The organism is Pseudoxanthomonas sp. 68-E7, assembly GCF_057773145.1.
Map to the genome: position 1 here is coordinate 57,672 of NZ_JBYMTI010000005.1, position 55,555 is coordinate 113,226.

The 55,555-nt window shown below is 68.2% G+C and carries 52 protein-coding genes and 1 pseudogene (1 of these 53 running past the window's edge); 29 read left to right on the top strand and 24 right to left on the bottom strand.

From position 1 onward, the window contains the following. On the top strand, positions 1 to 347 hold the 3' portion of the coding sequence (locus AC3DE2_RS13100) for a YaiI/YqxD family protein (RefSeq protein ID WP_488426574.1). The gene continues 130 nt to the left of window position 1, outside the view; 347 of the gene's 477 nt are visible here — the last part of the coding sequence; the start codon falls outside the window, past its left edge; the stop codon is at positions 345 to 347. 23 nt (positions 348 to 370) lie between these two features. Continuing rightward, positions 371 to 691, top strand: a complete 321-nt coding sequence (locus tag AC3DE2_RS13105; RefSeq protein ID WP_295379636.1) for a DUF6122 family protein — start codon at positions 371 to 373, stop codon at positions 689 to 691. 49 nt (positions 692 to 740) lie between these two features. On the opposite strand, the gene AC3DE2_RS13110 is transcribed toward AC3DE2_RS13105, so the two are convergent. The 5 genes and pseudogenes from AC3DE2_RS13110 to AC3DE2_RS13130 form a co-directional block, all read right to left on the bottom strand. Next, the gene (locus tag AC3DE2_RS13110; RefSeq protein ID WP_295379637.1) at positions 741 to 1,049 is read right to left on the bottom strand and encodes a hypothetical protein; all 309 of its coding nucleotides are present in this window, start codon (positions 1,047 to 1,049) and stop codon (positions 741 to 743) included. A gap of 127 nt (positions 1,050 to 1,176) precedes the next feature. Then, entirely contained in the window at positions 1,177 to 4,545 is a 3,369-nt protein-coding gene (locus tag AC3DE2_RS13115; RefSeq protein WP_488426577.1) for a methylmalonyl-CoA mutase family protein, read from the bottom strand. Next, positions 4,538 to 4,972 (bottom strand): annotated as a pseudogene (locus AC3DE2_RS13120) (cobalamin B12-binding domain-containing protein); the annotation flags it as partial. The pseudogene AC3DE2_RS13120 and the gene AC3DE2_RS13115, both read right to left, overlap by 8 nt. Before the next feature lie 137 nt (positions 4,973 to 5,109). After that, positions 5,110 to 6,039: an alpha/beta hydrolase gene (locus AC3DE2_RS13125; protein WP_488426579.1), complete on the bottom strand. Its 930-nt coding sequence runs from the start codon at positions 6,037 to 6,039 to the stop codon at positions 5,110 to 5,112. 15 nt (positions 6,040 to 6,054) lie between these two features. Next, positions 6,055 to 6,654, bottom strand: a complete 600-nt coding sequence (locus AC3DE2_RS13130) for a TetR/AcrR family transcriptional regulator (protein ID WP_488426581.1) — start codon at positions 6,652 to 6,654, stop codon at positions 6,055 to 6,057. 221 nt (positions 6,655 to 6,875) lie between these two features. Between AC3DE2_RS13130 and AC3DE2_RS13135 the strand changes: the two genes are divergently transcribed. From AC3DE2_RS13135 to AC3DE2_RS13185, 11 genes are all read left to right on the top strand, one after another. Further along, positions 6,876 to 7,976, top strand: coding sequence for a Glu/Leu/Phe/Val dehydrogenase dimerization domain-containing protein (locus AC3DE2_RS13135; RefSeq protein ID WP_295377924.1), 1,101 nt, complete (start codon positions 6,876 to 6,878; stop codon positions 7,974 to 7,976). Between the two features lie 39 nt (positions 7,977 to 8,015). Then, positions 8,016 to 9,188, top strand: coding sequence for an acyl-CoA dehydrogenase family protein (locus AC3DE2_RS13140; RefSeq protein WP_488426582.1), 1,173 nt, complete (start codon positions 8,016 to 8,018; stop codon positions 9,186 to 9,188). A gap of 121 nt (positions 9,189 to 9,309) precedes the next feature. After that, complete coding sequence (locus tag AC3DE2_RS13145) at positions 9,310 to 10,485, top strand: thiolase family protein (protein WP_295382439.1); 1,176 nt, start codon at positions 9,310 to 9,312, stop codon at positions 10,483 to 10,485. Between the two features lie 195 nt (positions 10,486 to 10,680). Next, complete coding sequence (locus AC3DE2_RS13150; RefSeq protein ID WP_141452497.1) at positions 10,681 to 11,040, top strand: hypothetical protein; 360 nt, start codon at positions 10,681 to 10,683, stop codon at positions 11,038 to 11,040. Between the two features lie 152 nt (positions 11,041 to 11,192). Next, entirely contained in the window at positions 11,193 to 11,570 is a 378-nt protein-coding gene (locus AC3DE2_RS13155; RefSeq protein ID WP_183637134.1) for a hypothetical protein, read from the top strand. Between the two features lie 123 nt (positions 11,571 to 11,693). Continuing rightward, positions 11,694 to 13,301, top strand: coding sequence for a carboxyl transferase domain-containing protein (locus AC3DE2_RS13160; protein WP_488426583.1), 1,608 nt, complete (start codon positions 11,694 to 11,696; stop codon positions 13,299 to 13,301). A gap of 3 nt (positions 13,302 to 13,304) precedes the next feature. Continuing rightward, entirely contained in the window at positions 13,305 to 14,054 is a 750-nt protein-coding gene (locus AC3DE2_RS13165) for an SDR family oxidoreductase (protein WP_488426584.1), read from the top strand. 154 nt (positions 14,055 to 14,208) lie between these two features. Continuing rightward, positions 14,209 to 14,742: a polymer-forming cytoskeletal protein gene (locus AC3DE2_RS13170; protein ID WP_295382442.1), complete on the top strand. Its 534-nt coding sequence runs from the start codon at positions 14,209 to 14,211 to the stop codon at positions 14,740 to 14,742. A 3-nt stretch (positions 14,743 to 14,745) separates the two neighbouring features. Next, on the top strand, positions 14,746 to 15,111 hold the full coding sequence (locus tag AC3DE2_RS13175) for a hypothetical protein (RefSeq protein ID WP_488426586.1): 366 nt from the start codon (positions 14,746 to 14,748) through the stop codon (positions 15,109 to 15,111). Positions 15,112 to 15,182: 71 nt separating this feature from the next. After that, complete coding sequence (locus tag AC3DE2_RS13180; protein ID WP_295382444.1) at positions 15,183 to 16,874, top strand: molecular chaperone HscC; 1,692 nt, start codon at positions 15,183 to 15,185, stop codon at positions 16,872 to 16,874. A gap of 1 nt (position 16,875) precedes the next feature. Then, complete coding sequence (locus tag AC3DE2_RS13185) at positions 16,876 to 18,369, top strand: J domain-containing protein (protein WP_488426588.1); 1,494 nt, start codon at positions 16,876 to 16,878, stop codon at positions 18,367 to 18,369. A gap of 10 nt (positions 18,370 to 18,379) precedes the next feature. On the opposite strand, the gene AC3DE2_RS13190 is transcribed toward AC3DE2_RS13185, so the two are convergent. From AC3DE2_RS13190 to AC3DE2_RS13200, 3 genes are read right to left on the bottom strand one after another with little or no spacing between them, the layout of a single operon-like run. Next, entirely contained in the window at positions 18,380 to 18,634 is a 255-nt protein-coding gene (locus AC3DE2_RS13190; protein ID WP_295382446.1) for a DUF6587 family protein, read from the bottom strand. Beyond that, positions 18,634 to 20,484 carry a ferrous iron transport protein B gene (gene feoB / locus AC3DE2_RS13195; protein ID WP_295382447.1) on the bottom strand — a complete coding sequence of 617 codons (1,851 nt, stop codon included), beginning with the start codon at positions 20,482 to 20,484 and terminating at the stop codon, positions 18,634 to 18,636. Before feoB ends, AC3DE2_RS13190 begins: the two co-directional genes overlap by 1 nt. After that, the gene (locus AC3DE2_RS13200; RefSeq protein ID WP_295382448.1) at positions 20,481 to 20,726 is read right to left on the bottom strand and encodes a FeoA family protein; all 246 of its coding nucleotides are present in this window, start codon (positions 20,724 to 20,726) and stop codon (positions 20,481 to 20,483) included. The genes feoB and AC3DE2_RS13200 overlap by 4 nt, the downstream gene beginning before the upstream one ends. Before the next feature lie 110 nt (positions 20,727 to 20,836). Here AC3DE2_RS13200 and AC3DE2_RS13205 point away from each other — a divergent pair, with 110 nt between their 5' ends. The 8 genes from AC3DE2_RS13205 (at position 20,837) to yeiP (ending at position 29,741) form a co-directional block, all read left to right on the top strand. Beyond that, the gene (locus tag AC3DE2_RS13205) at positions 20,837 to 21,637 is read left to right on the top strand and encodes an enoyl-CoA hydratase-related protein (protein WP_488426589.1); all 801 of its coding nucleotides are present in this window, start codon (positions 20,837 to 20,839) and stop codon (positions 21,635 to 21,637) included. 62 nt (positions 21,638 to 21,699) lie between these two features. Continuing rightward, complete coding sequence (locus AC3DE2_RS13210; protein WP_488426591.1) at positions 21,700 to 22,092, top strand: VOC family protein; 393 nt, start codon at positions 21,700 to 21,702, stop codon at positions 22,090 to 22,092. 50 nt (positions 22,093 to 22,142) lie between these two features. Then, the gene (locus tag AC3DE2_RS13215; RefSeq protein WP_488426592.1) at positions 22,143 to 24,134 is read left to right on the top strand and encodes an acetyl/propionyl/methylcrotonyl-CoA carboxylase subunit alpha; all 1,992 of its coding nucleotides are present in this window, start codon (positions 22,143 to 22,145) and stop codon (positions 24,132 to 24,134) included. After that, a complete protein-coding gene (locus tag AC3DE2_RS13220; RefSeq protein WP_488426593.1) occupies positions 24,131 to 24,748 on the top strand; it encodes a hypothetical protein in 618 nt (205 codons plus the stop codon). Before AC3DE2_RS13215 ends, AC3DE2_RS13220 begins: the two co-directional genes overlap by 4 nt. Further along, entirely contained in the window at positions 24,745 to 25,638 is an 894-nt protein-coding gene (locus tag AC3DE2_RS13225; protein ID WP_295382453.1) for a hydroxymethylglutaryl-CoA lyase, read from the top strand. The genes AC3DE2_RS13220 and AC3DE2_RS13225 overlap by 4 nt, the downstream gene beginning before the upstream one ends. Next, on the top strand, positions 25,635 to 28,232 hold the full coding sequence (locus AC3DE2_RS13230; RefSeq protein ID WP_488426594.1) for a sensor domain-containing protein: 2,598 nt from the start codon (positions 25,635 to 25,637) through the stop codon (positions 28,230 to 28,232). The genes AC3DE2_RS13225 and AC3DE2_RS13230 overlap by 4 nt, the downstream gene beginning before the upstream one ends. A gap of 67 nt (positions 28,233 to 28,299) precedes the next feature. Beyond that, complete coding sequence (locus tag AC3DE2_RS13235) at positions 28,300 to 29,070, top strand: SDR family NAD(P)-dependent oxidoreductase (RefSeq protein ID WP_488426595.1); 771 nt, start codon at positions 28,300 to 28,302, stop codon at positions 29,068 to 29,070. Positions 29,071 to 29,174: 104 nt separating this feature from the next. Then, a complete protein-coding gene (gene yeiP / locus AC3DE2_RS13240) occupies positions 29,175 to 29,741 on the top strand; it encodes an elongation factor P-like protein YeiP (protein WP_295375950.1) in 567 nt (188 codons plus the stop codon). Positions 29,742 to 29,861: 120 nt separating this feature from the next. Here yeiP and AC3DE2_RS13245 read toward each other — a convergent pair whose 3' ends face one another. The 3 genes from AC3DE2_RS13245 to AC3DE2_RS13255 form a co-directional block, all read right to left on the bottom strand. Continuing rightward, a complete protein-coding gene (locus AC3DE2_RS13245) occupies positions 29,862 to 31,715 on the bottom strand; it encodes a DUF7844 domain-containing protein (protein ID WP_488426596.1) in 1,854 nt (617 codons plus the stop codon). A gap of 47 nt (positions 31,716 to 31,762) precedes the next feature. After that, on the bottom strand, positions 31,763 to 32,062 hold the full coding sequence (locus AC3DE2_RS13250) for a DUF2388 domain-containing protein (protein ID WP_488426597.1): 300 nt from the start codon (positions 32,060 to 32,062) through the stop codon (positions 31,763 to 31,765). A 120-nt stretch (positions 32,063 to 32,182) separates the two neighbouring features. Further along, the gene (locus AC3DE2_RS13255) at positions 32,183 to 33,571 is read right to left on the bottom strand and encodes an FAD-binding oxidoreductase (protein WP_488426598.1); all 1,389 of its coding nucleotides are present in this window, start codon (positions 33,569 to 33,571) and stop codon (positions 32,183 to 32,185) included. Between the two features lie 190 nt (positions 33,572 to 33,761). On the opposite strand from AC3DE2_RS13255, the gene serA reads away from it, so the two are divergent. Beyond that, positions 33,762 to 35,003, top strand: coding sequence for a phosphoglycerate dehydrogenase (gene serA, locus AC3DE2_RS13260; protein WP_488426600.1), 1,242 nt, complete (start codon positions 33,762 to 33,764; stop codon positions 35,001 to 35,003). A gap of 55 nt (positions 35,004 to 35,058) precedes the next feature. Then, positions 35,059 to 35,742 carry an HAD family hydrolase gene (locus AC3DE2_RS13265; RefSeq protein WP_295375942.1) on the top strand — a complete coding sequence of 228 codons (684 nt, stop codon included), beginning with the start codon at positions 35,059 to 35,061 and terminating at the stop codon, positions 35,740 to 35,742. 78 nt (positions 35,743 to 35,820) lie between these two features. Here AC3DE2_RS13265 and AC3DE2_RS13270 read toward each other — a convergent pair whose 3' ends face one another. Beyond that, complete coding sequence (locus tag AC3DE2_RS13270; RefSeq protein ID WP_488426601.1) at positions 35,821 to 36,408, bottom strand: NUDIX hydrolase; 588 nt, start codon at positions 36,406 to 36,408, stop codon at positions 35,821 to 35,823. A 146-nt stretch (positions 36,409 to 36,554) separates the two neighbouring features. On the opposite strand from AC3DE2_RS13270, the gene AC3DE2_RS13275 reads away from it, so the two are divergent. From AC3DE2_RS13275 to mtnC, 5 genes are all read left to right on the top strand, one after another. Next, positions 36,555 to 38,027, top strand: coding sequence for an amino acid permease (locus AC3DE2_RS13275; protein ID WP_295375938.1), 1,473 nt, complete (start codon positions 36,555 to 36,557; stop codon positions 38,025 to 38,027). A gap of 116 nt (positions 38,028 to 38,143) precedes the next feature. After that, on the top strand, positions 38,144 to 39,568 hold the full coding sequence (locus AC3DE2_RS13280; protein ID WP_295375936.1) for an amino acid permease: 1,425 nt from the start codon (positions 38,144 to 38,146) through the stop codon (positions 39,566 to 39,568). A 61-nt stretch (positions 39,569 to 39,629) separates the two neighbouring features. Continuing rightward, positions 39,630 to 40,274, top strand: coding sequence for a methylthioribulose 1-phosphate dehydratase (locus AC3DE2_RS13285; RefSeq protein WP_295375934.1), 645 nt, complete (start codon positions 39,630 to 39,632; stop codon positions 40,272 to 40,274). Between the two features lie 110 nt (positions 40,275 to 40,384). Next, a complete protein-coding gene (locus AC3DE2_RS13290) occupies positions 40,385 to 40,945 on the top strand; it encodes a 1,2-dihydroxy-3-keto-5-methylthiopentene dioxygenase (RefSeq protein WP_488426602.1) in 561 nt (186 codons plus the stop codon). An 85-nt stretch (positions 40,946 to 41,030) separates the two neighbouring features. Continuing rightward, the gene (gene mtnC, locus AC3DE2_RS13295; RefSeq protein ID WP_295375931.1) at positions 41,031 to 41,729 is read left to right on the top strand and encodes an acireductone synthase; all 699 of its coding nucleotides are present in this window, start codon (positions 41,031 to 41,033) and stop codon (positions 41,727 to 41,729) included. A 166-nt stretch (positions 41,730 to 41,895) separates the two neighbouring features. Here mtnC and AC3DE2_RS13300 read toward each other — a convergent pair whose 3' ends face one another. From AC3DE2_RS13300 to AC3DE2_RS13350, 11 genes are all read right to left on the bottom strand, one after another. Continuing rightward, the gene (locus AC3DE2_RS13300; RefSeq protein ID WP_488426603.1) at positions 41,896 to 42,480 is read right to left on the bottom strand and encodes a YdeI/OmpD-associated family protein; all 585 of its coding nucleotides are present in this window, start codon (positions 42,478 to 42,480) and stop codon (positions 41,896 to 41,898) included. Positions 42,481 to 42,527: 47 nt separating this feature from the next. Next, positions 42,528 to 44,168, bottom strand: a complete 1,641-nt coding sequence (locus AC3DE2_RS13305) for a calcineurin-like phosphoesterase C-terminal domain-containing protein (protein WP_488426604.1) — start codon at positions 44,166 to 44,168, stop codon at positions 42,528 to 42,530. Positions 44,169 to 44,254: 86 nt separating this feature from the next. Next, positions 44,255 to 44,872, bottom strand: a complete 618-nt coding sequence (gene hisIE, locus AC3DE2_RS13310; protein ID WP_488426605.1) for a bifunctional phosphoribosyl-AMP cyclohydrolase/phosphoribosyl-ATP diphosphatase HisIE — start codon at positions 44,870 to 44,872, stop codon at positions 44,255 to 44,257. Then, positions 44,862 to 45,638: an imidazole glycerol phosphate synthase subunit HisF gene (gene hisF / locus AC3DE2_RS13315; RefSeq protein ID WP_488426607.1), complete on the bottom strand. Its 777-nt coding sequence runs from the start codon at positions 45,636 to 45,638 to the stop codon at positions 44,862 to 44,864. The genes hisIE and hisF overlap by 11 nt, the downstream gene beginning before the upstream one ends. Then, on the bottom strand, positions 45,632 to 46,399 hold the full coding sequence (gene hisA / locus AC3DE2_RS13320; RefSeq protein WP_488426608.1) for a 1-(5-phosphoribosyl)-5-[(5-phosphoribosylamino)methylideneamino]imidazole-4-carboxamide isomerase: 768 nt from the start codon (positions 46,397 to 46,399) through the stop codon (positions 45,632 to 45,634). The genes hisF and hisA overlap by 7 nt, the downstream gene beginning before the upstream one ends. Beyond that, on the bottom strand, positions 46,399 to 46,995 hold the full coding sequence (gene hisH / locus AC3DE2_RS13325; RefSeq protein ID WP_488426610.1) for an imidazole glycerol phosphate synthase subunit HisH: 597 nt from the start codon (positions 46,993 to 46,995) through the stop codon (positions 46,399 to 46,401). Before hisH ends, hisA begins: the two co-directional genes overlap by 1 nt. Continuing rightward, entirely contained in the window at positions 46,995 to 48,068 is a 1,074-nt protein-coding gene (hisB, locus tag AC3DE2_RS13330; protein ID WP_488426611.1) for a bifunctional histidinol-phosphatase/imidazoleglycerol-phosphate dehydratase HisB, read from the bottom strand. Before hisB ends, hisH begins: the two co-directional genes overlap by 1 nt. Then, the gene (hisC, locus tag AC3DE2_RS13335; RefSeq protein ID WP_488426612.1) at positions 48,065 to 49,174 is read right to left on the bottom strand and encodes a histidinol-phosphate transaminase; all 1,110 of its coding nucleotides are present in this window, start codon (positions 49,172 to 49,174) and stop codon (positions 48,065 to 48,067) included. Before hisC ends, hisB begins: the two co-directional genes overlap by 4 nt. Continuing rightward, a complete protein-coding gene (hisD, locus tag AC3DE2_RS13340; protein ID WP_488426613.1) occupies positions 49,171 to 50,463 on the bottom strand; it encodes a histidinol dehydrogenase in 1,293 nt (430 codons plus the stop codon). The genes hisC and hisD overlap by 4 nt, the downstream gene beginning before the upstream one ends. Further along, positions 50,460 to 51,374, bottom strand: coding sequence for an ATP phosphoribosyltransferase (gene hisG, locus AC3DE2_RS13345; RefSeq protein ID WP_488426614.1), 915 nt, complete (start codon positions 51,372 to 51,374; stop codon positions 50,460 to 50,462). The genes hisD and hisG overlap by 4 nt, the downstream gene beginning before the upstream one ends. A 10-nt stretch (positions 51,375 to 51,384) precedes the next feature. After that, on the bottom strand, positions 51,385 to 51,714 hold the full coding sequence (locus tag AC3DE2_RS13350) for a YerC/YecD family TrpR-related protein (RefSeq protein ID WP_488426615.1): 330 nt from the start codon (positions 51,712 to 51,714) through the stop codon (positions 51,385 to 51,387). Positions 51,715 to 51,902: 188 nt separating this feature from the next. Here AC3DE2_RS13350 and AC3DE2_RS13355 point away from each other — a divergent pair, with 188 nt between their 5' ends. Further along, positions 51,903 to 53,723: a sensor domain-containing diguanylate cyclase gene (locus tag AC3DE2_RS13355; RefSeq protein WP_488426616.1), complete on the top strand. Its 1,821-nt coding sequence runs from the start codon at positions 51,903 to 51,905 to the stop codon at positions 53,721 to 53,723. 401 nt (positions 53,724 to 54,124) lie between these two features. Here AC3DE2_RS13355 and hisS read toward each other — a convergent pair whose 3' ends face one another. Next, on the bottom strand, positions 54,125 to 55,519 hold the full coding sequence (hisS, locus tag AC3DE2_RS13360) for a histidine--tRNA ligase (protein WP_295375906.1): 1,395 nt from the start codon (positions 55,517 to 55,519) through the stop codon (positions 54,125 to 54,127). Positions 55,520 to 55,555 lie beyond the last annotated feature (36 nt).

Consider the following 55,555-nt stretch of genomic DNA (forward strand, 5'->3'; position numbering starts at 1 on the left):
ACCAATGGCTGCGCACGCCGCCTTCGCGCTATATCCGCGCGTTGCAGGTGCAGGGCGGCTTCGACGTGGCCGATGACGCCATCGCCGAACGCGCGCGCGCCGGGGACCTGGTGGTCACCCAGGACATACCGCTGGCCGCCCGGGTACTGGCCAATGGCGCGCAGGCCATCAATCCGCGTGGGGACCGCTACACCCGGGACAACATTGCCGAGCGGCTGTCGATGCGCAATTTCATGGACGAGTTGCGCGGCGCGGGCGTGCAGACCGGCGGGCCGGCCGCCTTCAACGCCCGTGATCGCCAGGCGTTCGCCAACCAGTTGGATCGCTGGCTGGCGAACCGGGCCTGACGCCCTGCCTTGGGACTGGCTGCATGCCCGACCTCGAACTCCGCCCCTGGCTCCATCTGCTGCTGCACGCGGCGGTACCCCTCGTGGTCGCGCGGCTGTTCTGGCCACGCGAATGGAAACGCGCCGCGCTGTGGATGCTGGCCGGCTGGCTGATCGATCTGGATCATCTGCTCGCGGACCCGATCTACGCGCCCGGCCGCTGCAGCCTGGGCTTCCATCCCCTGCACACCTGGCCGGCGATGCTGGTGTACGGCGCGCTGGTCGTGCCACGCACGACGCGCTGGTTCGGCATCGGATTGCTCATCCATATCGCGCTGGACGGGATGGACTGCCTGCTGATGTGAACCCCGCCTGCGGGGAACGAGGGCGCCAGGCGCCCTCTCCCGCCTTTTCTCAGCGCTGGTCCGCCTTGCGCGGCGCCGGTTGCGGCGCGGTCGGCGTCTGCCCGGTCGCGCCGGCGCCATGGTTGACCAGGTGCTGCGGCTTGCCCTTGAGGCGGCGCGGATCGTCACCGCGCTGGGGCGCGGCGCTGAGATCGCGCTTGGCGCACTTGCAGTAGGTCTGGCCGCCGATGTTCTGGCACTTGTAGACCTCGTCCACCGCGCACGACGCGGGCGGCGGATTGATGGGGCCGCCGGCAATCGCGGCGCCGGCCAGCAGCAGGCCGGCCAGGGAAGTGGAGCTGACGATGAACTTGCGCATGTGGGTGTCTCCTCGGTATGGGGTGATGCAGGCCACCACTGGCCTGCATATCCACTACCGGCAAACACGAGCGCCGGGCGTCATCGGATTTGAACCCTCCGGCGTCGCCCGTGGCTTTCCGTTCAGGTCACATGTTGCGGCGGTACTCTCCGCCCACGTCGTACAACGCGTGGCTGATCTGGCCCAGGCTGTGGGTCTTCACCGCCTCGACCAGGGCGACGAAGACATTGCGGCGATCCCGCGCGGCCTTCTGCAGGTAGGCCAGGCCATGGCCATCGTGCACCTCGGCGTCGGCATGCTCTTCCAGCGCGGTGGAATGGCCATGGTCGGTCTCGCCTTCCGGCGCCAGCCCGTTGCGCGAAGCCTGCCAGGCACGCACGTTGGTGATCTGCTGGCCCTTCTCTTCCTCGGTCGAGCGGATCAGCTCGATCTCGGTGGCGATCTCACCGCCGTGCTCCTTCGGCAGGAAGGTGTTGACGCCCACCAGCGGCAGGCTGCCGTCGTGCTTCTTGTGCTCGTAGTACAGCGACTCTTCCTGGATCTTGCCGCGCTGGTACATGGTGTCCATCGCGCCCAGCACGCCGCCGCGCTCGCTGATCGCCTCGAACTCCTTGTAGACGGCTTCCTCGACGATATCGGTCAGGTACTCGACCGCGAAGCTGCCCTGCCAGGGGTTTTCGTTGAAATTGAGGCCCAGTTCCTTGTTGATGATCATCTGGATCGCGACCGCCCGGCGCACGCTTTCCTCGGTCGGCGTGGTGATCGCCTCGTCGTAGGCGTTGGTATGCAGGCTGTTGCAGTTGTCGAACAGCGCGTAAAGCGCCTGCAACGTCGTACGGATGTCGTTGAACTGGATTTCCTGGGCGTGCAGCGAGCGGCCCGAGGTCTGGATGTGGTACTTCATCATCTGGCTGCGTTCGTTGGCGCCGTAGCGCTCGCGCATCGCGCGCGCCCAGATGCGGCGGGCCACCCGGCCGATCACCGTGTACTCCGGATCCATGCCGTTGCTGAAGAAGAACGACAGGTTGGGCGCGAAGTCGTCGATCCTCATCCCGCGCGCCAGGTAGTACTCCACGATGGTGAAGCCGTTGGACAGGGTGAAGGCCAGCTGCGAAATCGGGTTCGCGCCCGCTTCGGCGATGTGGTAGCCGGAGATCGACACCGAGTAGAAATTACGCACGCCGTTGTCGACGAAGTACTGCTGGATGTCGCCCATCATGCGCAGGGCGAACTCGGTGCTGAAGATGCAGGTGTTCTGCGCCTGGTCTTCCTTCAGGATGTCCGCCTGCACGGTGCCGCGCACGGTCTTCAGGGTCTCGGCCTTGATCCGCGCGTAGGTGTCGGCGTCGACCATCTGATCGCCGGTCACGCCCAGCAGGCCCAGGCCCAGGCCGTCGTTGCCGGCGGGCAGATCACCGGAATAGCGCGGGCGCTCGCGGCCGGCGAACAGCTCGTCGAGCTTCTTCTGCGCCTCGGTCCAGCGACCGGCGTCGGCCTTCAGGTATTTCTCCACCTGCTGGTCCACGGCGGTGTTCATGAACATCGCCAGGATGATCGGCGCCGGACCGTTGATGGTCATCGACACCGACGTGGTCGGCGCGCACAGGTCGAAGCCGGAATACAGCTTCTTCATGTCGTCCAGGGTGGGGACGTTGACGCCGGAATTGCCGATCTTGCCGTAGATGTCCGGGCGCGGCGCCGGGTCCTCGCCGTACAGCGTCACGCTGTCGAAGGCGGTGGACAGGCGCGCGGCCGGCTGGCCCAGGCTCAGGTAGTGGAAGCGGCGGTTGGTCCGCTCCGGGGTGCCTTCGCCGGCGAACATGCGGATCGGATCCTCGCCGGTGCGGCGGTACGGATACACGCCGCCGGTGTAGGGATAGCTGCCCGGCAGGTTCTCCTTCTGCAGGAAGGTCAGCAGCTCGCCCCAGCTGCGGTACTTCGGCGCGGCGATCTTGGGAATCTTCTGGTGGCTGAGCGACTCGCGGTAGTTCTCGATGCGAATGGTCTTGCCGCGCACCTCGTACTCGTTGACCTCCTCGGTCGCCGCCTTCAACCGCGCCGGCCACTCGCGCAGCAGCTTCAGCGCGTCGCTGGACAGCGACTGCACGGCGTCCTGGTAGCGCTGGCGCAGGATCAACAGCGAGCGATCGACCCGACCTGCCCCCTCCCCCGCCTGCGGGGGAGGGTTGGGGTGGGGACTGGTGTCATCGGGCTTGCCCCCATCCGCCCTTCGGGCACCTTCCCCCGCAGGCGGGGGAAGGAGATCTTCGGCAGCGTAGAGATCGAGGGCCTTGGGAAGGGCCGGATCGTCCAGATCACGCAGCGACTGCCAGTACGACTGCGCGCGGCTGGCGGTTTCCGCCTCGGTCTCGATACGGCGGTTGATGCCGCGGCCCTGCTCGGCGATCTCGGCCAGGTAGCGCACCCGCGCGCCGGGAATCAGCACGGTGGCGCGCGGCTCCTTCAGCGAGGTATCGATGCCCGGCGTCCACTTGTCGGCGGGCAGATGCAGTTTCTCGCGCAGCAGCCGGCACAGGTTGGCGAACATCCAGCTGATGCCCGGATCGTTGAACTGGCTGGCGATGGTCGGATACACCGGCACGTCGGCGTCCGGCGTCTGGAACGCCACCCGGTTTCGCTTCCACTGCTTGCGCACGTCGCGCAGCGCGTCCTCGGCGCCACGCTTGTCGTACTTGTTCAGCACCACCAGTTCGGCGAAGTCGAGCATGTCGATCTTCTCCAACTGGCTGGCCGCACCGTAGTCGCTGGTCATCACGTACATCGGGAAGTCGACCAGGTCGACGATTTCCGAATCGCTCTGGCCGATGCCGGCGGTCTCGACGATGATCAGGTCGAAGCCCAGCGACTTCAGGTAGGCGATGCAGTCCTTCAGTACCGCGTTGGTCGCCACGTTCTGCCGACGGGTCGCCATCGAGCGCATGTAGATGCGCTCGCTGCGCAGCGAGTTCATGCGGATGCGATCGCCCAGCAGCGCGCCGCCAGTGCGGCGGCGGGTCGGATCAACCGAGATCACCGCCATGCGGATCTGCGGGAAGCTCGACAGGAAGCGGTTCATCAACTCGTCGGTCACCGACGACTTGCCGGCACCGCCGGTGCCGGTGATGCCGATGACCGGCGCTGCGCGCCGGAGGGATTGGGGATTGGCGAATGGGGAATCGGAAGACCGGCCCACTGCCCACTGCTTGCGCAGCTTGTCCAGCTCGGCCTCCGAGAATTCTCCATCTTCGATGGCACTGAGCATCTGGCCGATCGCGGCCTCGTTCTCGGCGCCGTCGGCTTGTGCTTTCTGCGAATCCCGAATCCCGATTCCCGATTCCCGCGCGCCGGGGGCGCGCGCGACCCCAACCGCGAGCAGCACCACCAGCCCCCACTTCATGGGGCGCGCCTGCGTGGGCGGGGCGGGGGGGCGGGGGGGGCCGCCCCCCCCCCCCCCCCCCCCCCCCCCCCCCCCCCCCCCCCCCCCCCGCGACCACATCCTCGATCATCTCCACCAGCCCCATCTTCATGCCGTCGTTGGGGTGGTAGATGCGCTCGACCCCGTAGGCCTGGAGTTCGGCGATTTCCTCGGGGGTGATGGTGCCGCCGCCGCCGCCGAACACGCGGATGTGGCTGGCGCCGCGTTCCTTGAGCATGTCGACCATGTACTTGAAGTACTCGACGTGGCCGCCCTGGTAGCTGGACAGGGCGATGCCGTCGGCATCTTCCTGCAGCGCGGCGCGGACCACATCCTCGACGCTGCGGTTGTGGCCCAGGTGAATCACTTCGGCGCCCTGCCCCTGGATCAGGCGACGCATGATGTTGATCGCTGCGTCATGGCCATCGAAAAGGCTGGCCGCAGTGACGAAACGCAGCGGGGAAACATCCGCGCGTGCTGCTGGAAGCTGGGAAGCCGGTGTGCTCATTCGCGCCCTCACTCGCGTATTGCATGCATTAGAGGCGGAATTGTAGCGCGCGGCGGAGTTCCGCCCCATGACGCCCTGGGTCGAGGCACCCTACGCCGCCGTCTGGCGCGGCGGCGCATGCCGGATAGGATGCCTGTTCAGCAGAAGCCGTAAGGCAGGTTCGGCGTGGAGACGACGCGTTGTCCCACCGCGCGGCCGTCCAGGAACGACAGGCCGGCGGCGATGACGCCCGGATCGGTGAGGATCCGGTTGTGTCCCAGTCCGGTGGTGCTCAGCAGGCGCGCTTCCGGCCAGTAGCGCGCATAGCGCTCGCCCTCCGACCAGGGCACTTCGCGATCCTCCAGGTCGTGGACGATCAGCGCGGGGCTGGCGATGCGCGGCGCGTTGAGATGGGCCTGGAATCCATCCACCGCCATGCCGGTCAGCGATTCGAATTCGTCGAACAGGCGCGCCGAAAGATGGGTCGCCAGCCCGACGAAACCGCCGAAGCGCTGCGCCGCGGCGATCGGATCGGCGGCCGGCGCGATCAGGATCGCGCGCTCCGCCTTCAGTCCCCGCGCCAGCGCGATCATGGCGGCCGCGCCGCCGAGCGAATGCGCCACCAGCGCCTGCACCGTGCCGAAACGCTCGGCGAAACGATGCAGGACGTCGGCGAACATCGGCAGGGTCGCCCGGTAACCGCTGCTTCGGCCATGCGCGATCTGATCCAGCGCGACCACCGCGTAGCCGGCGCGGCGCAGCGGTTCCACCCAGGGCAGCAGTTGCAGCGCATAGCCCGACCAGCCGTGCGCCAGCAGCGCGACCGGCTGGCGCTGCGGATCGCCCCAGGCGTACCAGGTCAGCCGTTCGCGGCCATGGACGAAGGTATGCACGCTCGCGCCCCACGTGTCGCTGCGGCGCGCCTTCTCGCGTCCACCCGGCATCGGGGTGCCGAACAGGCGGAACGCGCGCTGGAGGGTGGCCTCCGGCATCAGCCAGCTGCCCACGGCGAAGGCGGAGCGCAGCGGGAGCAGACGGACATTTTTACGAACGATCGTGCTTTTTTGTGGCGGAACGACGGCGGCCATGGGGGTCTCTCCGGATCAGGCGGCGTAGGAGGCGAACAGGTGGTCGAGCGCCCGCCGGGCCAGCGCTTCGGCCTGGGCGGGGTCATACAGACGGGCGTTGTGCAGCCCTTCGGTGATCGCGAACAACTGGAACGACACCAGCACCGGATCGGTGTCGGCGGCCAGTTCGCTGTTGTCGATGCACATCTGCGCGGCCTTGGCGACGACGCCGCGCCACTCGGTCAGCCAGGCAATGACGCGGTCGCGCATCATTCCCGGGCGGGCGTCATATTCGTTGGCCGCGCCCAGGATCACGCAACCGTCGGGGTTGGCACGCACCCAGGCGAACCAGCCCTCCATGATCGCGCGCAACCGGGCCAGCCCGCGTGGCTGCCGCAGCGCCGGGACCATCACCGCCTCGCCGAAGCGGCGCGCGGTCCAGTCCAGCACGGTGATCTGCAGGTCCTCGCGGGAACCGAAGTGGGCGAACACGCCGCTCTTGGACATGCCCGCCGCCTGCGCCAGCTCACCGATGGACAGCCCCTCCAGCCCTTGTCGGCAGGCGATGGCGTAGGCCCGCTCGACGATCATCTCGCGGGTGGCGGTGCCCTTGCTGGTGGCGGCGCAGAGGTTCATAGCCGGCAAAATAGCACGGTCGTTCGCTTTTGTCAGCCCGCCCGGGAGGGCCTCGAAAACGGGATCCACTCCACAAACCGCTCCCCACCGCCCGTATGGATTAGAATGCCCGCCTGCGACGATGACGGCGAGCCGGAAACGTCGCTTTTTTGTTTTGTGAACAAGCGGTTAGCCAAAGCCACCCGGCGTAGCCAGCGGCCCCACGCCGCACGGAGCCCCAGATGATCTTCGAAACCCTCGACACGTCCGGCCATGAGCAGGTCGTCTTCTGCCACAACCCCGACGCCGGCCTGAAGGCCATCATCGCGGTCCACAGCACGGTCCTGGGTCCGGCCCTCGGTGGCGTGCGCATGCGCCCCTATGCCGACAGCCAGGCGGCGCTGACCGATGCGTTGCGGCTCAGCCGCACCATGACCTACAAGAACGCCCTCGCCGGCCTCAACGTGGGCGGCGGCAAGGCGGTGATCATCGGTGACAGCACCGTCGACAAGACCGAGGTGCTGTTCCGTTCGTTCGGCCGCTACGTCGATTCGCTGGGCGGCCGCTACATCACCGCCGAGGACGTCGGCACCGACGTCAACGACATGGAGAACGTCTACCGCGAGACCGAGTACGTGGTCGGCGTGCACCAGGTGCACGGCGGCTCCGGCGATCCCGCCCCGTTCACCGCCTACGGCGCGCTGCAGGGCCTGATGGCCACCCTCAACCGCAAGTTCGGCAACGAGGAAATCGGCAAGTACAGCTTCGCCGTGCAGGGCTTGGGCCACATCGGCATGGAGTTCGTCAAACTGCTGAAGGAACGCGGCGCCAAGCTGTTCGTCACCGATCTCAACCCCAAGCTGGTGGAGTACGCGGTGGAGGAATACGGCGCCGAGGCGGTCAAGCCGGATGAAATCTACGATCTGCCGGTCGACGTGTTCTCGCCCTGCGCCCTGGAGTACGCGGTCAACGCCGAGACCCTGCCGCGCCTGAAGGCCAAGGTCATCTGCGGCACCGCCAACAACCAGATGTCGCACGTCACCGGCGTGGAGGCCGCCAAGCGCGGCATCCTGTACGCGCCGGACTACGCGGTGAACGCGGGCGGCGTGATCAACGTGTCGCTGGAAATCGACGGCTACAACCGCGAGCGCGCGATGCGGATGATGCGCACCATCTACCACACCGTCGGCAAGATCTTCGATCTGGCCGAACGCGAGGACATCGCGCCGCAGTACGCCGCCGACCGCATCGCCGAGGCGCGCATCGCCGCCATCGGCAAGCTCAAGCTGCCGCTGGGCCGGACCGCACCACGTTTCATGGGGCATCTGCGCGGAGAGCGTTGATCGCCGACATCCACAGGCCGCAATAGGAGGGAGGACCGAATGCGACCCGTTTCAATCGCTGCTTTTCCACTTGGCGAGGACATCGACGCGCTGCGTGACGCCGTGCGCCGTTTCGCGGACGCCGAAATAGCCCCGCGCGCCGCGCAGATCGACCACGACAACGTTTTCCCGCAGGACCTGTGGCCCAAGCTGGGCGAAATGGGCCTGCTGGGCATGACCGTGGACGAGTCCTTCGGCGGCAGCGGCATGAGCTACCTGGCGCACCTGGTGGCGATGGAGGAAATCTCCCGTGCGTCCGGTTCGGTCGGTCTGAGCTACGGCGCGCATTCGAACCTGTGCGTGTCCAACCTGTTCCTCAACGGCAACGACGCCCAGCGCCGCAAGTACCTGCCGAGGCTGTGCAGCGGCGAATGGAAGGGCGCGCTGGCGATGAGCGAGCCGGGCGCCGGCTCGGACGTGGTCGGCTCGATGGGCTGCCGCGCCGAACTGCGGGACGGCGTGTGGGTGGCCAACGGCAACAAGATGTGGATCACCAACGGACCGGAAGCCGACGTGCTGCTGGTCTACATGCGCACCGCCGGCAAGGAAGCGGGCAGCAAATGCATGACCGCCTTCATCGTCGAGCGCGGCATGAAGGGGTTCTCCACCGCGCAGAAGCTGGACAAGCTGGGCATGCGCGGCAGCAACACCTGCGAACTGGTATTCGAGAACTGTGAGATCCCGGCGGAGAACGTGCTGGGCGAAGTGCACCAGGGCGTGCGCGTCCTGATGAGCGGGCTGAACACCGAGCGGCTGGTGCTGACCGGCGGCCCGATCGGCCTGATGCAGGCGGCGCTGGACATCACCCTGCCCTACGTGCGCGAACGCCGCCAGTTCGATTCGCCGATCGGCACCTTCGGCCTGATGCAGGGCAAGCTCGCCGACATGTACACCGCGCTGCAGTCCAGCCGCGCCTTCGCCTATCAGGTCGCCCGCGACTACGACGCCGGCCTGGGCTCGCGCGCGGCCGCGGCCGGCTGCCTCCTGCATGCCTCGGAAGCCGCGGTGCAGGTCACCCTGGAAGCCATCCAGGCCCTGGGCGGCAATGGCTACATCAACGAGTTCGACACCGGCCGGTTGCTGCGCGACGCCAAGCTGTACGCCATCGGCGCCGGTACCAACGAAATCCGCCGCATGCTGATCGGCCGCGAGTTGTTCGACGGCCGCGCCTGAGCTGAACAGGCACTTCGCCGCCGCCCGATCCGCCGGGCGGCTCTCCCCTGTCCGAACGGCCGATTGCTGCACCGCACCGCGAGCGGGATAATCCGGCCACCCCTACACGAGGTTCCGTTTCATGTCCGATATCGTCATCGCCGCCGCCAAGCGCACCGCCATCGGTTCCTTCATGGGCCAGTTCACCGGCGTGCCGACCCCGACCCTGGGCGCGGCGACCATCCGCGCGGCGCTGGAACAGGCCGGCGTTCCCGCCGCCGACGTCTCTGAAGTCATCATGGGCTGCGTCTTGCCCGCCAACCTGGGCCAGGCGCCGGCCCGCCAGGCCTCGCTGGCCGCCGGCCTGCCGACCGCGGTCGGCTGCACCACCATCAACAAGGTCTGCGGCTCGGGCATGAAGGCCATCATGCTGGGCCACGATCTGATCAAGGCCGGCTCCGCCGGCATCGTCGTCGCCGGCGGCATGGAGTCGATGACCAATGCCCCGCACATGATTCCGAACTCGCGCACCGGCAACCGCTTCGGCAACTTCCAGGCGGTCGACCACATGGCGTGGGACGGCCTGACCAATCCGTATGACGGCCAGGCCATGGGCGTGTTCGCCGAAGCCACCGCCGCCAAGTACGGCTTCACCCGCGAGGAGCAGGACGCCTACTCGACCGAGTCGGTCAAGCGCGCCCAGGCCGCCCAGCAGTCCGGCGCCTTCGACGCCGAAATCGTTCCGGTCAAGGTCGCCACCCGCAAGGGCGAGGTCGAGGTCAGCACCGACGAGCAGCCGGGCAAGTCCGACCTGGCCAAGATCCCGACCCTCAAGCCGGCATTCAAGAAGGACGGCACGGTCACCGCCGCCAGTTCGTCCAGCATTTCCGATGGCGCCGCCGCCACCGTCCTGCTGACGGCAGAGGAAGCGGCCAGGCGCGGGCTGCAGCCGCTGGCGAAGATCGTCGGCCATGCCACCTTCTCGCAGGAGCCGGAGTGGTTCACCACGTCCCCGGTGAGCGCCATCGACAAGCTGCTCAAGCAGGTCGGCTGGACGGTGGACCAGGTGGATCTGTTCGAGGTCAACGAAGCCTTCGCCGTGGTCGCCATGGCCCCGATCAAGGATCTCGGCATCCCGCACGCCAAGCTCAACGTCAATGGCGGTGCCTGCGCGCTCGGCCATCCCATCGGCGCCTCCGGCGCGCGCCTGGTGGTGACCTTGATCAACGCCCTGCGCCAGCGTGGCGGCAAGCGTGGCGTGGCTTCGCTGTGCATCGGCGGTGGCGAAGCGACCGCCATCGCGGTGGAGATCGTCTGAGTCCCGACGGGCGGTTCGAGCGGCCGTGGTCATCCCGCGGATACCCGGCCGCTTGCCATTTTGGCGGTCCGATGGTCGCTTTAACGAAGGTTTGACAAAAATAACCAGCGGACCGCTTGACAGGCGTAACTGGCTTGTCATCATGTTGCAGGCGCGCACTAGCGCGTTGCCTAACTAACGACGAGGAAATGCAACATGACCATGAACAAGGCTCTGATCGCGCTGGCCCTGGGTTTCGCCCTGGCTGCGTGCTCGAACCAGGAACAGGCTGCTGACGCCGCTGCCGACGCCAACGCCGCTGCGACCGAAGCCCAGGCTGCTGCCGACGCCGCCGCCCAGGCTGGCACCGCGACCGCCGACGCCGCCCAGCAGTCGGCTGACGCCGCTGCCACCGCTGCCGACGCTGCCGCCACCGCCGCGACCGACGCCGCTGCTGCTGGCACCGCCGCTGCTGGCGACGCTGCTGCCGACGCCGCTGGCCAGGCTGCCGACGCTGCCGGCCAGGCCGCTGACGCTGCCAAGGACGCTGCCGCTCCGGCCGAAGAAAAGAAGTAATCACTTCTTAGCTTCATAGCGTTAAAATTGAAAAAGCCGCCGGTTGACTGGCGGCTTTTTCTGTACCCGGGCCCGGGCACTGGCGCCGCTGTTCCCAGCGGGCAAGGACGCTCACCCGTTTTGCTCTCAACCAAACCTCACTGGGGATCCAAATGAAGACCAAGTTCTACATCCTGCTGGCCGCCGCCGTCCTGGCCCTGAGCGCCTGCAACAAGAGCGAAACCACCGACGCCGCCGCGACCGACGCCGCCGCCGCCGCCGACCAGGCCGCCACCGCTGCTGGCGACGCCGCCACCGCCGCTGGTGATGCCGCCGCCGCCGCTGGCGACGCTGCTGCTGCTGCCGCCACCGACGCTGCCGCCGCCACCGCCGACGCCGCTGCCCAGGCTGGCGACGCCGCTGCCGCTGCCACCACCGACGCTGCTGCCACCGCCGCTGGCGCCGTGGCCGACGCCGCCCAGGCGACCGCCGACAAGGCTGCCGAAGTGGCCGACAAGGCTGACGCCAAGGCTGAAGAAGCCAAGAAGTAATCGTCCGGCCAACGCCGAACACGACAAGGCCCGCGCAAGCGGGCCTTGTTTTTTGCGACACGGAAAGTTTGGCGGACCTGCGGCTTTGTGTTTACATGCCGCCTTTCCCGTTCCGGTCGCCGCATGTCCGCCATCACTTCGCAACTCGATCCGCGTTCGCAGGAATTCCTGGACAACGCCGACTACCATCGGGCGCTGGTCGCCGAACTCGATCGCCGGCTGGCGCGGGCCGCCGACGGTGGTGGCGACAAGGCGCGCCAGCGCCATACCGAGCGCGGCAAGCTGCTGCCGCGCGATCGCATCACCGCCCTGCTCGATCCCGGCTCGCCGTTCCTGGAAATCGCCCCGCTCGCCGCCGAGGAGATGTACGACGGCGCCGCGCCCGCCGCCGGCATGGTCTGCGGCATCGGCCGGGTGATGGGCCAGGAAGTGGTGATCGTCGCCAACGACGCCACTGTCAAGGGCGGCACCTATTTCCCGATGACGGTGAAGAAGCACCTGCGCGCGCAGGAGATCGCGCGCGAGAACCGCCTGCCCTGCATCTATCTGGTCGACTCCGGTGGCGCGTTCCTGCCGCTGCAGGACGAGGTGTTCCCGGACCGCGAGCATTTCGGCCGCATCTTCTACAACCAGGCGCGGCTGAGCGCGGACAACATCCCGCAGATTGCGGTGGTGATGGGCAGTTGCACCGCCGGTGGCGCCTACGTGCCGGCGATGAGCGATGAATCGATCATCGTCAAGGAACAGGGCACCATCTTCCTCGGCGGTCCGCCGCTGGTGAAGGCGGCGACCGGCGAAGTGGTCGATGCCGAGGCGCTGGGCGGCGCCGACGTGCATACCAGCGTGTCCGGCGTGGCCGATCATTTCGCCGAGGACGATCGCGACGCCCTGCAGATCGCCCGCCGCCTGGTCGGCAATCTCAACCGCCGCAAGGACGTCCCGGTCGCGGTACGCGAATCGCACCCGCCGCTGTACCCGGCCGACGAGTTGTACGGCATCGTCCCGAAGGACACCCGCCGCCCGTTCGATATCCGCGAGGTCATCGCGCGCGTCACCGACGGCAGCGAACTGGACGAGTTCAAGGCGCGCTACGGCAAGACCCTGGTGACCGGCTTCGCCCACCTGCACGGCTATCCGGTCGGCATCATCGCCAACAACGGCATCCTGTTTTCCGAGAGCGCGCTCAAGGGCGCGCACTTCATCGAACTGTGCAACCAGCGCGGCATCCCGCTGGTGTTCCTGCAGAACATCACCGGCTTCATGGTCGGCCGCAAGTACGAGAACGCCGGCATCGCCAAGGACGGCGCCAAGATGGTCACCGCGGTGGCCTGCTCGTCGGTGCCCAAGTTCACCGTGGTCATCGGCGGCAGTTTCGGTGCCGGCAACTACGCGATGTGCGGGCGCGCCTACGGCGCGCGCTTCCTGTGGATGTGGCCGAACGCGCGCATCAGCGTGATGGGCGGCGAGCAGGCCGCCAGCGTGCTGGCCACGGTCCGGCGCGACGGCATCGAGGCTGGCGGCGGCCAGTGGGCCGCGGAGGAAGAGGAAGCCTTCAAGTCACCGATCCGCGAGCAGTACGAAACCCAGGGCAGCCCCTGGTATGCCACCGCGCGCCTGTGGGATGACGGCATCATCGATCCGGCCGACACCCGCCGCGTGCTGGGACTGGGCCTGTCGGCGTCACTCAATGCTCCCATCGCGCCGGCGCGCTTCGGCGTGTTCCGGATGTAACCGATGACCGCCCCCGTCCTGCTGGTCACCGGCGGCGGCCGCGGCATCGGCGCCGCCACCGCCCACCTCGCCGCCGCGCGCGGCTACGCGGTCGCGATCAACTACCGGCGCGACGCGGCGGCCGCGCAGGCACTGGTCGAACGGATCCTCGCCGAGGGCGGGCGTGCCGCCGCGTTTGCCGCCGACATCGCCGACGAGGCGGATGTCGTCCGCCTGTTCGCCGACGTTGACCGGACGCTCGGCCCGCTGGTGGCGCTGGTCAACAACGCCGGCGTGCTGGAAACCCAGATGCGGGTCGAGGCGATGGACGCTGCGCGGATCCAGCGCATCCTGGCGACGAACGTCGTCGGTCCCCTGCTCTGCTGCCGCGAGGCGATCCGGCGCATGTCGACCCGCCAGGGCGGCCAGGGCGGCGCGATCGTCAATGTCTCCTCGGTGGCGGCGCGCACCGGCTCTCCCGGCGAATACGTCGACTACGCCGCGTCGAAAGGCGCGGTGGACACCCTCACCATCGGCCTGGCCCAGGAAGTCGCCGCCGATGGCATCCGGGTCAATGCGGTGCGTCCCGGTTTCATCCACACGGACATGCATGCCAGTGGCGGCGAGCCGGACCGGGTGGAACGGGTCAAGGCGTTCGTGCCGATGAAGCGCGGCGGACAACCCGGGGAAGTGGCCAACGCCATCCTGTGGCTGCTGTCGGCGGAAGCCGGCTACTGCAGCGGCGCGATTGTGGATGTCGCCGGCGGCCGCTGAGCCGCCCTCTTCAGCTGCGTGAGGAAGATCTCCACATCACCAACCCGCGCGTGAACCCGCACGGACGAACCGACCAATGGGCAAAGGCGGTCACAACCTTGGCGCCGGCGAGGCGCGATAGTCGGGCGTTCACATCGCCCGGAGTTGCCGTTTTATGTCCATCTGGAAAGACCAAGGCCCCGCCAAGAAGGATGCCGTTCCGCCGCCGCCGGAATCCTCGCCCGCGCCTGCGCGCGAAGTGACGGCGGCTGCGGATTTTTCCCCGACCGTCAGCAACCCGCCGGGCATGCGCGCCGCGCCGGCCCCGGAACGCGAAGCCAAGGAATCACTGATCGCCGCCGATCTGACCATCGAGGGCAAGATCGAAGGCGCCGGCCACATCCGCATCGCCGGCAAGTTCAAGGGCGACGTCAACGTGCAGGGCGATCTGACCATCGAGAACGGCGCCAAGTTGAATGGTGGCGTCCGCGCCAAGAAGGTCATCATCGCCGGCGAACTGGAAGGCAACATCGAATCCGCCTCGCGGGTGGAGCTGCTGGCCTCCGGCGTGCTGGTCGGCGACGTCAAGGCCGGCTCGCTGACGGTGGCCGCCGGTTCGCGCATGCGCGGCCAGGCCGACTTCGGCTGGGAAGAGGACAAGGGCGCCTCGCGCACCGCCAAGGCGGCCAACGGTACCGACGCCGGCTGACGCATGAGCAGCCCGCGCCCGGGGATGGCCGGAGCGACCCGCACCTGCCCGCACTGCAAGGCCACCATCCTGGAAAGCGCCGCGGTCTGCCCGGCGTGCCGCCACCATCTGCGCTTCGACGAAGCGTCGCTGGCCGCCGCGCGCACGGCGCAGACCGTGGTGCCGCTGAAGGTGGAAGGCAGCGTCCGCCATCCCGCCGACGGCGGCCCGTGGGAATACTCGGTGGTGATGAGCATCCGCAATGACCGCGGCGAGGAAGTCACCCGCCAGGTGGTCGGGGTCGGCGCGATGCAGCCCGGCGAGCAACGCACCTTCACCCTCAGCGTGGAGATGTTCCCGCGGCCGGGCGGCCGCGGGTCGCGCCGCTGAGTACGCTTGGCGTCGCCCCCGTCCCTGCCCTTACACTGATCGCCGATGCAGGGAAGGATCCAGGGGACTGAATGATTGTCGGCATTGATCTGGGGACCACGCATTCGCTGATCGGGGTGTACGGCGAACAGGGACCGCAGCTGATTCCGAACGCGCTGGCCAACTACCTGACCCCCTCGGCGGTCAGCGTGGACGACCAGGAGGCGGTGCTGGTTGGCGAAGCCGCGCGCGAGCGCCTGGTCACCCACCCGCAACGCAGCGTCGCCCACTTCAAGCGCTGGATGGGCACCGATCGGGTTACCCGGCTGGGCAAGCACGCCTTCCGGCCCGAGGAACTGTCCGCGCTGGTGCTGCGCGCGCTGATCGCCGATGCCGAGGCCCATCTCGGCCACAAGGTCACCGAGGCCGTCATCAGCGTGCCGGCCTACTTCGGCGACGCCCAGCGCAAGGCCACCCGCATCGCCGGAGAATTGGCCGGCATCAAGGTCGAACGACTGATCAACGAGCCCACCGCGGCGGCGCTGGCCTACGGCCTGCAGCAGCGCGAGGGCGGTGGCCGTTTCCTGGTGTTCGACCTGGGCGGCGGCACCTTCGACGTGTCGATCCTGGAAATGTTCGAGGGCGTGATGGAAGTGCATGCCAGCGCCGGCGACAACTTCCTCGGCGGCGAGGATTTCCTGCATGCCCTGCGCGACGCCTGCCTGCAGGATCTCGGCATCGCCCGCGGGACCCTGCAACCGGCCGAATCCGCGCAGTTGCTGCGCCGGCTGGAAACACTCAAGCGGGATCTCTCGCACGCATCCGGCGAACACGGCATCGAACTGGTGCTGGCAGGCCAGAACCGCCATTGGCAACTGGACGAGCCGCGCTTCGCCCGGCTCTGCGAACCGCTGGTGCAGCGGCTGCGCGCGCCGCTGGAACGGGCGATGCGCGACGCCCGGCTCACGCCCGCGCAACTGGACGATATCGTGCTGGTCGGCGGCGCCTCGCGCATGCCGCTGACCGCGCGGCTGGTGTCGCGCATGTTCGGCCGCCTGCCGCTGCGCCACATCAATCCCGATGAAGCCGTCGCCGTCGGCGCGGCCATCGCCGCGGGCATGAAGGCCCGCGACGAGAAGCTGGAGGAAGTGATCCTCACCGACGTCTGTCCGCACACCCTCGGCGTGGGCACCAGCCAGCAGGGTGCCAACGGCCAGGTCACCAGCGGCATCTTCTCGCCGATCATCCACCGCAACAGTACCGTGCCGGTCAGCCGGATCGAACGCTACCAGCCGCTGCAGGACTGGCAGCGACAGGTGGAGTTCGAGATTTTCCAGGGCGAAAGCCCGCGCGTGGAGCACAACGTGCGCCTGGGCAAGATCAGCGTCGGTGTCCCGGCCAAGGCCGCGCACGAGAACCCGGTCGACATCCGCTTCACCTACGACGTCAACGGCCTGCTGCAGGTCGAGGCCACGGTGGTCGCCACCGGCGAAACCCACGAAGTCATCCTGGAACAGAATCCGGGCATCCTCTCCCCCGCCGAAATCCGCGAACGATTGGCCGCGCTGACGGCGCTGAAGATCCACCCGCGCGATCAGCAGGAAAACCTGAGCCTGATCGCCCGCGCCGAGCGCCTGTACGAGGAACTGCTGTGGGCGCGCGGCGACCTGCAGGACGCGCTGGTGCGCTTCCGCGGTGCCCTGGACAGCCAGGATCCGGATCTGATCCGCGAACATCGCACGCATTTCGCCGCCATGCTCCAGCACATCGAATCGCAGGCTTGAGATGCCGTTCGATCTGCTTGGCGTTCCCGGCGATGCGGACGAACCCACCATCAAGCGCGCCTACGCGCGGCGCCTGAAACTCACCCGCCCGGACGATGACCCGGAAGGTTTCCAGCGCCTGCACGAGGCCTACCGGCAGGCCCTGCAGCACTGCCGGCAACGGGCGATGGCGGCGGCGTGGGACGACGGGGAGGATGACGCCGATGACGGGGAAAGCGTGGCCGTCGATGTCGGGGGTGCGCACATCCACCAGGCGGGCCATGGAACGGATCCGGTGGAAACCGGCGTCCCCGGGGCTGCCGATGCGGATACCGCCCACACCGTCCTGCTCGATGCGGAACAACTGGAGGCGCTGATCGCCGGGCGCATGCCCCATCTGCCGTCCGCGGCCGCGGCCGCCGCTTCCGCCGTTCCGGATGCGGAAAACCGGCGCTTCGATTTCGACGGCTTCTTCGTGGAAACGATGGAGCGCGCGCGCGACACGCCTCCCGCCGCGTTTTCCACCTGGCTCGCGGCGCGCGATGACCTCTACCACCTGGAACTGAAGCAGTCGGTCGGCGAGGCGCTGTTCCAGCGGCTGGGCTACGACGGCATCGCCATGCCACCGGCAAGCCTGTCCGTCCTGGAAACCTTCTTCGGCCAGCAGGACTATTGGCTGGCGCAGCGGATGGCGGTGCGATGGGCGATCGAACAGGAACAGACCTCGCGCTACGACGAGCCGCGTCCGCTGGCGGTTCGCCAGCTCAAACGCCCCTTCCGCTGGCCGCAGGCATTGGCCATCGCCTGCGTGCCGGGGTTGTCCACGCGCATCGCCCGGCTGTCGCAGCGCCTGGGCGATGACTACGGCGATCTGCCGGACGGCATCGATCCCGGGCAGGATCGGTTCTTCCGGCAGCTGGCCCGCAAGGACTATCTCGGCGTCTGGCGCTGGTTGCCCATCCTGGCGCGGTCGCTGGCCGCCGGTCTGCTCGGCTATCTGTTGCCCGTGGTGGTTTCCGCACAGCCGCAGGCGAATCCCAGCTGGGCACTGATCCTGGGCGGCGCCACTCTCGCCCTGCAAGTCGGCTGGCAGCTGATGCTCTGGCTGCACGCGATGACCCTGGGCGACACCCACGGCGATCGACAGACGCTGCGATCATTGATCCCGGTTGGCCTGGCCTTGACGGGGTTGTTGCTGGCCGCCGTCTTGCCACAGGCCTGGCCAGCCTATCTGCTGGCAGTGCCTGCCGCGCTGCTGCATTGGCGGCGGACGTTCGATGCCCTGCGTTTCCTGCTGGGCGGCATTGCAATGCAGGGCGTGCTGCCTGCTGGCCTGTCGAGCGCCCTCGACCCGGGCGTGCTCGGTTTCGCGATGGTGCCGATCGGCCTGGCGTTGTTCGATGGACTGTATGCACGCCGTCATGCGATTCCATTACCCGCCGCCGCCGGCAATCGCTGGACCACCGTGGCCTCGTATGCCTTCTTCCTCGGCTGGATCGTGATGCGGGTGTTCTGAGGCGAGCCGCTCAGACTTTCGACGACGGCCCGCAGCTGTTGCAGCCACCACAGCCGTCGCCGCCACCCGAGCCCCGGGGCTCGGGCGCAATCCAGCGGCCCAGCGCGCGCAGCCAGCCCGGGCGTCCCTCGCGCAGCAATGGCAACGCCAGTGCCACCCGCGCCTTGCGCAGCGCGCCCGGAAACTGTTTCTTGAGCACGACCCAGATGCTGACCAGCACCAGCAGGCCGATGATCGCGTACTGCAGGGCCAGCGAACCGTCCATCAGCCCGCTCCCAGCGCCTTGGCGACCTGGTAGGTCAGCAGCGACGCCAGGTAGGCCAGCGCGAACAGGTAGAACATCGCGTAGGACATCTGCTTCCAGGAGTTGGTCTCGCGCTTGATGGTCGCCAGGGTGGAGATGCACATCGGCGCGTAGATGTACCAGACCAGCAGCGACAATGCGGTGGCCAGCGACCAGCCGTCGCTGATCAGCGGCGACAGTGCCTGTGCGGCCGCGTCGTCATCGGCGGCCGACAGCGCGTAGACCGTGGCGAGTGACGCCACCGCCACCTCGCGCGCGGCCATGCCGGGAATCAGCGCGATGCAGATCTGCCAGTTGAAGCCCAGCGGCGCGAAGAACACCGCCATCGCATGGCCGATGCGGCCGGCGAAGCTGTAGTCGATCGCCGGTCCCACCGCGTCGGCCGGCGGCGCCGGGAAGTTCAGCAGCACCCACAACAGGATGGTCATCGCCAGGATGATGCCGCCGACCCGGCGCAGGAAGATCCAGGCGCGCTCCCACAACCCGATGGCGAGGTCGCGCGGATGCGGGATGCGATAGGACGGCAGTTCCAGCATGAGCGGATGTTCGCTCTTGTCGCGGCGCCATTTCTTCATCACCCAGGCCACCGCCAGCGCGCTGAGGATGCCCGCCGCATACAGGCCGAACAGGACCAGGCCCTGCTGGTTGAACATGCCGATCTGCTTCTGCGGAACGAACGCGCCAATCAGCAGCGCATACACCGGCAGGCGCGCCGAACAGGTCATCAGCGGCGCCACCAGAATGGTCGCCAGGCGATCACGCGGATCCTGGATCGAGCGGGTCGCCATGATGCCGGGGATGGCGCAGGCGAAGCTCGACAGCAGTGGGATGAAGGAACGGCCCGACAGGCCGGCCGAGGCCATCAGCCGATCCAGCAGGAACGCGGCGCGTGGCAGGTAACCGGATTCCTCCAGCGCCAGGATGAAGGCGAACAGGATCAGGATCTGCGGCAGGAACACGATGACCCCGCCGACACCGGCGATGATGCCGTCCACCAGCAGGCTGTTGAGCGGACCTTCGGGCAATGTGCCGCCTATCCATTCGCCCAATGCGCCGGTACCCGCCTCGATCAGGTCCATCAAGGGCGTGGCCCAGGCGTATACCGCCTGGAAGATCAGGAACATCACCACGATCAGCGCGACGAAGCCGAACACCGGGTGCAGCAGCCAGCGATCCAGCGCGTCGTCCACCCGCGCGGTGCGCTGCGGCATGTCCACCGCCAGTGACAGCAGCCGGCGGGTTTCCGCGTGCAGGTCCGCATCGCCACCCAGGCGGTGGCGTGGCGGATGCGGCGCTTCGGCCATGCGTTCGATCTGCTCGACCAGCGCGCGCGCGCCGTTGTGCCTGACTGCCACCGTCTCGACCACCGGCACGCCCAGTTCGCGCGACAGCGCATCCAGGTCGATGCGGATGCCGCGACGGCGCGCGGCATCCATCATGTTGACCGCCAGGATCATCGGCTTGTCGAGCTCGCGCACTTCCAGCGCGAAGCGCAGGTGCAGGCGCAGGTTGGTGGCGTCGACCACGCACACCAGCACGTCCGGCGGCGCCTCGCCGGGCAGGAAGCCGCGGCAGAAGTCACGGGTGACCGCCTCGTCCAGGCTGGCCGCGTGCAGGCTGTACGCGCCGGGCAGATCCAGCAGCGCGTAGCTGCGCCCGGATGCGGTGTGCAGCCGGCCTTCCTTGCGCTCGACGGTCACGCCGGCGTAGTTGGCGACCTTCTGCCGGCTGCCGGTCAGCTGGTTGAACAGCGCGGTCTTGCCGCAGTTCGGATTGCCGACCAGCGCCAGGCGCAGGGGCTGCGCGCTCATGCGACCGCTCCCGCCGGGCGGACCCGGATCCGCGCGGCCTCGCTGCGACGCAGGGCGAAACGGGTGAAGCCGACCTGCACCAGCAGTGGTTCGGCGCCCAGCGGCCCCTTGGCGACGATCTGCACCTCCTCGCCGTCGACAAACCCCAGCTCGCGCAGGCGGCGGGCGATGTTGTCGTTGGGATGGCTGTCGTCGACGGATTCGACGATCGCCAAAGTCCGGGGGGCCAATTCGGTCAGCATCACGCGGCAACTCTCAAATGCGAACTATTCTCATTGTAGCATCGCCGCAGCGCACGAAGGCCAAACCGGACGCAGCGGCTATCATTTGGGGCTTTCGGGGAGGAGCAGACATGACGGAACCGCACGCGCAGGCGCTCGCCCGCCATCTGGAAAACGGCGTGCTGCGGCTGCGGCTGAACCGTCCGGAACTGCACAACGCGTTCGACGCCGACCTGATCGCGCAGCTGACCCGCGAGTTGGAAGAAGCTGGAGCCGACTCCAGGGTCCGGGTGGTGGTGCTGGAAGGCGCCGGCGCCTCGTTCTCGGCCGGCGCGGATCTGAACTGGATGCGCGGCATGGCCGCCGCCAGCGAGGCGGAAAACCGCGACGATGCGCTGGCGCTGGCCCGGCTGATGCGCGTCCTGGACGAACTGCCGCGCCCCACCCTCGCCCGCGTGCACGGCGCGGCCTTCGGCGGCGGCGTGGGCCTGGTGGCGTGCTGCGACATCGCCATTGGCGTACCGGAAGCGAAGTTCGGCCTGACCGAGAGCAAGCTGGGCCTGCTGCCGGCGGTGATCTCGCCCTACGTCATCGCCGCCATCGGGCCGCGCCAGGCGCGGCGCTGGTTCGCCACCGCCGAGATTTTCGATGCCGCCACCGCGCGGGACATCGGCCTGCTGCACCAGGTGGTCGAAGCCGATGCGCTTGACGCCGCCGTGCAGCGCCAGATCGATCTGCTGCTCAAGGCCGGCCCGCATGCCGCCGCCGCCGCCAAGCAACTGGTCGCGCGGGTGGCGGCCGGGAGTGACCGCGATGCGCTGGATGCCGGCAACGCGGACCTGATCGCGCGACTGCGGGTATCGGCCGAAGGCCAGGAAGGCCTGTCCGCCTTCCTCGAAAAGCGCGCCCCGGCCTGGGTTCCGGCAGGCTGATCGCGCGGACATGGTCGGCGCAGTGGATGCGTCGGCATTCCATTACATCGAAGGGTATCGACATGATTGACCATGCTGGTTTTGCCGTCGCCGATTATCCGCGCAGTCGCGCCTTCTATACGCAGGTACTCGCGCCGCTGGGCTACGCGGTGGTCATGGAAGTAACCGAGCGGGAGACCGGACCGGGCGGCTACCAGGGCTGCGGATTCGGTCCGCCGCGCCATCCGGCGTTCTGGGTGGGTACCGGCGCTCATCCGGGCACGGGCACCCATGTCGCCTTCGTGGCCCCCGATCGCGCCGCCGTCGACGCGTTCCATGCCGCCGCGCTGGCCGCGGGCGCGACCGACAACGGCGCGCCAGGATTGCGCCCGCACTACCATCCCGACTACTACGCGACGTTCGTGATCGACCCCGACGGCAACAACGTCGAAGCGGTCTGCCACGCGCCGGCCTGACCCACACGCCCCGCGCCTCCCATCCGCGCCGACACGGAACTCCCGACCGCATGTTCGACAAGATCCTCATCGCCAACCGCGGCGAAATCGCCTGCCGCGTGATCCGCACCTGCCGCCGCCTCGGCATCCGCACCGTCGCCGTCTATTCAGAGGCCGACGCCGACGCCCAGCACGTACGCCAGGCCGACGAAGCCTGGCCGATCGGCGGGCCGCGTCCGGCCGACAGCTACCTGCGCGGCGACGCCATCCTGGAAGTCGCGCGCCGCAGCGGCGCGCAGGCCATCCATCCCGGTTACGGTTTCCTGTCGGAGAACGCCGATTTCGCCGATGCGGTGGAAGCGGCCGGGCTGGTGTTCATCGGCCCCGGCGCGGCGTCGATGCGCAAGATGGGCAGCAAGGCCGGCGCCAAGGAACTGATGGCCGCGGCCGGCGTGCCGGTGGTGCCGGGCTACACGGGCGAGGATCAATCGCCCAATACGCTGTCGCGCGAAGCCGCACGCATCGGTTTCCCGCTGATGATCAAGGCCGCGCACGGCGGCGGCGGCAAGGGCATGCGCATCGTCCATCGCCTGGACGACTTCATCGCCCAGCTGGAAAGCTGCCAGCGCGAGGCCGCCAACGCCTTCGGCCGTGATCGCGTGCTGCTGGAGCGCTACGTCTCCACGCCGCGCCATATCGAGATCCAGGTGTTCGCCGATCGCCATGGCCACACGTTGCACCTCAACGAGCGCGAGTGCTCGGCGCAGCGGCGTTACCAGAAGGTGCTGGAGGAAGCCCCCTCCCCGTTCCTGAGCCCGGCGCAGCGCGCGGCGATGGGCCAGGCGGCCATCCAGGCCGCGCAGGCGATCGATTACGTCAACGCCGGCACGGTCGAATTCATCGTCGCCCCGGATGGCGAATTCTTCTTCATGGAGATCAACACCCGCCTGCAGGTCGAGCACCCGGTCACCGAAATGACCACCGGCCTGGATCTGGTCGAATGGCAATTGCGGGTGGCGGCCGGCGAACCCTTGCCGCTGGCGCAGGAGGCGATCGCGCAGCGTGGCCATGCCATCGAGGTGCGCCTGTATGCCGAGGACCCGGAAGCCGGTTTCCTGCCCGGTTCGGGGCGGCTGGAGCGCCTGCGCCTGCCCGCCGGCGACGCGCACGTGCGCCTGGACTCGGGCGTGATCGAAGGCGACACGGTGACCATCTTCTACGATCCGATGATCGCCAAGCTGATCGTCCACGACCGCGATCGTCCCGCCGCGCTGGCACGCCTGCGCGACGCCCTCGAACAGTGCGACGTGACCGGGCCCAAATCGAACATCGCGTTCCTGGAACGGTTGGCCCGGCACCCGGCGGTGCTGGAAGGCCGCATCGACACCGGCTACCTGGATCGGCACCTGGACGAGTTCATCGCCAGCGGTGCGCCCGCGCCGGCCACCCTGCTGGCCGCGGCCGCCGCCACCCTGCTGGCCCAGGAGGCGCAGGCCAGCGCCGATGCGCGGGCTTCCCGCGATCCGGGCTCGCCCTGGGCCATCGCCGATGGCTGGCGGCTGGGCCATGCCGGGCATCGCCCGTTGAGCTTCATCCATCGCGACCAGACCTTCGCGCTGAAGGCGCAGGGCGCCGGCGGGCGTTACCGGGTCGAATGGGACGGGCGGAACCATCTGATCGAGGGCGCGCGCCTGACCGGCGACCTGCTTGGTTTGCGTATTGATAACGAGGCACGACGTTTCCGCGTCCTGCGGGAAGGCGAGCGCATCACCGTCCATGACGGCCAGCAGCGGGTCGTGCTGGAACAGGTGCCCGCCTATCGCAGGGCCGCGACCGCCGATGCCGGGGGAGACCACCGCGTGCGCGCGCCGATGCCCGGCCGCGTGGTGGTGGTCCGCGCCAAGGCCGGCGACAGGGTGAGCACGGGCCAGGAGCTGCTGGTGATGGAAGCGATGAAGATGGAGCTGGCGCTGAAAGCCCCGCGCGATGGCGTGGTCGGCGAACTGCGCGCCAGCGCCGGTGACTTCGTCGAGGCCGACGCCGTCCTGGTGACGCTGGAATGAGTCGCCGCCGGTCGTCCCTGCCGCTGCTGCTGGCGCTGCTGCTGCCGGTCCTGCCCGGCTGCGTGATGTTCGAGCGCGCGCCGGCCGAGCTGGCCTGCGATCCGGCGCTGGTCGGCCGCTGGCTGCCGCTGCCCGGTGCGGACACCGAGAAGATGCCGCTGGGCGCCGGCGACTACGCCGAAATCGACGCGCAATGCCAGGTGTCGCTGGTCGAGCATGGGAACGCGCCGCGTTCGCGGTTCCGCGCGCTGGGCTTCGAACTCGACGGGCAGCGCTACCTGGCCCTCGACCAGGACGACATGCGCGATCTGTTCAACGACGGCAAGCGCGCGGAGAGCAAGAGCAAGCTGCCGGCGACCAGCGTGCTCCTGCTCAAGTACCGCATCGCCGACGAGGTGCTGGAAGTCGCGCTGCCCAAGGCCAGCCGCGCACTCGAACTCGTCCAGCAGGGAGATCGCGGCGTGCGCGAAGCCGACACCATGGTCTACCTGGTGGAAGGCGACGCCGGGACGCTGCGCAGGCGGCTGTCCGAGGATCCCGGACTGTTCGACCCGTTCGATCCGGCCTCCCGCAATCCGCGCCTGCGCCGCGCCGGCACGGAGGCGACGCCATGACCGATTTCGTCCGCATCGTCGAGGTCGGTCCGCGCGACGGCCTGCAGAACGAGAAGTCGGTGATCGCCACCGCCGACAAGATCGCGCTGATCGATCGCCTGTCCCGCACCGGCCTGCGCACCATCGAGGCCACCAGCTTCGTCAGCCCGCGCTGGGTGCCGCAGCTGGCGGACGCCGCCGAGGTATTCACCGGCATCCACCGCGAACCCGGCGTCGCCTATCCGGTGCTGGTGCCCAACGAGACCGGCTATGACCGCGCCCGCGCGGTGGGCGTGGAGGAAATCGCGGTGTTCACCGCCGCCTCCGAGGCGTTCAACCGCAAGAACATCAATGCCGGCATCGACGAGTCCATCGAACGCTTCCGCCCGGTGCTGGCGCGCGCCGCCGCCGACGGCGTGCGCGTGCGCGGCTACGTCTCCACGGTGCTCGGCTGCCCCTACCAGGGCGACGTGCCGGTGGCGGACGTGGTCAAGGTCGCCAGCCGCCTGTACGAACTGGGTTGCTACGAGATCTCCTTGGGCGACACCATCGGCGTGGGCACGCCGCTGAAGGCCCGCGCGATGCTGCAGGCGGTGGCCAGCGTGGTCCCGCTGTCGTCGCTGGCGGTGCATTTCCACGATACCTACGGCCAGGCGCTGGCCAACATCCTGGCTTGCCTGGAAGAAGGCGTGCGGGTGGTCGACGCGGCGGTGTCCGGCACCGGTGGCTGCCCCTACGCCAAGGGCGCCAGCGGCAACGTGGCCAGCGAGGATGTGGTCTACATGCTGCACGGCATGGGCATCGCCACCGGCATCGACCTGGAACGCCTGAGCGAGACCGGACGCTGGCTGGCGGCCCTGCTCGGCCGCGAAACCGGCAGCAAGGCCGGCAAGGCGATGGCGGCGACATGAGCACCGCCGGCGCACCGGATCCGGGCGATTCCGCCAGAGCGGCGGTCGTCCCCGGCGCGTCGGATACCGACGACTCACTCCAGTCCCTGCAACGGGCCGCCTCCGATCCGGCCCTGCCGGCGGAAACCCGCGATCTGCTGGCGCGCGCGCGCGAGGCGTTGCTGGCGGCGCAGGCCCGGGCGGAAGCCGAGCGCCAGCGTTACCGCAACCTGTTCGATGCCGTGCCCGATCCGGTCAGCATCATCGCCGAGGACGGCACCGTGATGGATCTCAACCGCGCCGGCATGCAGGCCTACCGCCGGCCCCGCGAGGAGATCGTCGGCAAGAACATCAACGTCCTCAACCCCGACCTGCCACGCGATCACCTGGTGCCGGTGTGGGAAACGCTCAACCGTGGTGACACCTACGTCATCGAGGTCACCAACATGCGCGGCGACGGCAGCCGTTTCCCGGTCGAGGTGCATTCGGCCAACATCGCCTTCGATGGACGCAAGTGCATCGTCGCGGTGGCGCGCGACATCAGCACGCGCCGGGAAGCGGAAATGCGCTATCGCGAACTGATGGAAACCATCGACAAGGGCATCGTGGTGCAGGGCCACGACCTGGACATCCATTACTGCAACGGCGCGGCCATGCGGATCTTCGGCATCCGCGAGGACCAGCGCGCCGGCGACGAAATGCGGATGGAGCACTGGCGCGTGGTCGGCGCGGACGGACGCGAACTGCGCCGCGACGAGTTTCCCGCCCAGCGCGCGCTGGATTCCGGGCACGTGGTGGAGAGCGCGCTGCTGGGCATGTACCACCGCCAGCGCCGGCAGATGATCTGGCTGACGGTCACCTCGGTGCCGCAGTTCCTGCCCGGCGGCAACCGTCCCGCCCAGGTCACCTCGCTCTTCAGCGACGTGACCGAGCTCAAGCGCGACAGCGCGTTGTTCGATCGCGCCCAGTCGCTGGCCCACATCGGTGGCTGGGAGTGGGACATCGCCCGCGACCGGATGTACCTGACCGAGGAAGCCATCCGCATCCTCGGCGCCGCCCTGCCGCCGGATACGCTGGACGCGCTGCTGGGCTGCCTGCGCGATCCGGATCGGCGACGCCTGCGCTGCGCGGTGGAACGCGTGTCCACCGGCGGCAGCGGCTTCGATCTGGAATTGCAGGGCAGGCGCCAGGACGGCCAGCCGTTCTGGATCCGGGTGATCGGCGACGCCGAGCCCGGCGATCCCGGCAACTCGCGCATCACCGGCACCCTGCAGGACATCTCCACCGACAAGCAGGCCGAGGAAACCCTGCGCATCCAGGCCCGCACCGATCCGCTGACCGGGCTGATGAACCGCGACGCCGTGCTGACCGAGATCGCCGAGCGCCTGGCCGATCCGGCGCACCCGCAGGCCGTGGTGCTGTACATCGATCTGGATCGCTTCAAGATGATCAACGACGTGCTCGGCCACAACGCCGGCGACGAACTGCTGGTGCAGGCAGCCAATCGCATCCGCGACGCGGTCGGCGAGGACGGCATGATCGCGCGTTTCGGCGGCGATGAATTCCTGGTGGTATGCGATGCCAGCGACGAACCGGCGCGCCCGGAACGCCTGGCCGACGCGATCCTGGGCGCCTTCGCCGAGGCCTTCCGCTTCGACCAGGACGAATTCTCGATCACCGCCAGCATCGGCATCGCCCGCGCGCCCGACGACGGCCAGCGCCCGCAGCAGCTGATCCAGAACGCCGACATCGCGATGTACGACAGCAAGCATCGCGCCCGCAACGGCTGGCAGGTGTTCTCGCCCGAATTGGCGCAGCGCCAGCAGGACCGTCTGCAGATCGAGACCCAGCTGCGGCGCGCCGTGGACAACCAGGAATTCCGGCTGGTCTACCAGCCGCAGGTGGATCTGCGCCAGGGCCGGATCGTCGCCGCCGAGGCGCTGATCCGCTGGCAGAACCACCAGTTGGGGGAGCTGCGCCCGGATCTGTTCATCAGCCACGCCGAGACCACCGGCGACATCGTCAACATCGGCAGCTGGGTGCTGCGCGAAGCCTGCCGGCAGGTCGCCGAATGGCGCGACCAGGGCCTGGGCATCGTGCGTGTCGCGGTCAACGTCTCCTACCGCCAGTTCGTCGGCGAGGACCTGGCCGAGAAGGTCCGCCGGCTGCTGGAGGACTACCAGTTGCCGGGCTCTGCGCTGGAACTGGAATTCACCGAGCGCGTGCTGATCGAGGATGCGCCATCCACCCTGCGCACCTTCGCCGGGCTGAAGGCGCTGGGCGTGGTCCTGACCATCGACGATTTCGGCGAGGGCTACAGCGCGCTCAACTACCTGCGCCGCCTGCCCATCCACGGCCTCAAGCTCAGCCAGCTGTTCACCGAGGGCGTGCCGCAGAACCGTTCCGACGTGGCGGTGTGCCAGGCGGTCTCGGCGATTGCCCGCAGCCTCGGCCTGGGCCTGGTCGCCGAGGGCGTGGAGTCCGAGGCGCAGCGCCAGTTCCTGCTGCAACTGGGCGTGCCGGTGGGCCAGGGTTTCCTGTTCGCCCCGGGCCTGTCGCCGGACGAATTCGCCCGCCGCCTGGATCTGCCGCTGGATCGCGCCTCCAACGGCTGAGCGCCCCGCTGCCGGCCGCGCCGGTCATTCGCGTAAAATGCGGGTCTTTCCGTCCCAGGTTTCCCGCATGCAACTGTCCGCTACCCGCGCCGTCATCACCGGCGGCGTTTCCGGCCTTGGTTTCGCCGTGGCCCAGCATCTGGTCGCCCAGGGCGGCAAGGTCGCACTGTTCGACGTCAACGACGACAAGGGCGCGGCGGCGGTCGCCTCGCTGGGTGAAGCCAACGCCCGCTACTTCCGCACCGACGTGACCGACGAAGCCGGCGTGGCCGCCAACCTGGCCGCCGCCCGCGAGTTCCTCGGTGGCCTGAACGCGGCGATCAACTGCGCCGGCATCCTCGGCGCCGGACGCGTGCTGGGCAAGGAAGCGCCGATGCCGCTGTCGACCTTCCAGACCACGGTGATGGTCAACCTGGTCGGCAGCTTCAACGTCGCCAAGGCCGCCGCCAACCTGATGCAGCACAACGAGGCCGGCACCGACGGCGAGCGCGGCGTGATCGTCAACACCGCCAGCGTGGCCGCCTACGAAGGGCAGATCGGCCAGGCCGCCTACTCCGCCTCCAAGGGGGGCGTGGTCGGCATGACCCTGCCGATGGCGCGCGAACTGTCGCGCTTCGGCATCCGGGTGATGACCATCGCGCCGGGCATCTTCTGGACCCCGATGGTCGATGGCATGCCCGAGGCCGTGCAGCAGTCGCTGAGTGCCTCGATTCCGTTCCCCTCGCGCCTGGGCAAGCCGGACGAATTCGCCGACCTGGTCGCCTACATCCTCGGCAACACCTACCTCAACGGCGAAACCATCCGCCTGGACGGCGCCGTCCGGCTGGCACCGAAGTAATAACGGCCGGGAATGGAGAATCGGGAATCGGGAATCGTCCCGGCACCGCTTCCTCCGTCCTGGCTCCCATTCCCGATTCTCCATTCCCGATTCCCGTCACCACCATGAAAGCTTTCGACATCAAGAAAGGAAACGTCGTTGAACACAACGGCGGCGTGTACCAGATCCGCGACATCGACCGCAGCTCGCCGCAGGGCCGCGGCGGCAACGTGCGCTTCCGCTTCACCATGTACAGCGTGCCGGGCGGCAACAAGCTGGATGCCAGCTTCGATGCCGACGACAACCTGACCGAAGTCGAGCTGCTGCGCCGCCAGGCGACCTTCTCGTACAAGGACGGCGACGCCTTCGTGTTCCTCGATGACGAGGACTACACGCCGTACACGCTGGACGCGGATGTGCTGGGTGACGATGCCGGCTACATCACCGACGGCCTGGCCGGCTGCTACGTGCAGGTCATCGACGAGTTGCCGGTCGCCCTGCAGTTGCCGCAGCACGTGGCCCTGGAAGTGGTGGAAACACCGCCGGAACTGAAGGGCGGCACCGCCACCAAGCGTCCGAAGCCGGCCAAGCTGAGTACCGGCATCGAGATCATGGTGCCCGAGTACATCACCACCGGCGAACGCATCCTGGTCAACACCACCACCGGCGAGTTCGGCGGCCGCGCCGACTGACCCGGCCATGCCGTGAGGGGGGCGGGTCCGTCGGGCCCGTCCTTTTTGTTTTCCGTCCACTTGTCACTTCGCGCTTCACGGCGCGCGATGCGGCCGCCCGGCTGGCGGCATGCCGGACGGTCAATCCAGCCGCAGGCCGCCGGCCTGGCGATGCAGTTCGCGCAGATGCGTGCCCAGCCAGGCGATGTTGGCATCGGCCGCGTCCAGATCCCGGGCCTGTGCCGGATCGAGCAGTGCGCGGACCTGATGCTCCAGCCGCTGTTCCAGCTTCCTCAGTTGTTCGCGCCGGCGCTCGCTGCCGGCTTCGAGCGCGGCACGTTCATCCACCTGCGGCAGGCCATAGCCCGCATCCGCCAGCAGGTCGGCGGGCCGGCTCATCCAGGCGGTTTCCTCGAGCAGCGTCCGCAGGGTGCCGGCGGCGTCCCGCAGTTCCCCTGGCTGTCCGCCTTGCTGCAGATAGCGCCGCTTGAAGGCATCGCGTACGCGCAGTTGCTGCTGGCGCCGCGCCGCCTGTTCCAGCACCAGCAGGGCCGCGGCCGATTTCAGATCGCTCCGATCCAGCCACGGCCGGCGCTGCTGCGGCGAGGCCTCCAGCCAGTCCTCGACCCGCCGCTGCGGCAGCCTGGCCTGCCGGCGGGCCACCTCGAACAGGGTCTGGAAACGCTCGCGCATCGAATCGAAACGATACCCCTCGCGCAACGCGCGGGCGGGATCGGCCAGCACGCCGCCATCGGCGAGACCGGCCCGCTGCAGGCGATGCGACAGGCCGTTCGGGGTGATGCCGCCGAGATCCATGCTTCCGATCCGCGGCACGCCGTCGCGCAACAGCTTGTAGGTCTCCACCGCGCAGTTGTTGCCGAGGAAGAAATAACGGCCGTCGTAACTCCAGTGCAACTGCGCCGCCCGTTCCACCAGCGCCGCGATTTCATCGCGCTCCAGCCGCAGCGGCAGCGATTGCAGGCCACGCAGTTCGACCTTGGTGTACTCGTCGATCACCTGGTCCAGCGGCAGCACGAACAACCGCGAGGGGTAGCGGCCGGTCAGCCCGCGCCAGCTGGAAATCTGCACGTCGCCGACGAAGGCGCGGAACGACAGCACCCGGTGGTGCTCCAGATCCAGCCGGCAATCCGGTCCGCGCGGCCGGCCGGGCGCGCAGATCACCAGCCGCAGCATGCTGTGGCCCCAGCGGCTCATCATGGCGTCGTTGCCTTCGGCCAGCAGGTAGTCGACCTGGTAGATGCGCTCGGGGTCCAGCATTCCCAGCCGTCCACCGGTGGCCATCGCGGCATCCGCGTCGACGCCGACGTCCCCGGCATCCACGTACGCGAAGTCACCCGGACAACCCGCGCCCGCGCCCGCTGGCGCGCCCCAGCGCCGTTCGAAGTAGCGATACAACGCCGGCCGCCGGCAGGCGTAATCCGCATCCAGCAGGTAGTGTTCCAGATTGACCGCGACATACTCGCGCGGGTCGTCGAGCTCATAGCGGTCCGGACTGCGTTCGCGGAAGCGGTTCTCGCGCGTGCGCCCCATCAGCCGGGTCAGCCCGGGCGTGGCCCGGACCTGCCAGCCGGCCAGATCCAGCAGGCGCGGGTCCCGCGACATCGGCCCGGCGGGATCAGCGCGGTCAAGGAAATGGGCCAGTTCGTGCAGCAGCGCGGCCAGGGCAGCCGCCTCGGCGCCTGCACGCGCCTGGCCCTGCGCCAGCAGGCCCGGAAGCAGGTGGCGGTTGAGCAGGAGGACGCCATCGCGGCGCGCGCGTCCATGCACCGTTTCGTCGAGCGCCGTGCTCCAGCGCACCGGGATGTCGTGCGCCAGTTGTTCGCGCATCGCCGGGGTAAGCCGTGCCCCGGCGGCGCGGAAAAGCGCGTCGGTGGCGGCCATTTCGGCCGCCGCGAGGCCATCGGTCTGCAGGTGCAGGCGCGGGGATGCCTGCGCCGCGCCGAACGCGCCCGCGAGCAGCACCAGCGCGGCCATCGCCCGGAATCCCGCGCCGGCGCGGCGCGGGTCCCGGCAGGCGGGGTTCACAGCGCGAGGATGGCCTGCGCCAGGGCCATGTCGGTGGCCTCCCGCGCATTCTCATCATGCTCGCGCAGGTGGCGAAGCGCGGCATCCAGGCGCGCGCCGCGGATGCGGCCTTCGCTGGCGACGAAGCTGGCGGCGTCGTCACGCGCCTGCATCACCACCTTGTCGTCGCCGGAGGAGCTACCGGAAGACGCCGAGGAGCCGGCCGAGGAGGCACCGGCGGAGCTGCCGGCGAAGCTGCCGGCGAAAGCCGGAATCGAAAGGACCAGCAGCGCGCTGGCAACAAGCAATCGGGACATGGACATTCCGTCTCTCTGGAGGGACCTGGATGGCGGGATGCCGCGGTTCGCGCGGCGCGCCAAGACTAACCGCAATCGGGGCCGGCGGGATGAAGACACACCGCGCGCGTAAGCCGCCGGTCAGGCGTCCAGCAGCTTGCCCGGATTCATCAGCCCGTTCGGATCCAGCACCCGCTTGATGCCGCGCATCACCGCGATCTCCGCCGCCGAACGGGTACTGTCCAGATAGGGCTTCTTGACCAGGCCGATGCCGTGTTCGGCGGAAATGCTGCCGCCATGCCGTTGCAGCGAGGCCGCCAGCAGCTTGGTGACGTGTTCGCACTGGCGGACGAATTCCGCGTCGTCCAGCCCGTCCGGCTTGAGCACGTTGATGTGCAGGTTGCCGTCGCCGATATGGCCGAACCAGACCACCTCGAAGTCGGGATAGGCCTGGCCCAGCAGCGCCTGGGTCTCGGACAGGAACGCCGGCATCGCCGAGATCCGCACCGACACGTCGTTCTTGTAGGGCTTGTAGCGCGCCAGCGCCTCGGTGATGCCCTCGCGCAGGCGCCACAGCTGGGCGGCCTGGGCATCGCTCTGGCTGATCACGCCGTCGCTGACCCAGCCCTGCTCCAGGCAGGCCTCGAATGCGGCCATCGCCGCCGCTTCCCGCGCTTCGTCGCCGATGGCGAACTCGGTGACCACGTAGTACGGATGGACCTCCGCGAACGGTGCCTGCGCCCCATGCGCCAGCACGTGCCCGAGCGCCCGATCCGTGAAGAACTCGAACGCTTCCAGTTGCAGGCGCGCGCGGAACTCGGCGAACACCTGCATCAGCACCTCGAACGAGGGCAGCGCCAGCAGCATCACGTTGGTCGGCGGCGGCGGATCGGTCAGCCGCAGGGTGGCCTCGACCACGATGCCCAGGGTGCCTTCCGAACCGATCACCAACTGGCGCAGGTCGTAGCCGCTGGAGTTCTTGATCAGTCCGCGATTCAGATCCAGCAGTTCACCGCTGCCGGTGACCAGCTTCAGCCCGGCGATCCACTCGCGGGTATTGCCGTAGCGGATCACCCGGATGCCGCCGGCATTGGTGGCGATGTTGCCGCCGAGCGAACAGGAACCGCGCGCGGCGAAATCGACCGGATAGACCAGCCCGTGTTCGCGCGCCGCGTTGTGCACCGCCTCCAGGGCGATGCCCGGCTGCACGGTGAGGGTGCGATCCACCGCGTCGAAGGCCAGCACCCGGTTCATGCGTTCCAGGCTGAGCACCAGTTCGCCGTTGGCCGCCACCGCCCCGCCCGACAGGCCGGTGCGGCCACCGGACGGCACCACCGCCACGCCGTGCTGGTTGGCCCAGCGCACGATCGCCTGCACTTCCTCCGTCGTGGACGGCAAGGCGATGGCCAGTGGCGCCGGGGTCCAGCGACGGGTCCAGTCGCGGCCGTAATGTTCCAGCTCGGCGGCTTCGGTGGTCAGGCGCAACTCCGGCACGGCCTGTTGCAGCGCCTGCAAACGCGGATCGGTCATCGTTCGGGTGGGATGGGCGGCGGAGGGGGAGCGCCAGCGTGCCAGCGATGCTGCGGCGCGTCCAGACGGTGCCCTGGTTGCACCCGAAACCATTTGTGGACCAGCCTTGCCGGGCATGTGGCGATGCAGCAAACACGGGCTGCTTCTGGCATAGTGGAAAGCCTTCCCTCCTCATTCCGCCGCGCCCGCAATGTCGACCAAGAAGACCTCCTACCCGAAGCAGGACATCCGCGTACTGTTGCTGGAAGGAGTAAGCCAGACCGCGGTGGAAACCTTCCGCGCCGCCGGTTATACCCAGATCGATTTGCACGACAAGTCGCTGCCGGAAGACGAACTCAAGCGCCGCATCGCCGAAGCGCACATCATCGGCATCCGTTCGCGCACCCAGCTCACCGAAGACGTGCTTTCCAACGCGCGCCGGCTGATAGCGATCGGCTGCTTCTGCATCGGCACCAACCAGGTGGATCTGGAAGCGGCGGAACTGGCCGGCATCCCGGTCTTCAACGCGCCCTATTCCAATACCCGCAGCGTGGCCGAACTGGTGATCGCGCAGGCGATCATGCTGATGCGCGGCATTCCGCAGAAGAACGCCGAATGCCATCGCGGCGGCTGGTCCAAGTCGGCCGCCGGCAGCCACGAGGCGCGCGGCAAGACCCTGGGCATCATCGGCTACGGCCACATCGGCACCCAGGTCGGCGTGCTGGCCGAAGCGATCGGCATGAACGTGATCTTCCACGACATCGAAACCAAGCTGTCGCTGGGCAACGCGCGCTCGGCCAGCGGCCTGGACGATCTGCTGGCGCGCAGCGACGTGGTGACGTTGCATGTTCCCGAAACCACATCGACCCAGGGCATGTTCGGCGCCACGCAGATCGCCAAGATGAAGCGCGGCGCCCACCTGATCAACGCCTCGCGCGGCACCGTGGTCGATATCGACGCGCTGACCGCCGCGCTGGTCTCCGGCGCCGTGGGCGGTGCGGCGGTGGACGTCTTCCCGGTCGAGCCCAAGGGCAATGCCGAGGCCTTCGAATCGCCACTGCGCGGCATCGATAACGTGATCCTGACCCCGCATGTCGGCGGCAGCACGCTGGAGGCGCAGGACAACATCGGCGTGGAAGTGGCGGCCAAGCTGGTCCGCTACAGCGACAACGGCTCCACCCTGTCGGCGGTGAACTTCCCCGAGGTCACCCTGCCCGGCCACGACGGCAGCCGCCGCATCCTGCACATCCATCGCAACGTGCCCGGCGTGCTGTCGCAGATCAACGAGATCTTCAGCAAGCACAACGTCAACATCGACGGCCAGTTCCTGCGCACCGATCCCAAGGTCGGCTACGTGGTGATCGATGTCACCGCCAACGAGGAGCAGAGCGCCGACCTGAAGGAGGCGCTGTCGGCGATTCCCGGGACCTTGCGGACACGCATCCTGTACTGAGTTCATCCCACGGGCGGCCACTGGCCGCCCGCATCGTTTCCGGAGGAGGACCACCATGCCCCGCGCAGACACCGCATTCCTGTTCGATCTCGATGGCACGCTCGTGGACAGCGTCTACCAGCACGTGCTGGCCTGGAAGGAAGCCCTCGACCGCGAAGGCGTGAACCTGTCGGTGTGGCGCATCCACCGCAAGATCGGCATGAGCGGCGGCCTGTTCACCCACATCCTGCTGCGCGAGACCGGGATGGACATCACCGAGGAACGGCTGGATCGCCTGCGCCGCTGGCATGCCGAGGCGTACTCGCGGCAATCGGAACAGCGCGCGGTGCAGCCGCTGCCGGGCGCGCGCGAACTGCTGGCGTTCCTGACCGAACAGGGCATTCCCTGGGGCATCGCCACCAGCGGTCGGATGGAAACCGCCGCGCACAACCTGCACGCGCTGGGCGTGGATCCGGCGCAGGTGCCGGTGATCACCCGCGACCTGGTGCGCCACGCCAAGCCGGATCCGGATCTGTTCATCGCCGCCGCCGACCGGCTGGGCGTGGACATCACCCGCTCGCTGGTGCTGGGCGACAGCATCTGGGACATGCTGGCCGCGCAGCGCGCACGGGCGCTCGGCGTGGGCCTGCTGTCCGGCGGTTACGGCCAGGAGGAACTGGAGCGCTCCGGTGCATTCCGGGTGTACGAGGATCCGGCCGATCTGCTGCGCCACATCGACGAGGTGGTGGCCCGCAGTTGAAGCGCGGCGGCGCCGGCGGGCTGCTCCCGACGCCGCCGGTGCGCTGCGCTCATCGGCGGGTCTGATCCTGATGTTTCCTCAGCGCTGCCGGGCCAGCCACTTGCGGGCCATGCGGCCGAGGGATTCATCGGTTTCACCGGCCATCGGGGCGATCTCGCGCCACGCCAGATCCAGCGATTCCTCGCTGACCACGTAGCGTTCGTCCTGGCCTGCGCGGATCACGTAGCGGACGTCGTAGTGCCAGTGCCCCGGCACGTCCTTGCGTTCGGGAATCCAGTGCCGGTCCAGATCGAAAATGGCCGCCTCCTCCAGGCGCAGGCCCGGCAGCCCCGATTCCTCCTCGGCCTCCTTCAGCGCGACCTGGCCCATGTCGGTGTCGCCGTCGGCGTGGCCGCCCAACTGCAACCAGCGCGACAGCTTGCGGTGGTGGGTCAGCAGGGTGCGCTGGCCATCGGCGCTGACCAGCCAGGCGCCCCCCGTGAAGTGTCCTTCCAGGCGTTCGCGCACGAACGGGTTCCGGGGATCCGCCAGCAGTTGGAGGAAGTCCTCCACGGTCGCCGCCTCGTCCGGCCAGCGCGTCCGGTAGGCGTGCAATTGTTCCATCAACGGTGATTCAAACACGCGGCTGCCCTGTTCAGTTATACGGGGAATGATGCTCGTGCGCATTATCCCTCCCCGTGCTGCACCCGCGCTTGTGATCCGCGACTCGCTTTGGCAAGGTACGGCGCTTCCGTGCGGGTGACCCACACACCCGTGACCGCCAAATGACAGGCACCGGCCAAGACCGGTCGCCCACTCCGGGGAAGTCGCGAATGCTCAAATCTTTGTTCAGGGTCAAGCCGGTCGAACCGGCCGGCCATGTGGATGCCGGTGAACCCTTCGAAGGCAGCCTCGATGGCGAGGCCACCCTCAAGCGGACCCTGACAGCGAAGCACCTGACCATGCTGGGCGTCGGCGCGGTCATCGGCGCAGGCATCTTCGTGCTGACCGGCCAGGCCGCCGCCAACCACGCCGGCCCCGCCATCATGCTGAGCTTCGTGCTGGCCGGTTTCGCCTGCGCCCTGGCCGGCCTGTGCTACGCCGAGTTCGCCGCGCTGATGCCGGTGTCCGGCAGCGCCTATTCGTACTCCTATGCCACCCTCGGCGAGTTCGTCGCCTGGTTCATCGGCTGGTGCCTGGTGCTGGAGTACCTGTTCGCGTCCTCCACCGTCGCGGTGGGCTGGTCGGGTTACCTGGTCAGTTTCATCACCACGACCCTGCACCTGCCCTTCCCCGCGCAGCTCACCACGGCGCCGATCGACTGGAACGGTACCGACTTCGTTTCCACCGGCAGCCTGTTCAACCTGCCGGCTATCCTGATCGTCGCCGCCATCAGCGGCCTGTGCTACGTCGGCATTACCCAGTCCGCGTTCGTCAACGCGATCGTGGTGGCGATCAAGGTCACCGTCATCTGCCTGTTCGTCGGTTTCGGCCTGCAGCACATCGATCCGGCCAACTGGACCCCGTTCATTCCGCCGAACGAAGGCCCGGGCAAGTTCGGCTTCGAAGGTGTCACCCGCGCGGCGGCCATCGTGTTCTTCGCCTACATCGGCTTCGACGCGGTCTCCACCGCCGCCGGCGAGGCCAAGAACCCGCAGCGCGACATGCCGATCGGCATCCTCGGTTCGCTGGCGATCTGCACGGTCATCTACATCGTGGTCTGCGCCGTGCTGACCGGCATGACCCACTACAGCCTGCTGGGCACGCCCAAGCCGGTGGCGACCGCGCTGGAAGCCTTCCCGGACCTGTCGTGGCTGAAGACCGCGGTGGAGATCGGCGCCATCGCCGGCCTGTCGTCGGTGATCCTGGTCATGCTGATGGCGCAGCCGCGCATCTTCTACAGCATGTCCAAGGACGGCCTGATGCCCAAGCTGTTCGGCAAGGTCCATCCGAAGTTCCGCACGCCCTACGTCGGCACGATTATCGTCGGCGTGCTCGCCGCGATCCTGGCCGGCCTGATGCCGCTCAACGTGCTGGGCGAACTGGTGTCGATGGGTACCCTGCTCGCCTTCGCCACCGTCTGCGTCGGCGTGCTGGTGTTGCGCTATACCCGGCCGGAACTGCCGCGGCCCTTCCGAGTGCCGCTGGCGATCGTGATCTGCCCGGTGGGCGCGGCCGCCTGCCTTTACCTGTTCTGGCAGCCGTTCGTGGAGCACTGGCCGATCTTCGTCGGCTGGACGGTGTTCGGCCTGCTGATCTACTTCAGCTACGGCTACCACCACAGCAAACTGCGGCAGAAGGCCTGAGGGCCCGATCGGGCCGGCGCACGGCGCCGGCCTTTTTTATTGCACGCATCACGATGATGGCCGGGAAATCGCCCGTCCGTACGTCTTGATGAAGAACGACGATTGGAAGTGGATTGATGTTCGGACAACTCTGGGCCACCAAGCACCCCCATGCCAGCCACAGCGACGCCGAAGGGCTGAGCCTGCACCGCACCCTCGGCCCCTGGGGACTGACCGCGCTCGGTATCGGCGCGGTGATCGGCGGCGGCATCTTCGTCATCACCGGGCAGGCGGCGGCCAACCATGCCGGCCCGGCGATCATGCTGAGCTTCGTGCTGGCGGCGATCTGCTGCACCTTCTGCGCCCTGGCCTACGCCGAGTTCGCGGCGATGGTGCCGGTATCCGGCAGCGCCTACACCTATACCTACGCCACCCTGGGCGAATTGTCGGCGTGGTTCATCGGCTGGATGCTGGTGCTGGAATACGGCGTCTCCGCATCGGCGGTGGCGGTCAGCTGGACCGGCTATTTCCTGAGCCTGCTGGATCACTTCAACATCCACCTGCCGGCGGCGCTGGTGAGCGCGCCGCTGGACGCCAAGCTGCAGCCGACCGGCGCCATCGCCAACCTGCCGGCGGCGGCCATCGTGCTGCTGCTGACCTGGGTCTGCTACGTCGGCATCCGCAAGTCCTCGGCGATGAACATGGCGATGGTGCTGCTCAAGAGCGGCCTGATCGTGCTGGTCATCGCGGTCGGCTGGAAATACGTGGATCCGGCCAACTGGCAACCCTTCATCCCGGCCAACGAAGGTCCCGGCAAGTTCGGCTGGGAAGGCGTGCTGCGTGGCGCGTCGATGGTGTTCTTCGCCTACATCGGTTTCGAGGCGGTCTCGGTGGCGGCGCAGGAATCGCACCGCCCGCAGCGCGACATGCCCATCGGCATGCTGCTGTCGCTGGCCATCTGCACCGTGCTCTACATCGCGATGGCAGCGGTCATGACCGGCCTGGTCCCCTATACCCTGCTGGGCACCGACGAACCGGTGGTCACCGCGGTGGCCGCGCATCCGCAGTTGGGCTGGTTGCGCGTGGTGGTCGAAATCGGCGCGCTGGTCGGCCTGTCCTCGGTGGTGCTGGTGATGATCATCGGCCAGCCGCGCATCTTCATGATCATGGCCCGCGACGGCCTGTTGCCGCCGGTGTTCACCAAGATCCATCCCGAGTACCGCACCCCGCACATCAACACGGTCATCACCGGCATCGGCATCGCCCTGCTGGCGGCGCTGTTCCCGCTGGACGTGCTGGGCGAGCTGACTTCGATGGGCACTCTCATCGCCTTCGCCGCCGTCTGCGCCGGCGTGCTGATCCTGCGCCGTACCCAGCCCGACCTGCCGCGCCCGTTCCGGATTCCGGCCGCCTGGCTGATCTGCACCCTGGGCATCTTCTGCTGCCTGGCGCTGCTGTCCACCATGACCGCGCACAACTGGTTCCTGATGGCGGTGTGGACGGTGGTCGGCTTCGTGATCTACTTCCTGTACGGCCACCGCCACAGCAAGCTGCGCCGCTGAGCCCGTGCGAGAACCCGCGCCTGTCCGCACCGTGACGGCGGCAGGCGCTAAAATGGGGGCCATGAACGCCCCCCTGCCCTATGACGCCGCCCGCCTGGGCGAACTGGCCCGCCTGCTGATCGACAACATCCGCGAGCTTTCGCAGGCGGGGTGGACGCCGGCCACCAGCAGCAACTTCTCCCATCGCCTGGACGATCGGCACGCCGCGATCACGGTCTCCGGCCGCGACAAGGGCCGGCTGGTCGAAAGCGACATCATGGTCGTGGACTTCGATGGCAAGGCGGTTGGCAGCGACCACCGCCCGTCCGCCGAAACCCTGCTGCATACCCAGTTGTATCGCCGCTTCCCGGACATCGGCTGCGTGCTGCATACCCATTCCCCGGTGCAGACCATCGCCTCGCGGCTGTATGCCGGCGTCGGCCACATCCGGCTGGAAGGCTACGAACTGCTCAAGGCCTTCCATGGCAACACCACCCACGAGACCGAGATCCAGGTACCGGTGTTCAGCAACACCCAGGACATGCCGACCCTGGCCGCCCAGGTGGATGCCCTGCTGGATCAGCAGCCGCTGTGGGGTTACCTGATCGACGGCCATGGCCTGTACGCCTGGGGCCGCGACATGGCCGAGGCGCGCCGCCACCTGGAAGCCTTCGAGTTCCTGTTCCACTGCGAACTGGAGCTGCGCAAGCTGGGTTGCCGGCGCTGAGGCCCGGCGTGGCCTGATAACCCGCGGCGCGCCCGCGTTCCCGCCAGGTAACTGGACCGCAACCCCGCGCCTGCTAACCTTGAATTCCCCACGCGTCGAGCCATACCGCCATGAGCCGCCTCCGCATCTTCCATGAAAGCGACCCGGTCACCCCGGAGTTCGCCAGCTACGATCCCGACTTCATCGCCACCGAACTGCAGAAGGTCGGCGTGACCTTCGAGCGCTGGAAGGCCAACCAGCCGATCCAGCCGGGCGCGGCGCCGGAGGCCGTGATGGACGCGTACCGCGCCGACATCGACCGGTTGATTGCCGAACGCGGTTTCAAGACCGTGGACGTGGTCAGCATCGCGCCGGACAACCCCAAGCGCGAGGAAATGCGCGCCAAGTTCCTCGACGAGCACTACCACAAGGAAGACGAAGTACGCTTCTTCGTCGCCGGCTCGGGACTGTTCACCCTGCACGTGGACGACAAGGTCTACGAGGTGGAGTGCGTCCAGGACGATCTGATCGCCGTGCCGGACAGTACCCTGCACTGGTTCGACATGGGGCCGGAACCGCATTTCGTCGCCATCCGCTTCTTCACCGAGCCGGACGGCTGGGTCGGCCACTTCACCGGTACCACCATCGCCCAGCAATTCCCGCGCTACCACGGCCCGACCCGGCCCGAGTAAGCGGTGCCGTCATCCGGCACCGGGCGCCACGCGCAGTCCGGTGCCGTTCTTCATTCGCTCCCGTCTCCCCGAATCCGCCATTCCCATGCTCCGCGCCATCCTGACCGACATCGAAGGCACCACCAGCAGCATCTCGTTCGTCAAGGACGTGTTGTTCCCCTACGCCCGCCGCGCCCTGCCCGGCTTCGTCCGCGAGCATGGCCAGGAACCGGAGGTGCGCCGCTGGCTGGACGTGGTCGCCACCGAACACGGTGCGATCTGCAGCGACGATGTCATCGTCGAGACGCTGCAGGGCTGGATTGACCAGGATCGCAAGCACACCGCGCTCAAGGCCCTGCAGGGCATGATCTGGGACGCGGGCTACCGCGATGCGGATTTCACCGCGCACATCTATCCGGACGCGGCGCCCGCGCTGAAGCGATGGTACGAACAGGGCTACTCGCTGCACGTCTATTCCTCCGGCTCGGTGCCGGCGCAGAAGCTGTTCTTCGGCCACAGCGACGCCGGTGACCTGACCCCGCTGTTCTCCGGCTGGTTCGATACCGAAGTCGGCGGCAAGCGCGAAGCCGGCAGCTATCGCCGCATCGCCGAACAGATTGGCGCGCCAGCCGGTGAAATCCTGTTCCTCTCCGACGTGGTCGAGGAACTGGACGCCGCCCGTGAAGCTGGCATGCGCACCCAGCTGATCGATCGTCCCCAGGACTACCCGCAGCCACGCCTGGACGGCGCCGCCCACGATCATCCGCGCGTGGTCGGGTTCGACGCCATCGAACTGCCGCACTGATTCTTGTTGCGAGCGATTCGCATTCCCTCATCTGGCGACGGCAAACGGTAGACTGCGCGCCGTTGCCAGCCAGCAAACGCTCGCCAGCACGTCCCGCCAGCCAGCGATCGCCAGCCAGCCGGGATTCGATGACGCCCCCCATGGGGCGTTTTTCATTTCCGGCGGACTACTTCCCGTGGATTCGCTCGCCACGCGCCAGCATCGCGACCAGCTTTTCGATGCGTGACGCCCGCGTCTCCGGTTTCTTCGCCGTCTGCACCCGCCAGCACACCGCGTAGCGGTTGGTCCGGTCCAGGGTCTCGAAAAACGCCGCCGCCTTCCGGTTCTTCGCCAGCGCATCGGCCAGTTCCGGGTGAAGCTCCATCGCCGCGCCCCCCGAATAGGCGGCTTCCCAGCGCCCATCGGCGCGCGCCAGTTCGATTTCACGCAGGCCGCCCTCGCGCATGCGACCGGCGACGATCAGCGCTTCCGCCTTGCCGACGTTGATCTTCGACCACAGGCTGCGCGGGCGCCGTGGCGTGAACCGTTGCAGGAAACTCTGCGCGTCGAAGCTTCGCCGCTGTCCATCGATCCAGCCGTGGCACAGCGCCACCTCGATGGCTTCGGCATAGCTCACCGAGGCCAGGTCCGCTTCCTTTTTCGCGATCCGCAACCACAGCCCGGAAGATTCCGGATGCGCCGCCAGCCATTTTTCCCAGGCGGCGGAATCACGGAACAGTTTGATCGGCAAATCCAGCGCATCGGTGGCCATCGGCAACGCTCCTGGGGGACTGTTTCTCGTGTTCGGCGCAGGTACCGCTATTCCCTGGCCCGCTGCAACCGATAGCTCGTGGACGCGGCCTGTTCGCCCTGCCAGCGGTCGAATGCCCGCACCTCGACGCGATGCTCGCCCACCTCCAGGTCGGTCGGCAGCGTGCCACGCCACAGATGGGTGGAAATGTCCGCCTCCGGCGATCGATCGTAACCACGCAACGCATCGGCGGCATCGTCGGCGATGTTCTCCGCCAGCAGGCCGGGGTCCGGCTGCAGCACCCGCCGCATCGCCTTCCATTCGCCACCGTCGATCCGGTACTCCACCCGCGTATCGGCCTCGCCCATGTAGACGTTGGCGTACACGCCGTAGGCCGGATACGCGCCCTGCCGCAGCACCTTCGGCGCATGCAGCCCGATGACCGGATCCCCCGCCGCCCGTGCGACCTGATAGCGCAGTGCGTACTGGCCATCCGCCTGGATCGTCAGCCACGCATAACCGTTCGGCGTGCCGTCGCTCATAGTGGTGTCGGGAATGCCCTGCGCATCCTTCACCCCCGACCAGAACGCGCCGCAGGTGGCACCCACGTTGTATTCGTGCAGCGGCTGCGCGCCATGCCAACCGGTGTCCGCGCCGTGCCGGTAGTGGCGCTGGTTGTGGGTGTGCGCGCTGATGAGCAGGACCTGGCGGTGATCCCGGAGCAGATCGAACAGCCGCGCGCGATCCGCGCGACGGAAGGTCTCCACGCCCGGCACCGGATCGAAGAACGGGATATGCGCGGCGATGACCACCCGGCGGTCTTTCGGCAGGGTCGCCAGGTACCCCCGCAGGAAATCGAACTGGTCCTCGCGCAGGCCACCGATGTAGGCGGGTTTCCGGCCGGGACGGTAGACCACGTCATCCAGCACGATGAAGCTGGCCTGCGGTTCCTCCCAGGCGTAGGTGTCGGGCCCGTAGACATTGCGGAAACTCAGCAGCGACGCCTCGTCGGCCGAGGCGTCGAAATCCAGGTCGTGGTTGCCGGCCACGTGCAGCCAGGGCACGCCCAGGCGCGCGGTCACCTGGTTCATCGCCGGATACAGGCTCAGATCATCATTGGCGATGTCGCCCACGCTCAGGCCCAGGCGGGCGTCGTGCCGGCCCACCAGCGGCTGCACGATGTCGCGGGCGTAGTAGTCCACGTCGGTCCGTGTCTTCGGCTGCGGGTCACCGAACACCAGCATCTTCAGGCTGGCATCCGCCGCGGGGCGCGTTGCCGGCAGCAGGCCGAAATCCACCTGCGCGGTCGCCGCCGTCGCCGCAATGCCGCCGTACCTGAGCGACGGGGATCCCTGCGGAAACAGATGCTGCCAGAACCGTGGCAGGCCATCGGCGCCGGTCGGCGCCGCATGCGTCGCCGGCTTGATCACGAACACGGTGGCGCGCTCGCGCCCGGGCAGCCGGTAGGCGCCCCGCGCGTCGCTGACGGCGACATCACGGCCGTTGGATACCTTGACGCCGGCCAGCCCCCGTTCGCGCGGGTCCCGGCGTCCATTGCCGTTGGCATCCAGATAGATCGTGCCCGTCACCTCGGCCGCCGGGGAGGACGCCACGGATACCGGATCCTGCGCCGACGACGATGCCGTCGCGCTTGCGGCGGCCATCAACGACAAGGTGGCGAGCGACCACCCCAATGCGCGCTTGGTCATGTGCAACGGATTCCCGGCAACGCCCCACGGGCAACCCGCCGATTATCGTTCTCCGGTCGCGTCCAGGGGTAGTCCGATGTCCGCTTTCAGCCCGAATGGCGCGCGGCCAGCAATGCTTCCACCTCGGCCAGCCCCAGACCGCGGCTGCGCAGCAGCACCAGCAGGTGGTACAGCAGGTCCGCGCTTTCGCCCAGCAGGGCGGTCTCGTCCTGCGCCACCGCGGCCAGCGCGGTCTCGACGCCCTCCTCGCCCACCTTCTGGGCGATCCGGCGCACGCCTTCCTCGAACAGGCGGGTGGTGTAACTGCCGGCGGGCCGCTCGCGCTCGCGGCGCGCGATCAGCGCATCCAGTTCGGCCAGGAACGAGCCAGGCGCGTCGGCAAAGCAGCTGGTGCGCTGCAGGTGGCAGGTCGGCCCGTGCGGCACCGCCCGGATCAGTAGGGTGTCGCTGTCGCAATCGGTCTCGATGGCACGCAGTTCCAGCACGTGGCCCGAGCTTTCGCCCTTGGTCCACAAGCGCCGTTTGCTGCGGCTGTAGAACGTCACCTTTCCGCTGGCCAGGGTCGCGTCCAGCGCTTCCCGGTTCATGTAGCCCAGCATCAGCACCCGCAGGGTCGCCGCATCCTGCACGACCGCCGGCAGCAGGCCATCGCCCTTGCCCCAGTCCAGTCGCTCCGCATCCAGTTGTCCCGCATCAAACGGCATCTCGCACCTCGATGGCCTGCGCACGCAGGAAACGCTTCAATTCCGGAATGGCGATGCGGCCGCTGTGGAACACGCTGGCCGCGAGCGCGCCATCGACGTCGGCCTGCTGGAACACATCGGCGAAGTGCGCCGGCTCGCCGGCGCCGCCGGAGGCCACCAGCGGCACTTCGCACAGCGCCCGCACGGCGGACAGTTGGGCGATGTCGTAACCGCGCCGGACGCCATCGCTGTCCATGCAGTTGAGCACGATCTCGCCGGCGCCGAGGCGCTGCGCCTGCTGTACCCAGTCCAGCGTGCGGATCGGAAGCGCGCGGGTGCGCGAAGGATCGCCGGTGTACTGGCGCACCCGCCATTGGCCATCGTCCTCGCGCACCGAATCGATGCCCACCACCACGCATTGCACGCCGAAGGCCCGCGCCAGCTCGCCGATCAGCGCGGGACGTTCCAGCGCCGGCGTGTTGATCGAAATCTTGTCGGCGCCGGCATGCAGCACCCGTCGCGCGGTGTCCACGTCGCGGATGCCGCCGGCCACGCAGAACGGGATGTCCAGCAGGCGCGAGACCCGCTCCACCCAGGCGTAGTCGACCGACCGTCCTTCCGGGCTGGCGCCGATGTCGTAGAACACCAGTTCGTCCGCGCCGGCATCGCGATAGCGCAGCGCCAGTTCGGTGATGTCGCCCATGTCGACGTGATCGCGGAAGCGCACGCCCTTGACCACCCGCCCGTCGCGGACATCCAGGCAGGGAATGATCCGCCGGCTCAGCATGACAGGGCGTCCGCCACGCTGAAACGGCCTTCCAGCAGCGCGCGGCCCAGCACGATGCCGGCGCACCCCTGCGCGCGCGCGGCGGCGATGTCGTCCAGCGCGCGTACACCGCCGGACGCCTGCACCCGCAGGCCCGGCGCGATGGCCCGCAGGTGCCGGTAGAGATCCAGGTTGGGGCCGGAGAGCATGCCGTCACGGGCGATGTCGGTACTGAGCAGGTGGACCAGGCCGGCGCGTTCGAATCGCGCGGCCAGTGCGTCCAGGCTGGCGCCCGCATCCTCGGTCCAGCCGTGCACCGGCAACCGCCAGACACCCGCGGCATCCTGCCGCGTATCCAGCGCCATGGTGAGCCGTTCGGCGCCGAACTCGCCCAGCCAGGCCAGCACCGCGTCGGGATCACGCACCGCCAGCGATCCGATCACCACCCGCGCCGCGCCCGCATCGAGCACGCGCGCGACATCATCGCGCGAGCGCACGCCGCCGCCGGTCTGGACCCGCAGACCGGTGGTGGCGGCGATATCGCGCAGCAACGGCGCCAGGGTGTAGCCACCGGCCCGTGCCGCGTCCAGATCCACCAGATGCAGCCAGTCGGCCCCCTGCTCCGCATAGCCGCGGATGATGGCCAGCGGATCGTCGCCGTAGCGGGTCTCACGCGCATAGTCGCCCTGCGCCAGCCGCACCACCCGGCCGTCGCGGATGTCGATGGCCGGATAGGCCTGGAAATCCGCGGCCTGGATCCTGTCTTCCGATGCGGTGACCATTACTGCAATCCTGTTTCGATGAAGTTCCCGATCAGCTTCGCGCCGACCTCTGCCGAACGTTCCGGATGGAACTGCGCGCCCGCCACCCGGCCGCGCTGCACCACCGCCGCGAACGACTGGCCGTGTTCGCTGCTCATCAGGCAGTCCGCGCCCACCGGTGCGGCGTAGCTGTGCACGAAATACGCATGGCCGCCCGCGAGTCCGGCGGTCAGGCCGGATTCGCGCCGTGCCTGCAGGGTGTTCCAGCCCATGTGCGGGACCCGGATACCCGGACGCGACGGCAGCCGCGCCACCCGGCCCGGCAGCAGGCCCAGGCAGGGCGTGTCGTCCTCTTCCGAATGCTCGAACAGCAACTGCATGCCCACGCAGACGCCCAGCAATGGCTGCTCCAGTTGTCGCAGCACATCGATCAGGCCCTGCTCGCGCAGCCGCGCCATCACCGTGGCGGCGGTACTGACGCCCGGCAGGATGACCCGGTCCGACGCGCGGATGACCGCCGCGTCCGCGGTAAGCGTGGCATTCACGCCCAATCTCTCCAGCGCGTAACGGACGGAACCGATGTTGGCGCCGCCGGCATCGACCAGGGCCACCTGCATCACAACGCTCCCTTGGTCGACGGCAGCTCCGCGCCCTCGCGGCGAATCGCCTGCCGCAACGCGCGCGCCAGCGCCTTGAAACAGGCTTCGACCTTGTGGTGATCGTTGTCGCCGCGCACGCTCAGGTTGAGATTCAGCCCGGCCGCGTCGCACAGTGAACGGAAAAAGTGCGGCACCAGTTCGGTCGGCAGGTCGCCCACGCGCTCGCGGCGGAATTCACCCTCGAACACGAAATACGGCCGGCCGCTGAAATCCAGCGCCGCGCTGGCCAGCGTTTCGTCCATCGGCAGGGTGAAGCCGTAGCGGCCGATGCCGCGCTTGTCGCCCAGCGCCTGCTTGAGCGCCTGCCCGAGCGCCAATCCGGTGTCTTCCACCGTGTGGTGCTCGTCGATGTGCAGGTCGCCCTGCGCATCGATGGCCAAGGCGAAGCCGCCGTGCTTGCCGATCTGTTCCAGCATGTGGTCGAAGAACGGCAAGCCGGTGTGGATGGCCGGCTCGGCGATGCGATCCAGATCCACGTCCACCCGGATGCGGGTCTCCCGGGTATCGCGCTGGACGCTGGCCCGGCGCGGCGCATCCGCCAGTTCGTGGGCAATCGACGACCAATCCCACTCGCCGCCGAATTGCGGCGTCTTCAGCTGGAAACCGCGGATGCGCAGGTTGTCGGCGAACTGGATGTCGGTGGGCCGATCACCGACCATCGCCGAACGCGACCAGTCGATGCCACGATCCTGCAGGTAAGGCAGGACCAGGCCGATGCCGGGTTTGCGGGTCGGCCGGTTCTCTTCCGGCCAGCTCGGGTCGATCAACACGTCGCGGAAGCGGATGCCCTGGCTCTCGAAGATCCGCAGCATCAGGTCGTTCGGGCCATCGAAGGACGCCTGCGGATAGCCTTCGCTGCCCAGGCCGTCCTGGTTGCTGACGATGACGAACTGGTAGCCGGCGTCGCGCAGCTTCAGCAGCGCCGGAATGCAATCTCGCACGAACCGGATCTTTTCGTAGGCGTCGATCTGGAAATCGGCCGGCTCCTCGATGAGCGTGCCGTCGCGATCGATGAACAGGATCGGGGTCATGCCGCCGCCTCCCGCACCGCCAGCGCCGCCAGCACCCGGTCGTTCTGTTCCGGACTGCCGATGCTGATCCGCAGCGCATCGCCCAGTTGCGGCGCGGCGCGCTGATCGCGCACCACCACGCCGGTGGACAGCAATGCGGCGAATGCGCGGTCGGCGTCGTCGAACCGCGCCAGCAGGTAGTTGCCTTGTGACGGATACACCCGGCGCACGCCGGGAAGCGCCGCCAGCGCGCCGCGCATCCGTTCGCGCTCGCTGCGCATCAGCGCCACCCGCTGCCGGGTCTGCGCCAGCGCCGCGGGCGCCAGACCGGCGAGCGCGAGTTCCGCGCAGGGCGCGGGCACCGGATACGGTGCCTGGCAGGCGCGCAGCACGGCGATCAGTTCCGCCGCGGCGATCGCCACGCCAATCCGCGCGGCGGCCAGTGCATGCGCCTTGGACAGGGTACGCAGCACCACCAGGTTCGGAAACCGCGCAATCAGCGAGGCCGCCGAGGGAACATCGGAAAACTCCACATAGGCTTCGTCGACCACCAGCAGCGCGTGGCCGGCCAGGCGTCCGGCCAGACCCGCGATCTCCTCCAGCGTGCAGGCCCGGCCGGTGGGATTGGCCGGCGAACACAGGAACACCAGCTTGGCATCGTTCGCCAGCGCGGCGGCGGCCAACCCATCCAGATCCGGTTCGAAGCCCTGTTCGGTATCGCGCAACGGCACGTCGATGAGCGGTGCGTCCTGCAATCGCGCCGACACCGCATACATCCCGAACACCGGCGAGCTGATCACCACGCCGTCGCGCGCCGGCACGCACAACGCGCGTACCAGCAGATCGATGGCCTCGTCGCTGCCGCGTCCGATCAGCAGCTGTTCCGGCGCGCAGCCATACAGACCGGCCAGCGCCGCGCGCAGGGCGCCCGGCTGCGGCTCCGGATAACGCTGGCAGGTCGCGCCCGCATCGGCAGGATTGGCCCAGGCCGATTCGTTGGCGTTGAGCCAGACATCGCCGCGCAGCGCTTCGGTGCGCGCCGACTTGTAGCCACCGAAGCCGCGCAGATCCGGCCGGACCAGATCCAGCACACCGGAAACCGCCGGGTTCGCACTGGAAACGTTCATGCCGCCTCCAGCCGCAGGGCGACCGCGTTGGCGTGCGCGTCCAGGCCCTCGGCACGCGCCAGCGTCAACGCGCATTCGCCGATGCCGCCAATGCCCGCGCGGCTGGCCGCCTGCACGCTGACGAAATTCTGGAAACTGGCCACGCTCACGCCGCTGTAGGCACGCGCGGCGCCGCTGGTCGGCAGCACGTGATTGGTACCGCTGCAGTAGTCGCCCAGGGCCTCGGGCGTGTAATCACCCAGGAATACCGAGCCCGCGGCCTCCACCCGCTCCAGCCATGCGCGCGGGTCGCGCAATGCCAGTATCAGGTGTTCCGGCGCGTACTCATTGCTGATGGTGAAGGCATCGTCCAGCCGCTCCACTTCGATCAGCCGCGACGCCGCCAGCGCCTGCCGGGCGATCGCCGCGCGCGGCAGCGCCGCGAGCTGGCGCTCCAGTTCGATGGCGACGCGATCAAGCAGCGTCGGCGCGTCCGACAGCAGCAGGACCTGCGAGTCCGGGCCGTGTTCAGCCTGCGACAGCAGATCGGCGGCGACGAACGCCGGATCCGCGCCAGCATCGGCGATCACCAGCACTTCCGAGGGGCCCGCCGGCATGTCGATCGCGGCCAGGCCGGCCTGCGCGACCTGCTGCTTGGCTTCGGTCACGTAGCTGTTGCCGGGGCCGAACAATTTGTCGCAACGCGGGACGCTGCCGGTACCGAAAGCCATCGCCGCGATCGCCTGCGCGCCACCCAGCTTGAACACGCGGGTGACGCCGGTCAGCCGCGCCGCCACCAGCACGGCGGGATCAGCGCTGCCATCGGCGCGTGGCGGCGTGCACAGCACCACTTCACGGCAACCCGCCAGCTGCGCGGGCACGCCCAGCATCAAGGCGGTGGACGGCAACGGGGCGCTGCCGGCGGGCACGTACAAGCCCACCCTCGGAATCGGCCGGATCATCCGTTCGCAGACCACGCCGGGCGCGGTTTCGACCGCGTACGGCTGGGCCATGCCGGCACGGTGGAAGGCCTCGATGCGGGTGGCGGCTTCCTGCATCGCCTGTTTCAGCGCCGGCGCAACGGTCGTCTCGGCGGCGGCGAATTCGGCGGCGCCGACTTCGAAATCGTCCAGCGCGACGCCGTCGAAGCGACTGGTGAATTCGCGCAGCGCGGGATCGCCGAGCTGGCGCACTTCCGCCAGCACCGCGGCGACTGCATCGCGGGTGCGCTGCGCCACCGCCTGGACCGGACGGCGCAGGGCGAGGCGGCGTTGTTCGCCATCGAGGCGGGACCAGATCAGCCGGTTCATGCCAGCGACCTCTCGACCGAGAGCACCATCAATCCCTGCGCACCGGCCCGCTCCAGTTCCTCCAGCCGCTGCCAGGTGATCGCACCGTGGCACATGGTCTGCAGCGATAGCGGGCCTTCACCCGAACCAGGCAACTGGACCAGCGGCTCCGCATCCGGCAGCAGCCGCGACAATTCAGCCACGGTGTCGCGGTGGGCGCGGAACATCAGCAGCTTGCTGTCCTTGAGCTTGAGCACGCCATCGACCCGGCGCAGCAGCATCGCCGCCAGCCCCGCGCGTTCGTCGTCGAATTCGCGCACCGGGCCAGCCAGAACCGCTTCGCTGTCCAGCAGGGTTTCCACCGGCTTGAGCTGGTTGGCCGCAAGGGTGGCACCGCTGGAGACCAGATCGCAGATCAGGTCGGCCGTGCCCAGGCGCGGCGCGATTTCAACTGAACCGGACAGTTCCACCACGCCAGCCTCCACGCCCTGCCGCTGCAACCACGACGAGAGGATCGCCGGATAGCTGGTGGCGATGCGCAGGCCCTGCAGTTGCGCCGCGCCCTGCCATTCCCAGTTGTCCGGCACCGCCAGCATCAGCCGGCATTGGCCGAAACCGAGCGGGCGCAATTCCTGGTACGCGGGCGCCAGGCCGATGCGGGTGCGCTCGCCGGCCTGCTCGTCAAGCTCGTTGCGTCCGACCACGCCGAAATCGCAGACGCCATCGGCGATCAGGCCGGGAATGTCGTCGTCGCGCACCAGCAGCAGGTCGATCGGCAGCGATTCGCCGTAGCAGAACAGCTTGTCGCGGCTTTCGCGCCAGCTCAGTCCGCACGCGGCCAACAGCGCGCGCGCCGGTTCGGCCAGACGGCCACTTTTCTGGATGGCGATGCGCAGGCGATCGCGCGTCGCGGGTACAACCCTGGGACTCATGGGAGGGAACTCAGTGGGAGGCGCCGTTGGCGCGCGGTTGTTGCTGCTGGAACGCGGTGGCGTAGCCGCCGGTGCCGCGTTCGAGGGTGCGGGCGACCCGCCCGATGGTGGTGACGCTGACCTGGGTCAGCTCGTGGATTTCGCGGTACGGCACGCCCTTGAGCAGTAGCGGAACCACCCGCCAGCGGTCCGCCATGGCCTCCAGTTCGGCCGGCGTGCACAGATCTTCCAGGAATGCCCGTACCTGCCCGACCTCGGCCAGGCGGGCCAGCGCCTCGGAGAGCGCCTGCAGCGAGGCGCTTTCGGTCGGGTCATCGGAGGCGGTGGGGCGACGTTTCATCAGGGTTCCGAGGCAGATGCCGGGCCGGTGGCCGGCCAATCAATGTATTAACGCGTTAATACATTAATCCACCTCCCCGTCGTCGTCAACCCGGCCCCTGCCCCCTCTCTGGTCGGATGTACCTACATGGTTAAACTGGCGACGCGTCCGCCGGTCTGGGCGGGCACGAGAACGGGGAAGTGAACCGGATGAGGGAGGCCATTCGCAGGTTTCGCTGGCTGCTGGCGGGGCTTTCCCTGCTTTGCGCGCTCGCCCAGGCGCAGACGCCGCGGGAACAGGCACCGCTGGTGATGTCCGGCGATACGGCAACCCATCCCCTCGCCGCCCATACGGGCTACTTCCACGACACCGATGGCCGCGCGGATCTCGACGGCATCGAGGACACCCTGCGATCGGGACGTTTTCTTCCATTGCCCGGCGATGACGCCTCGTTCGGTTTCCAGCCCGGCGCCTACTGGTTCCACGTGCGCCTGCTCAACCGCAACCTGCAGGAGCCGCGCTGGTTGCTGGTGCAGCAATACGCGCTGAGCGACCGGCTGGACGTGTATGTGCGCTATCCCGATGGACGGGTGTTCCACCAGGCTGGCGGCGACCACCACCCCTTCGAGCAGCGCAGCGTCCGCTACCGCCATCCGAATTTCCAACTGGATCTGCCGCCCGGCCAGCCGGCCGACCTGTTCGTGCGGGTGGAAAGCCAGAGCTCGATGCAGGTGCCGCTGGCCCTGTATACGCCCACCGCATTCGCCGAGCTCTCGCGCGACGCCCAGTTCGCCATGGGAATCTATTACGGAATCCTGCTGGCGCTGTTCACCTACAACCTGGTGCTCTGGCTGACCCTGCGCGATGCCAGCTACTTCTGGTACATGTTCCACATCAGCGCGTTCGGGCTGGTGCTGTTCACCCTGTATGGCCTGGGCTTCGAATACCTGTGGCCGCGCTCGCCATGGCTGGCGGACAAATCCGTGCCGTTGTCCATCTGCCTGGCGCAGATCGGCATGCAGCAGTTCGCCCGCAACTTCCTCGGCCTGCGCCGGCGCTGGCCGCTGGGCGACTACATCGGCCTGGGCATGATCGCGCTGTTCATCGTGCTGGGCATCGCCACCACCTGGATCCCCATCCGCCTGTCCACCCAGTTGGCGGTGATCGCGGTGATCCTCAGCGTGGCCTGGATCGCAGTCGAGGCGGTGGTCGCGATGCGCAGCGGCTACAAACCGGCGAAGCTGTTCCTGCTGGCGTGGTCGATGTTCCTGACCGGCATCGCGATGGTGGCGATGGTCGCGTTTGGCGTCTTGCCCAAGAATTTCGTCACCGAGTACAGCGTGCAGATCGGCTCGGCCCTGGAGATGCTGCTGCTGTCGGTGGCGCTCGGCTACCGCTATGCGTCGCTGCGCAACGAGAATGAACGGATCGTGCGCGAATCGCGGGACCAACTGGAAATCAAGGTCGAGCAGCGCACCACGGAACTGCGCAGCGCGCTGGACCAGCTGGAAGCGGCGCATCTGCGCCTGCGCGAGTTCAGCCGGCTGGACGGCCTGACCGAACTGTACAACCGCACCCATTTCCGCGAAGCCTTCGAACACCTGCTTTCACAGGCCCGCAACGCCGAGCAGCCGATCTCGCTGCTGATGATCGATCTGGATCACTTCAAGCGCATCAACGACACCTACGGCCACCTGGTCGGCGACGACTGCCTGCGCTGGACATCCAATACGATGGCCGAGACCCTGCGCCCCTACGGTGCGCTGGTCGCGCGTTTCGGCGGCGAGGAATTCATCGCCGCCCTGCCCGACATGGATCTGGAGGAGGCCAGCGCGGTGGCCGAGGAATTACGGCAGCGCCTGCGTGATCGCCCCTGCCGCAGCGGTGAACTGGACATCCCGATCTCCGCCAGCATCGGCGTCCATTGCGTGGACGCCCACAAGAACAGCCTGGACTCCGCGCTGCAGGTTGCCGACCAGGCGCTCTACACCGCCAAGGCCGAAGGCCGGGACTGCGTCCGCACGCTGTAGGGCAGGGCTTCCCCCGCTTGCGGGGGAAGGTAGCCGAAGGGCGGATGGAGGCGCGTTTGGCACCGTCGCATGGACTTGCTCGTCAGCCCGCGGAGCCGGGATCCATCCTGGCGCGATGCAGGGGCCGGCTGATTTTCATCTTCCCGCGAAAGTGCATCCCAGCTTTCGCTGGGATGACGGGAAGTGATGATGGGAAGCGGGATGACGAAAAGCGGGGCGACGGAACCGCGCGCGCCCCAGGTAGGCAGGAGTACGACCGATGCCGATGGCACCGCTCCATCGCCCCATGCCTTTCGACAAACATCAGGGCAAGCTCGCTGGGCTATAGAGCCGAAATCGCCCGGCTCGGGGCCTGCGACATCCGGCGGAGCAGGCTCCGCTCTACCGATGCATTTGCTTTTTCATCGCCCGGCCAGCGCGCGGGCCTGTTCCAGCTCGACCTTCAGGCTGCTGGCCAGTTCCTCGCGCTTGACCTCGAACTGCTGCTCACGGACCAGATCCTTCACCGTGACCGCGCCGCGCACGCGCTCGTCTTCACCGGCCAGCACCACGAAACGGATGCCGGCACGCGAGGCATACTGGAACTGCCTGGCCAGCTTGCGCGCTTCCATCTGCACCTCGGTGTTGATGCCGGCGGCACGCAGGCGACGGGCGATGTCGAGCGAATCGGCCAGCGCGCCGTCGTCCATCAAGGCCACCATCGCCTGCACGCTGCTCTCGTCGCTGCCGGCGATGAGGCCGGCCTCGCGCAGCTGCCAGAACAGGCGGGTCAGGCCGATGGAGATGCCCACGCCGGGGAGCTTGGACTTGGTGTAGTGGCTGGCCAGATCCTCGTAGCGGCCGCCCGAGCAGATCGAGCCGATCTGCGGATAGTCGTCCAGTTGGGTCTCGTAGACGGTACCGGTGTAGTAGTCCAGGCCGCGCGCGATGGAGAAGTTCAGGCAGTAATCGTCTTCGGGAACGCCCAGCGCATGCACCAGTTCCAGTACTTCGCGCAGTTCGGCCACGCCCTGGGCCAGGGTCTCGTTGCCCTGCCCCAGCGCTTCCAGTTTGGCCAGCGCGTCCGCGTGGCTGGTCGAACGCATGGCGACGAAGTCCAGGATCCGCGCGACCGCTTCGGCCGGGACGTTGAAATCGGGGCCTTCGAGGGTCTCGCGCACGTAGTCCGCGCCGCGCTTGTCCAGCTTGTCGACTTCGCGCAGCACCAGCGCCTGGCGCTCGCCGTCGGCGATGCCCTGCGCCTCGAAGAAACCGCGCATCAATTTGCGGTTGTTGAGCTGGATGGTGAACCTGCCGATGCCCAGGTCGCTGAAGACCGCATGGATCACCGCCAGGATCTCGGCGTCGAAGCGGATGCTCAGCGCATCCTTGCCGATCACGTCGATATCGCACTGGTAGAACTCGCGGAAGCGCCCGCGCTGGGCCCGCTCGCCACGATAGACGCGCTGGATCTGGTAGCGCCGGAACGGAAAGGTCAGCTCGTGCTCGTGCTCGGCCACGTAACGCGCCAGCGGCACGGTCAGATCGAAGCGCAGCGCCAGCTCCGGCAAGCCCTCGGCGGAGCCCGCCTCGGTCTTGGCCAGCGCGCCGGTGGATTGAACGAAGTAGACCTGGCGCTCGGTCTCGCCGCCTGACTTGGTCAGCAGGGTTTCCGACAGCTCGAACACCGGCGTTTCCACCGGCAGGAAGCCGAAGCGCTCGTAATTGCGGCGGATGGTGTCCAGCATGCGCTGGAACGCAATCTGCTCGCGCGGCAGCAGTTCCATCACTCCGGGCGGCGTGCGTGGCTTGATCAAGCGAAAACTCCGGGGAGACGACCCGTTACGAAAGGC

What these genes read in the sequence shown, in the direction of transcription:
- AC3DE2_RS13105 (WP_295379636.1), top strand. Translation starts at nt 371, where the DNA reads ATGCCCGACCTCGAACTCCGCCCCTGGCTCCATCTGCTGCTGCACGCG.
- AC3DE2_RS13110 (WP_295379637.1), bottom strand. Translation starts at nt 1,049, where the DNA reads ATGCGCAAGTTCATCGTCAGCTCCACTTCCCTGGCCGGCCTGCTGCTG.
- AC3DE2_RS13115 (WP_488426577.1), bottom strand. Translation starts at nt 4,545, where the DNA reads ATGTGGTCGCGGGGGGGGGGGGGGGGGGGGGGGGGGGGGGGGGGGGGG.
- AC3DE2_RS13125 (WP_488426579.1), bottom strand. Translation starts at nt 6,039, where the DNA reads ATGGCCGCCGTCGTTCCGCCACAAAAAAGCACGATCGTTCGTAAAAAT.
- AC3DE2_RS13130 (WP_488426581.1), bottom strand. Translation starts at nt 6,654, where the DNA reads ATGAACCTCTGCGCCGCCACCAGCAAGGGCACCGCCACCCGCGAGATG.
- AC3DE2_RS13135 (WP_295377924.1), top strand. Translation starts at nt 6,876, where the DNA reads ATGATCTTCGAAACCCTCGACACGTCCGGCCATGAGCAGGTCGTCTTC.
- AC3DE2_RS13140 (WP_488426582.1), top strand. Translation starts at nt 8,016, where the DNA reads ATGCGACCCGTTTCAATCGCTGCTTTTCCACTTGGCGAGGACATCGAC.
- AC3DE2_RS13145 (WP_295382439.1), top strand. Translation starts at nt 9,310, where the DNA reads ATGTCCGATATCGTCATCGCCGCCGCCAAGCGCACCGCCATCGGTTCC.
- AC3DE2_RS13150 (WP_141452497.1), top strand. Translation starts at nt 10,681, where the DNA reads ATGACCATGAACAAGGCTCTGATCGCGCTGGCCCTGGGTTTCGCCCTG.
- AC3DE2_RS13155 (WP_183637134.1), top strand. Translation starts at nt 11,193, where the DNA reads ATGAAGACCAAGTTCTACATCCTGCTGGCCGCCGCCGTCCTGGCCCTG.
- AC3DE2_RS13160 (WP_488426583.1), top strand. Translation starts at nt 11,694, where the DNA reads ATGTCCGCCATCACTTCGCAACTCGATCCGCGTTCGCAGGAATTCCTG.
- AC3DE2_RS13165 (WP_488426584.1), top strand. Translation starts at nt 13,305, where the DNA reads ATGACCGCCCCCGTCCTGCTGGTCACCGGCGGCGGCCGCGGCATCGGC.
- AC3DE2_RS13170 (WP_295382442.1), top strand. Translation starts at nt 14,209, where the DNA reads ATGTCCATCTGGAAAGACCAAGGCCCCGCCAAGAAGGATGCCGTTCCG.
- AC3DE2_RS13175 (WP_488426586.1), top strand. Translation starts at nt 14,746, where the DNA reads ATGAGCAGCCCGCGCCCGGGGATGGCCGGAGCGACCCGCACCTGCCCG.
- AC3DE2_RS13180 (WP_295382444.1), top strand. Translation starts at nt 15,183, where the DNA reads ATGATTGTCGGCATTGATCTGGGGACCACGCATTCGCTGATCGGGGTG.
- AC3DE2_RS13185 (WP_488426588.1), top strand. Translation starts at nt 16,876, where the DNA reads ATGCCGTTCGATCTGCTTGGCGTTCCCGGCGATGCGGACGAACCCACC.
- AC3DE2_RS13190 (WP_295382446.1), bottom strand. Translation starts at nt 18,634, where the DNA reads ATGGACGGTTCGCTGGCCCTGCAGTACGCGATCATCGGCCTGCTGGTG.
- feoB (WP_295382447.1), bottom strand. Translation starts at nt 20,484, where the DNA reads ATGAGCGCGCAGCCCCTGCGCCTGGCGCTGGTCGGCAATCCGAACTGC.
- AC3DE2_RS13200 (WP_295382448.1), bottom strand. Translation starts at nt 20,726, where the DNA reads ATGCTGACCGAATTGGCCCCCCGGACTTTGGCGATCGTCGAATCCGTC.
- AC3DE2_RS13205 (WP_488426589.1), top strand. Translation starts at nt 20,837, where the DNA reads ATGACGGAACCGCACGCGCAGGCGCTCGCCCGCCATCTGGAAAACGGC.
- AC3DE2_RS13210 (WP_488426591.1), top strand. Translation starts at nt 21,700, where the DNA reads ATGATTGACCATGCTGGTTTTGCCGTCGCCGATTATCCGCGCAGTCGC.
- AC3DE2_RS13215 (WP_488426592.1), top strand. Translation starts at nt 22,143, where the DNA reads ATGTTCGACAAGATCCTCATCGCCAACCGCGGCGAAATCGCCTGCCGC.
- AC3DE2_RS13220 (WP_488426593.1), top strand. Translation starts at nt 24,131, where the DNA reads ATGAGTCGCCGCCGGTCGTCCCTGCCGCTGCTGCTGGCGCTGCTGCTG.
- AC3DE2_RS13225 (WP_295382453.1), top strand. Translation starts at nt 24,745, where the DNA reads ATGACCGATTTCGTCCGCATCGTCGAGGTCGGTCCGCGCGACGGCCTG.
- AC3DE2_RS13230 (WP_488426594.1), top strand. Translation starts at nt 25,635, where the DNA reads ATGAGCACCGCCGGCGCACCGGATCCGGGCGATTCCGCCAGAGCGGCG.
- AC3DE2_RS13235 (WP_488426595.1), top strand. Translation starts at nt 28,300, where the DNA reads ATGCAACTGTCCGCTACCCGCGCCGTCATCACCGGCGGCGTTTCCGGC.
- yeiP (WP_295375950.1), top strand. Translation starts at nt 29,175, where the DNA reads ATGAAAGCTTTCGACATCAAGAAAGGAAACGTCGTTGAACACAACGGC.
- AC3DE2_RS13245 (WP_488426596.1), bottom strand. Translation starts at nt 31,715, where the DNA reads ATGGCCGCGCTGGTGCTGCTCGCGGGCGCGTTCGGCGCGGCGCAGGCA.
- AC3DE2_RS13250 (WP_488426597.1), bottom strand. Translation starts at nt 32,062, where the DNA reads ATGTCCCGATTGCTTGTTGCCAGCGCGCTGCTGGTCCTTTCGATTCCG.
- AC3DE2_RS13255 (WP_488426598.1), bottom strand. Translation starts at nt 33,571, where the DNA reads ATGACCGATCCGCGTTTGCAGGCGCTGCAACAGGCCGTGCCGGAGTTG.
- serA (WP_488426600.1), top strand. Translation starts at nt 33,762, where the DNA reads ATGTCGACCAAGAAGACCTCCTACCCGAAGCAGGACATCCGCGTACTG.
- AC3DE2_RS13265 (WP_295375942.1), top strand. Translation starts at nt 35,059, where the DNA reads ATGCCCCGCGCAGACACCGCATTCCTGTTCGATCTCGATGGCACGCTC.
- AC3DE2_RS13270 (WP_488426601.1), bottom strand. Translation starts at nt 36,408, where the DNA reads ATGCGCACGAGCATCATTCCCCGTATAACTGAACAGGGCAGCCGCGTG.
- AC3DE2_RS13275 (WP_295375938.1), top strand. Translation starts at nt 36,555, where the DNA reads ATGCTCAAATCTTTGTTCAGGGTCAAGCCGGTCGAACCGGCCGGCCAT.
- AC3DE2_RS13280 (WP_295375936.1), top strand. Translation starts at nt 38,144, where the DNA reads ATGTTCGGACAACTCTGGGCCACCAAGCACCCCCATGCCAGCCACAGC.
- AC3DE2_RS13285 (WP_295375934.1), top strand. Translation starts at nt 39,630, where the DNA reads ATGAACGCCCCCCTGCCCTATGACGCCGCCCGCCTGGGCGAACTGGCC.
- AC3DE2_RS13290 (WP_488426602.1), top strand. Translation starts at nt 40,385, where the DNA reads ATGAGCCGCCTCCGCATCTTCCATGAAAGCGACCCGGTCACCCCGGAG.
- mtnC (WP_295375931.1), top strand. Translation starts at nt 41,031, where the DNA reads ATGCTCCGCGCCATCCTGACCGACATCGAAGGCACCACCAGCAGCATC.
- AC3DE2_RS13300 (WP_488426603.1), bottom strand. Translation starts at nt 42,480, where the DNA reads ATGGCCACCGATGCGCTGGATTTGCCGATCAAACTGTTCCGTGATTCC.
- AC3DE2_RS13305 (WP_488426604.1), bottom strand. Translation starts at nt 44,168, where the DNA reads ATGACCAAGCGCGCATTGGGGTGGTCGCTCGCCACCTTGTCGTTGATG.
- hisIE (WP_488426605.1), bottom strand. Translation starts at nt 44,872, where the DNA reads ATGCCGTTTGATGCGGGACAACTGGATGCGGAGCGACTGGACTGGGGC.
- hisF (WP_488426607.1), bottom strand. Translation starts at nt 45,638, where the DNA reads ATGCTGAGCCGGCGGATCATTCCCTGCCTGGATGTCCGCGACGGGCGG.
- hisA (WP_488426608.1), bottom strand. Translation starts at nt 46,399, where the DNA reads ATGGTCACCGCATCGGAAGACAGGATCCAGGCCGCGGATTTCCAGGCC.
- hisH (WP_488426610.1), bottom strand. Translation starts at nt 46,995, where the DNA reads ATGCAGGTGGCCCTGGTCGATGCCGGCGGCGCCAACATCGGTTCCGTC.
- hisB (WP_488426611.1), bottom strand. Translation starts at nt 48,068, where the DNA reads ATGACCCCGATCCTGTTCATCGATCGCGACGGCACGCTCATCGAGGAG.
- hisC (WP_488426612.1), bottom strand. Translation starts at nt 49,174, where the DNA reads ATGAACGTTTCCAGTGCGAACCCGGCGGTTTCCGGTGTGCTGGATCTG.
- hisD (WP_488426613.1), bottom strand. Translation starts at nt 50,463, where the DNA reads ATGAACCGGCTGATCTGGTCCCGCCTCGATGGCGAACAACGCCGCCTC.
- hisG (WP_488426614.1), bottom strand. Translation starts at nt 51,374, where the DNA reads ATGAGTCCCAGGGTTGTACCCGCGACGCGCGATCGCCTGCGCATCGCC.
- AC3DE2_RS13350 (WP_488426615.1), bottom strand. Translation starts at nt 51,714, where the DNA reads ATGAAACGTCGCCCCACCGCCTCCGATGACCCGACCGAAAGCGCCTCG.
- AC3DE2_RS13355 (WP_488426616.1), top strand. Translation starts at nt 51,903, where the DNA reads ATGAGGGAGGCCATTCGCAGGTTTCGCTGGCTGCTGGCGGGGCTTTCC.